At 38.6% G+C, this 57,671-nt stretch carries 53 protein-coding genes, 1 tRNA gene and 1 riboswitch (2 of these 55 running past the window's edge); of the genes, 44 read left to right on the top strand and 10 right to left on the bottom strand.

Annotated elements, in window-relative coordinates:
* From ACFQZ9_RS06935 to ACFQZ9_RS06950, 4 genes are all read left to right on the top strand, one after another.
* Window positions 1–560, top strand: the 3' portion of a protein-coding gene (locus tag ACFQZ9_RS06935; RefSeq protein WP_498942866.1) for a formate--tetrahydrofolate ligase. It extends 1,111 nt beyond the left edge of the window; the window shows 560 of its 1,671 coding nt (coding positions 1,112–1,671); its start codon lies beyond the left edge, outside the window; it ends in the stop codon at window positions 558–560.
* 14 nt (window positions 561–574) lie between these two features.
* Window positions 575–1,429, top strand: a complete 855-nt coding sequence (locus ACFQZ9_RS06940) for a bifunctional 5,10-methylenetetrahydrofolate dehydrogenase/5,10-methenyltetrahydrofolate cyclohydrolase (RefSeq protein ID WP_498942868.1) — start codon at window positions 575–577, stop codon at window positions 1,427–1,429.
* 74 nt (window positions 1,430–1,503) lie between these two features.
* Window positions 1,504–2,127 (top strand): cyclodeaminase/cyclohydrolase family protein, encoded by a 624-nt coding sequence (locus tag ACFQZ9_RS06945; RefSeq protein ID WP_498942870.1) that lies wholly within the window; start codon window positions 1,504–1,506, stop codon window positions 2,125–2,127.
* A 253-nt stretch (window positions 2,128–2,380) separates the two neighbouring features.
* Window positions 2,381–3,265 carry an SCO family protein gene (locus ACFQZ9_RS06950; RefSeq protein ID WP_498942872.1) on the top strand — a complete coding sequence of 295 codons (885 nt, stop codon included), beginning with the start codon at window positions 2,381–2,383 and terminating at the stop codon, window positions 3,263–3,265.
* A gap of 66 nt (window positions 3,266–3,331) precedes the next feature.
* Here the strand turns inward: ACFQZ9_RS06950 and ACFQZ9_RS06955 are convergent, their stop codons facing one another.
* The gene (locus ACFQZ9_RS06955; protein ID WP_498942873.1) at window positions 3,332–5,047 is read right to left on the bottom strand and encodes a sigma-54 interaction domain-containing protein; all 1,716 of its coding nucleotides are present in this window, start codon (window positions 5,045–5,047) and stop codon (window positions 3,332–3,334) included.
* 341 nt (window positions 5,048–5,388) lie between these two features.
* Between ACFQZ9_RS06955 and ACFQZ9_RS06960 the strand changes: the two genes are divergently transcribed.
* From ACFQZ9_RS06960 to ACFQZ9_RS07090, 27 genes are all read left to right on the top strand, one after another.
* Complete coding sequence (locus ACFQZ9_RS06960) at window positions 5,389–6,540, top strand: ABC transporter substrate-binding protein (RefSeq protein WP_498942875.1); 1,152 nt, start codon at window positions 5,389–5,391, stop codon at window positions 6,538–6,540.
* An 86-nt stretch (window positions 6,541–6,626) separates the two neighbouring features.
* Complete coding sequence (locus ACFQZ9_RS06965; protein WP_498942877.1) at window positions 6,627–7,508, top strand: branched-chain amino acid ABC transporter permease; 882 nt, start codon at window positions 6,627–6,629, stop codon at window positions 7,506–7,508.
* 9 nt (window positions 7,509–7,517) lie between these two features.
* Window positions 7,518–8,465, top strand: coding sequence for a branched-chain amino acid ABC transporter permease (locus ACFQZ9_RS06970; protein WP_498942879.1), 948 nt, complete (start codon window positions 7,518–7,520; stop codon window positions 8,463–8,465).
* A complete protein-coding gene (locus tag ACFQZ9_RS06975; protein WP_498942881.1) occupies window positions 8,455–9,243 on the top strand; it encodes an ABC transporter ATP-binding protein in 789 nt (262 codons plus the stop codon). The genes ACFQZ9_RS06970 and ACFQZ9_RS06975 overlap by 11 nt, the downstream gene beginning before the upstream one ends.
* A complete protein-coding gene (locus ACFQZ9_RS06980) occupies window positions 9,230–9,931 on the top strand; it encodes an ABC transporter ATP-binding protein (RefSeq protein ID WP_498942883.1) in 702 nt (233 codons plus the stop codon). The genes ACFQZ9_RS06975 and ACFQZ9_RS06980 overlap by 14 nt, the downstream gene beginning before the upstream one ends.
* A 385-nt stretch (window positions 9,932–10,316) precedes the next feature.
* Window positions 10,317–12,038, top strand: a complete 1,722-nt coding sequence (locus ACFQZ9_RS06985) for an N-tau-methylurocanate hydratase (protein WP_498942885.1) — start codon at window positions 10,317–10,319, stop codon at window positions 12,036–12,038.
* Between the two features lie 126 nt (window positions 12,039–12,164).
* Complete coding sequence (gene hutI / locus ACFQZ9_RS06990) at window positions 12,165–13,415, top strand: amidohydrolase family protein (RefSeq protein ID WP_498942886.1); 1,251 nt, start codon at window positions 12,165–12,167, stop codon at window positions 13,413–13,415.
* A gap of 11 nt (window positions 13,416–13,426) precedes the next feature.
* The gene (locus ACFQZ9_RS06995; RefSeq protein ID WP_498942887.1) at window positions 13,427–14,593 is read left to right on the top strand and encodes a zinc-binding metallopeptidase family protein; all 1,167 of its coding nucleotides are present in this window, start codon (window positions 13,427–13,429) and stop codon (window positions 14,591–14,593) included.
* Window positions 14,594–14,723: 130 nt separating this feature from the next.
* Entirely contained in the window at window positions 14,724–16,247 is a 1,524-nt protein-coding gene (hutH, locus tag ACFQZ9_RS07000) for a histidine ammonia-lyase (RefSeq protein ID WP_498942889.1), read from the top strand.
* Window positions 16,248–16,453: 206 nt separating this feature from the next.
* Window positions 16,454–17,263: a basic amino acid ABC transporter substrate-binding protein gene (locus ACFQZ9_RS07005; RefSeq protein ID WP_498942891.1), complete on the top strand. Its 810-nt coding sequence runs from the start codon at window positions 16,454–16,456 to the stop codon at window positions 17,261–17,263.
* A gap of 107 nt (window positions 17,264–17,370) precedes the next feature.
* The gene (locus tag ACFQZ9_RS07010) at window positions 17,371–18,027 is read left to right on the top strand and encodes an amino acid ABC transporter permease (RefSeq protein WP_198311279.1); all 657 of its coding nucleotides are present in this window, start codon (window positions 17,371–17,373) and stop codon (window positions 18,025–18,027) included.
* The gene (locus tag ACFQZ9_RS07015) at window positions 18,024–18,746 is read left to right on the top strand and encodes an amino acid ABC transporter ATP-binding protein (RefSeq protein WP_498942893.1); all 723 of its coding nucleotides are present in this window, start codon (window positions 18,024–18,026) and stop codon (window positions 18,744–18,746) included. The genes ACFQZ9_RS07010 and ACFQZ9_RS07015 overlap by 4 nt, the downstream gene beginning before the upstream one ends.
* 391 nt (window positions 18,747–19,137) lie before the next feature.
* A complete protein-coding gene (locus ACFQZ9_RS07020) occupies window positions 19,138–20,859 on the top strand; it encodes a urocanate hydratase (RefSeq protein ID WP_498942894.1) in 1,722 nt (573 codons plus the stop codon).
* 132 nt (window positions 20,860–20,991) lie between these two features.
* Window positions 20,992–22,482: an amino acid permease gene (locus ACFQZ9_RS07025; RefSeq protein WP_498943597.1), complete on the top strand. Its 1,491-nt coding sequence runs from the start codon at window positions 20,992–20,994 to the stop codon at window positions 22,480–22,482.
* Window positions 22,483–22,712: 230 nt separating this feature from the next.
* Complete coding sequence (ytaF, locus tag ACFQZ9_RS07030) at window positions 22,713–23,342, top strand: MntP/YtaF family protein (RefSeq protein ID WP_498942896.1); 630 nt, start codon at window positions 22,713–22,715, stop codon at window positions 23,340–23,342.
* Window positions 23,343–23,475: 133 nt separating this feature from the next.
* Window positions 23,476–24,126, top strand: a complete 651-nt coding sequence (locus tag ACFQZ9_RS07035) for a DUF1232 domain-containing protein (RefSeq protein ID WP_498942897.1) — start codon at window positions 23,476–23,478, stop codon at window positions 24,124–24,126.
* A gap of 89 nt (window positions 24,127–24,215) precedes the next feature.
* Entirely contained in the window at window positions 24,216–24,944 is a 729-nt protein-coding gene (gene tatC, locus ACFQZ9_RS07040; RefSeq protein WP_498942899.1) for a twin-arginine translocase subunit TatC, read from the top strand.
* 136 nt (window positions 24,945–25,080) lie between these two features.
* Window positions 25,081–25,872: an ABC transporter ATP-binding protein gene (locus tag ACFQZ9_RS07045; protein WP_498942900.1), complete on the top strand. Its 792-nt coding sequence runs from the start codon at window positions 25,081–25,083 to the stop codon at window positions 25,870–25,872.
* A 672-nt stretch (window positions 25,873–26,544) separates the two neighbouring features.
* Window positions 26,545–26,772 carry a hypothetical protein gene (locus tag ACFQZ9_RS07050; RefSeq protein ID WP_198311287.1) on the top strand — a complete coding sequence of 76 codons (228 nt, stop codon included), beginning with the start codon at window positions 26,545–26,547 and terminating at the stop codon, window positions 26,770–26,772.
* Window positions 26,773–26,832: 60 nt separating this feature from the next.
* The gene (gene adhE, locus ACFQZ9_RS07055) at window positions 26,833–29,436 is read left to right on the top strand and encodes a bifunctional acetaldehyde-CoA/alcohol dehydrogenase (RefSeq protein ID WP_498942902.1); all 2,604 of its coding nucleotides are present in this window, start codon (window positions 26,833–26,835) and stop codon (window positions 29,434–29,436) included.
* A 168-nt stretch (window positions 29,437–29,604) separates the two neighbouring features.
* A complete protein-coding gene (locus ACFQZ9_RS07060; protein ID WP_498943598.1) occupies window positions 29,605–31,527 on the top strand; it encodes a sigma-54-dependent Fis family transcriptional regulator in 1,923 nt (640 codons plus the stop codon).
* Window positions 31,528–31,746: 219 nt separating this feature from the next.
* On the top strand, window positions 31,747–32,706 hold the full coding sequence (locus ACFQZ9_RS07065; RefSeq protein WP_198311357.1) for a thiamine pyrophosphate-dependent dehydrogenase E1 component subunit alpha: 960 nt from the start codon (window positions 31,747–31,749) through the stop codon (window positions 32,704–32,706).
* A 31-nt stretch (window positions 32,707–32,737) separates the two neighbouring features.
* Window positions 32,738–33,760, top strand: coding sequence for an alpha-ketoacid dehydrogenase subunit beta (locus ACFQZ9_RS07070; protein WP_498942904.1), 1,023 nt, complete (start codon window positions 32,738–32,740; stop codon window positions 33,758–33,760).
* A gap of 15 nt (window positions 33,761–33,775) precedes the next feature.
* Window positions 33,776–34,903, top strand: a complete 1,128-nt coding sequence (locus ACFQZ9_RS07075; protein ID WP_498942905.1) for a dihydrolipoamide acetyltransferase family protein — start codon at window positions 33,776–33,778, stop codon at window positions 34,901–34,903.
* A gap of 132 nt (window positions 34,904–35,035) precedes the next feature.
* Complete coding sequence (locus tag ACFQZ9_RS07080; RefSeq protein WP_498942907.1) at window positions 35,036–35,902, top strand: peptidoglycan recognition protein family protein; 867 nt, start codon at window positions 35,036–35,038, stop codon at window positions 35,900–35,902.
* A gap of 148 nt (window positions 35,903–36,050) precedes the next feature.
* Complete coding sequence (locus tag ACFQZ9_RS07085) at window positions 36,051–36,242, top strand: hypothetical protein (protein WP_498942909.1); 192 nt, start codon at window positions 36,051–36,053, stop codon at window positions 36,240–36,242.
* A 200-nt stretch (window positions 36,243–36,442) separates the two neighbouring features.
* A complete protein-coding gene (locus tag ACFQZ9_RS07090) occupies window positions 36,443–37,249 on the top strand; it encodes a C40 family peptidase (protein WP_498942911.1) in 807 nt (268 codons plus the stop codon).
* Window positions 37,250–37,310: 61 nt separating this feature from the next.
* Here ACFQZ9_RS07090 and ACFQZ9_RS07095 read toward each other — a convergent pair whose 3' ends face one another.
* The 3 genes from ACFQZ9_RS07095 to ACFQZ9_RS07105 all read right to left on the bottom strand — a co-directional run bounded on the left by ACFQZ9_RS07095 (window position 37,311) and on the right by ACFQZ9_RS07105 (window position 39,808).
* A complete protein-coding gene (locus tag ACFQZ9_RS07095; RefSeq protein WP_498942912.1) occupies window positions 37,311–38,162 on the bottom strand; it encodes a peptidylprolyl isomerase in 852 nt (283 codons plus the stop codon).
* A 305-nt stretch (window positions 38,163–38,467) separates the two neighbouring features.
* Window positions 38,468–38,614, bottom strand: a complete 147-nt coding sequence (locus ACFQZ9_RS07100) for a hypothetical protein (protein ID WP_198311295.1) — start codon at window positions 38,612–38,614, stop codon at window positions 38,468–38,470.
* Window positions 38,615–38,671: 57 nt separating this feature from the next.
* A complete protein-coding gene (locus ACFQZ9_RS07105; protein ID WP_498942914.1) occupies window positions 38,672–39,808 on the bottom strand; it encodes a 2-methylaconitate cis-trans isomerase PrpF family protein in 1,137 nt (378 codons plus the stop codon).
* Window positions 39,809–39,950: 142 nt separating this feature from the next.
* Between ACFQZ9_RS07105 and ACFQZ9_RS07110 the strand changes: the two genes are divergently transcribed.
* Together ACFQZ9_RS07110 and ACFQZ9_RS07115 are read left to right on the top strand one after the other, a co-directional pair.
* Window positions 39,951–40,814 (top strand): LysR family transcriptional regulator, encoded by an 864-nt coding sequence (locus tag ACFQZ9_RS07110; protein WP_498942915.1) that lies wholly within the window; start codon window positions 39,951–39,953, stop codon window positions 40,812–40,814.
* A 238-nt stretch (window positions 40,815–41,052) separates the two neighbouring features.
* Complete coding sequence (locus tag ACFQZ9_RS07115) at window positions 41,053–42,369, top strand: CitMHS family transporter (RefSeq protein ID WP_498943599.1); 1,317 nt, start codon at window positions 41,053–41,055, stop codon at window positions 42,367–42,369.
* A gap of 66 nt (window positions 42,370–42,435) precedes the next feature.
* Here the strand turns inward: ACFQZ9_RS07115 and yyaC are convergent, their stop codons facing one another.
* Window positions 42,436–43,020, bottom strand: a complete 585-nt coding sequence (gene yyaC / locus ACFQZ9_RS07120; RefSeq protein WP_498942917.1) for a spore protease YyaC — start codon at window positions 43,018–43,020, stop codon at window positions 42,436–42,438.
* A 425-nt stretch (window positions 43,021–43,445) separates the two neighbouring features.
* On the opposite strand from yyaC, the gene ACFQZ9_RS07125 reads away from it, so the two are divergent.
* The 3 genes from ACFQZ9_RS07125 (at window position 43,446) to ACFQZ9_RS07135 (ending at window position 46,066) form a co-directional block, all read left to right on the top strand.
* Window positions 43,446–44,405 (top strand): aldolase catalytic domain-containing protein, encoded by a 960-nt coding sequence (locus tag ACFQZ9_RS07125; protein WP_498942919.1) that lies wholly within the window; start codon window positions 43,446–43,448, stop codon window positions 44,403–44,405.
* A gap of 262 nt (window positions 44,406–44,667) precedes the next feature.
* Window positions 44,668–45,447: an alpha/beta fold hydrolase gene (locus ACFQZ9_RS07130; protein ID WP_498942921.1), complete on the top strand. Its 780-nt coding sequence runs from the start codon at window positions 44,668–44,670 to the stop codon at window positions 45,445–45,447.
* A gap of 118 nt (window positions 45,448–45,565) precedes the next feature.
* The gene (locus ACFQZ9_RS07135) at window positions 45,566–46,066 is read left to right on the top strand and encodes an undecaprenyl-diphosphatase (protein WP_498942923.1); all 501 of its coding nucleotides are present in this window, start codon (window positions 45,566–45,568) and stop codon (window positions 46,064–46,066) included.
* A 164-nt stretch (window positions 46,067–46,230) separates the two neighbouring features.
* Here ACFQZ9_RS07135 and ACFQZ9_RS07140 read toward each other — a convergent pair whose 3' ends face one another.
* From ACFQZ9_RS07140 to ACFQZ9_RS07150, 3 genes are all read right to left on the bottom strand, one after another.
* Window positions 46,231–46,437 (bottom strand): DUF1657 domain-containing protein, encoded by a 207-nt coding sequence (locus ACFQZ9_RS07140; RefSeq protein ID WP_198311301.1) that lies wholly within the window; start codon window positions 46,435–46,437, stop codon window positions 46,231–46,233.
* A 220-nt stretch (window positions 46,438–46,657) separates the two neighbouring features.
* The gene (locus tag ACFQZ9_RS07145) at window positions 46,658–47,785 is read right to left on the bottom strand and encodes a 5-methyltetrahydropteroyltriglutamate--homocysteine S-methyltransferase (protein ID WP_498942924.1); all 1,128 of its coding nucleotides are present in this window, start codon (window positions 47,783–47,785) and stop codon (window positions 46,658–46,660) included.
* A 165-nt stretch (window positions 47,786–47,950) separates the two neighbouring features.
* Window positions 47,951–48,049: riboswitch (SAM riboswitch) on the bottom strand.
* A 232-nt stretch (window positions 48,050–48,281) separates the two neighbouring features.
* On the bottom strand, window positions 48,282–48,452 hold the full coding sequence (locus ACFQZ9_RS07150; RefSeq protein WP_327838968.1) for an SPW repeat protein: 171 nt from the start codon (window positions 48,450–48,452) through the stop codon (window positions 48,282–48,284).
* A 244-nt stretch (window positions 48,453–48,696) separates the two neighbouring features.
* Here ACFQZ9_RS07150 and ACFQZ9_RS07155 point away from each other — a divergent pair, with 244 nt between their 5' ends.
* The 7 genes from ACFQZ9_RS07155 (at window position 48,697) to ACFQZ9_RS07185 (ending at window position 54,667) form a co-directional block, all read left to right on the top strand.
* Complete coding sequence (locus ACFQZ9_RS07155) at window positions 48,697–49,953, top strand: MFS transporter (RefSeq protein WP_498942926.1); 1,257 nt, start codon at window positions 48,697–48,699, stop codon at window positions 49,951–49,953.
* An 86-nt stretch (window positions 49,954–50,039) separates the two neighbouring features.
* Window positions 50,040–51,476, top strand: coding sequence for a glycoside hydrolase family 1 protein (locus ACFQZ9_RS07160; RefSeq protein ID WP_498942927.1), 1,437 nt, complete (start codon window positions 50,040–50,042; stop codon window positions 51,474–51,476).
* 155 nt (window positions 51,477–51,631) lie between these two features.
* Window positions 51,632–52,456, top strand: a complete 825-nt coding sequence (locus ACFQZ9_RS07165; protein ID WP_498942929.1) for a DUF4405 domain-containing protein — start codon at window positions 51,632–51,634, stop codon at window positions 52,454–52,456.
* Window positions 52,457–52,732: 276 nt separating this feature from the next.
* Window positions 52,733–52,897, top strand: coding sequence for a hypothetical protein (locus tag ACFQZ9_RS07170; RefSeq protein WP_198311307.1), 165 nt, complete (start codon window positions 52,733–52,735; stop codon window positions 52,895–52,897).
* Window positions 52,898–53,055: 158 nt separating this feature from the next.
* Window positions 53,056–53,181: a YjcZ family sporulation protein gene (locus ACFQZ9_RS07175; protein WP_198311308.1), complete on the top strand. Its 126-nt coding sequence runs from the start codon at window positions 53,056–53,058 to the stop codon at window positions 53,179–53,181.
* 151 nt (window positions 53,182–53,332) lie between these two features.
* Complete coding sequence (locus ACFQZ9_RS07180; RefSeq protein WP_498942931.1) at window positions 53,333–54,088, top strand: ZIP family metal transporter; 756 nt, start codon at window positions 53,333–53,335, stop codon at window positions 54,086–54,088.
* A 225-nt stretch (window positions 54,089–54,313) separates the two neighbouring features.
* Window positions 54,314–54,667 (top strand): hypothetical protein, encoded by a 354-nt coding sequence (locus ACFQZ9_RS07185; protein WP_198311310.1) that lies wholly within the window; start codon window positions 54,314–54,316, stop codon window positions 54,665–54,667.
* A gap of 251 nt (window positions 54,668–54,918) precedes the next feature.
* Here ACFQZ9_RS07185 and ACFQZ9_RS07190 read toward each other — a convergent pair.
* A tRNA-Arg gene (locus tag ACFQZ9_RS07190) sits at window positions 54,919–54,992 on the bottom strand.
* Window positions 54,993–55,038: 46 nt separating this feature from the next.
* The gene (locus ACFQZ9_RS07195; RefSeq protein WP_498942932.1) at window positions 55,039–55,785 is read right to left on the bottom strand and encodes a YwaF family protein; all 747 of its coding nucleotides are present in this window, start codon (window positions 55,783–55,785) and stop codon (window positions 55,039–55,041) included.
* A 316-nt stretch (window positions 55,786–56,101) separates the two neighbouring features.
* Between ACFQZ9_RS07195 and mutS the strand changes: the two genes are divergently transcribed.
* Window positions 56,102–57,671: the 5' portion of a DNA mismatch repair protein MutS gene (gene mutS / locus ACFQZ9_RS07200; RefSeq protein WP_498942934.1), read on the top strand. The gene runs 1,055 nt beyond the window's last position; the window shows 1,570 of its 2,625 coding nt (coding positions 1–1,570); it begins with the start codon at window positions 56,102–56,104; its stop codon lies beyond the right edge, outside the window.

The following is a 57,671-nucleotide window of genomic DNA, read 5'->3' on the forward strand; positions in this document are numbered from 1 at the left end:
GTGTTCCTGCAATTGTTGCGATCAATAAATTCCCAACAGATACAGATGCAGAGATTGAGCTGTTACGCGAAAAATGTATTGCAAAAGGTGTAGAAGTGGTGCTCGCTGAAGTCTTTACACAGGGTGGCGAAGGTGGTATCGAGTTAGCCCATAAGGTAGTAGAAATTTGTGAAACAAAGGAATCACAATATGCACCGCTTTATGATGTTGATGGAACAATCGAGGAAAAAATCACTACGGTTGCAACGGAAATCTACCGTGCCGAAAGAGTGGAATTCACTTCTGCTGCTAAAAAACAGATTGCTGAAATCGCAGCTCTTGGTCTAGATAAAATGCCAATTTGTATGGCAAAAACCCAGTACTCATTCTCTGATAACCCGGCGTTACTAGGGGCACCAACTGGATTTACTCTAACAGTCAGGGAAGTGAAGGTTTCTGCAGGTGCCGGATTTATTGTAGCACTGACCGGCGATATTATGACAATGCCAGGTCTCCCAAAAGTACCGGCGGCGAATGGAATGGATATTACAGAAGATGGAGAGATTATTGGTCTTTCTTAATTGGAGGAGTTTTTATGGGTACAAGACTTGATGGAAAGCCAGTCGCTCAGTTTTTGAGGGAAAATATTAAATCACGTGTTGGTGAATTAAGAGAGAACCATATTTTTCCCACGCTTTTATTGATTCGACTTGGAGAACGTGAGGATGATATCTTCTATGAAAGAAGCATTTTAAAGAATTGTGAACTTCTAGGAATTAAGGGAACAGTTAGACAACTTCCTTCTTCGATATCAATGGATCAACTTAAGAAGGTTTTCGTGGAGGCTAATAACAATCCTTCTATTCATGGAATCATGATTTTCAGACCTCTTCCGGATCACCTTGATTTGAATATCATTCGTAATTTAATTGACCCTGTTAAAGATATTGATGGCATGTCCCCAGTAAACCTTGAAAAGGTCTTTGAAGGCAATTCCAATGGGTTTGCGCCATGTACTTCAAAAGCAGTGATGGAAATATTGAAATATTATGATATTCCTCTAAATGGAGCAAATGTTGTTGTAGCAGGGAGAAGTCTTGTTGTCGGTAAGCCGCTTGCCATGCTTTTCTTAGATGAAAATGCTACAGTTACAATTTGTCATTCGAGGACAAAAGAGATGCCGTCTCTCACATCTAAGGCAGATATTGTCGTTGCGGCCATTGGGAAAGCTAAGTTTATGACCGGAGATTATTTTAGTGAAAATTCGATTGTAGTCGATGTAGGAGTTAATGATGATGGCACCGGGAAAATTTGCGGGGATGTCGATTTTGATTCCGTTTTGGAAAAAGTCAAAGCGATTACGCCGGCAACAGGTGGAGTCGGAATTATCACAACGACAATTTTGTTGGATCATGTGGTGAAGGCATGTGAAAGATTAACTGGTATTTAATTAATTTAAACGTAGAGGCAGATCCCTTTATTCTGCCTTCTTTTGGAGATTTTTACATATTAGGAGGAATTCCTTTGTTAGAAAAAAGCTGCAATGATTTTATAGAAGAGCTGTCATCGAAATCACCTGTACCGGGCGGAGGGGGTGCTTCAGCATATATAGGAGCACTTGGAATGGCACTGGGCAGTATGGTTGGAAACCTTACCATTGGGAAAAAGAAATATAAGGATGTTGAAGAGGATATCATCGAACTTTTGAATAAATCAGAAGTGATAATCGGTCAACTGAAAGCTTTAGTACAGAAGGATGCCGAAGTGTTTTACCCGTTGTCACAGGCCTATGGCCTGCCTTCAACAACAGAAGAGGAAAAGAAATATAAGGAGTCCGTTTTGCAGGAGGCTCTCATTGAAGCATCAAGGATACCGCTTGAGATTGCAAAAAACTGTTTAGCAGCAATCCGCTTACATGAAGAATATGCGAAAAAGGGAACCAGGATTGCTATTAGTGATGTTGGAGTGGGGGTTGCATTTTGTAAGGCAGCGCTTCAAGGGGCAAAGCTCAATGTATTGATTAATACGAAAATTATGAAGGATCAGGAACTGAAAAATAAGATTGAAAATGAACTTTTTGAAATTGAGAGAGTTGGATTAGCTAAAGCGGATCAAGTCTTTCAGGATGTTGAAAAGATGTTGGTTTGAAAGTGAGGGACTGGAATATTCCAGTCTTCTTTTTATTTTTAAAGCTATAAAGGATATTTTCTAGTCTGATGAATTTATTTTCTAGTATTATCAAAAAAATACTTTCCACTTTTGCAAAAATATTTTCCATTAGTTCATCCACAAAGCACAACTCCATGTCCAAGTTCGTAATTTTGTCATGATTAATAACATCTTGAGGTTAAAAATCAATGTAGAATAAAAAGGGAAAATAGTTTTTGAAAGGTCTGGTCTTATGAAAAAATTAGTGTTCTGTATGATAAGTCTGATGGCAATTATCATCGCAGGTTGCGGGGGAACAAAAGACTTTCAAGTTAAGCTTTCAACGCCTAATACCTTTACGGAGGGAAAGATCTATCCGATGCAAATTAAAATTACAGATCAAAAGGGAAATCCGGTAAAGAGGGCTCATGTTACGGCAGAATTAAATATGAAAAACATGGACCATGGAACAATCCCTGTAACGGTTGAAGAAACCGAGGATGGAAAGTATATTGGCCTAAGTAAATTAGCCATGAATGGGGATTGGGTCGCCACCATAAAAGTAGAGAGAAACGGAAAATCTGTTGAGGAAGATAAGGAATTTTCAGTCGAGGCTGCTACAAAGGAAAATGCCCATAGGGTAACAAAACAGGTCTCCTTGCCAGATTTTAATCTAAAAGACCAAAACGGAAACCAAATCACAAAAAAGGACTTTTTAGGGAGGACCGTGGTACTGACCTTTACGTATGTCAAATGTGCAGATCCTAATGCCTGCCCAGTTTTATTGGCGAATTTTCACAATTTACAAGAAGACCTTAAAACTAGGGGGATAGATACAGACAAAATTCTGCTCGCTTCCGTCTCTGTTGACCCAGAAAATGACACTCCACAAGTGATGAAGGAACATGCAAAAGAAATGAATTTTGACATGACCTATCTTAAAATGCTAACTGGAAAAATGAGCGAAATCAAAAAAGTAGCCAATACCCTCGGTGAGCATTTTGAAAAACAGGGTAATGTTATCATGCATGACAATAAAACGTTTATTTTTAACCCCAATGTGGAATTAACGCACGAATTTACCGGGAGTATTATAGATAGGGAAGAATTATTTCAAGTTGTAGCTGGAGATAAATAAACAAAAGATCTTACTAAAAAAGTGCCAGGCACCATGTGAAGTTTTCACATTAGCATGGCACTTTTTTTATTTACCGTTCGGCTTTACGAGCCCATGTTTTTTAATATGATACTGTAAACTTTGTCTCGTGATTCCAAGTGTTTTGGCTGCTTTAGAGATATTCCAATCCACTTCGTCCAGTGTTTTTTGGATATAATGCTCCTGCGAGTTCGAAAAAATCGATTTAAACGGATTCTTTTTTAACTCTTTTTGCTTTTCTACTTTGATCGAAGGTGCTGTTAATATTTTTTTCTTCATATAAGCTGGAAGGTGGTCGGTACCGATTTCCTCATCATTTTCATTGGCACGTATCATTAAATTTTCGATTAAATGCTCTAATTCTCTCGTATTACCAGGCCAATGATATTGAAGCAACATCGAAAGCAATATATTGGAAAGGTTTGGCACATCTTTGTTGAATTTCCTCTTATATTTTTCAATGAAAAACTGTATGAAAAAGTGGATATCTTCTGTTCGCTCCCGTAATGGAGTAATATAGAGACTTGTATGTGCAAGCCTGTAAAATAAATCTAGACGCATTCTGCCGTCGTCGATTAACTTTTCTGGGTCTTCGTTGGAGGCACTTATTACGGTACATTCTACCGGAGTCACCTCATTCGACCCAACCCTGCGGACTAATCGCTCTTGAAGAACACGAATTAATTTAGATTGTAAGGCAATTGGCATTGAGTTAATTTCATCGAGAAAAAGCGTACCATTTTTGGCATATTCAAAAAGTCCGATTTGGTTCGTTGCCCCGGTAAAGGCACCTTTGACGGTTCCAAATAACGTACTTTCCAACAGGGTTTCTGGAATAGCAGCACAGTTTATTGCAACAAAAGGGCTTTCCGCTCTTGGACTGTGATTATGCATACTCTGTGCAAATAGTTCTTTACCAGTTCCCGTTTCCCCGACAATTAACACATCGGTATTATGGACGGCAATATTTTCCGCTTCTTGGATGAGGTTTTTTAGCGCGATGCTCTTGCCTTTAATATCATCAAAGGAAAAAGTCGTTCCATTTTTATAGGGCCGATCATTGGAATCTGAGTTGACAATTTGTCTTCTCATTTCTATCGTTTGATGGAGCTGATTTTTAAGATGGGATTCATTTGTACTAATCGAAAATACAGCAACCGTTTCCCCGTCTTTTTGGATTGGGTACGTACTATAATTTACATATTTAGGTACTCCATTTACCGTGGAGTGTGCTCGATATCTAGAGAATATTGGTTTACCGGTTTTGAAGGTATGTTTATGCTCTGAATATTGCGGGTTATAATTATAGGCCTCCCAAAGATGTTTTCCAAGAATTTCTCTGCTGTCCAAACCTTCTAACTTTTCCTGCGCATTGTTATAGAGTACAATTTTCCCATCCGTATCACTCATCATTACGCCTTCGTTCAAAGATTCTATAATTTTTTCAAGGCAGTATAACCTAGCTTCCTGGTTGGTCGATAGATTTGTAGTATCTTTTATACATAAAATCAAATAATCCACGTCTATTGAGAATTTTTTTACCTCTATTGCCAACTTCTTTTCGTTTATGGTCACTTGATAGATTTGATTCTCTACTAAAGGTTCCTGGTTACATGGCAGAAAAAGAAAGATATTCATCCCGAGCGTGAGATTCATTTGAAGGTCATCGTTCACATCATAAAATAAAATATCGCTGTGATTGTCTAAAACAATAACCCCATCTACAAAACTTCTAATCAATGAACCGATTGATGCTGGATTCATTACAAAGCCCCCTTTAAACATCTATTTCAGAATATATCATTTAGTAGGAAAAGTTAAAATAGTCTGCATGCAAAAAACATCTGCAGAATTGAAAGTTTGATTTTTCAAAGATGGAAACTTAATTACTATAGTTGTTATCAGGATATTGCAAAAAATATCTGCGTTTTTTAAAAAATTTTTTGAAGAGTAAAGGTCATCAAAAAATTTTTCAACCCCTATAATTTCACACTTTTCTGAAAAAGTAAAGTGGATGATGTGACTATGGCATATTTCTTGCAATAAATAGAATGAGAAATTTTAATAGACCTTATTTTATAAAAGCAGAAAGTGAGTGATGTGCAGTGAAAAAACGCAGTTTAATTCTTTCCGGTTTGTTAGGAATCTCCTTGTTCGTAACAGGTTGTGCAAGCAGCCAATCCTCCAGTTCCACGTCAAGTAAAGATTCAATCAAAATTGGTTGGGTAGGTCCTTTAACAGGTCCGACCTCAACAGATGGGACGCTTAGCCGAAATGCTGCACAGCTTGCCATTGAGCAATTTAACAAAGATGGCGGAGTGAATGGGAAAAAAGTAGTGCTAGTTGCAGAAGATGATCAAGGGAAACCGGAAGAAGCGTTGAAAGCCGTACAGAAGTTAATTAATAGTGATAAGGTTTCAGGAATTGTCGGCGGTGGCTACAGTGGTCCGATGAAAACGGTTACACCGAAAGTTCAATCTTCTAAGGTTCCGATGGTTGTGGCCTATGCCGTTCATCCGGATATCACAAAAGGCGGCGATTATGTAAATCGTGTCATTTACACGGCAGATGTACAAGGAAAAGCAATGGCTGATTATGCTGTTAATGATCTGAAAAAGAAAAACATTGCCGTTATGTATGTGGATATTGATTATGGAATTTCCATCTATAATGCCTTCAAAGCAGAAGCCAAAAAACTTGGGGCCAATATCGTAATTGAGAAACCATTTAAAATGGGGGATAAAGATTTTAGCTCTGTCTTAACTGCTGTTAAAGAGTCGAAACCGGATGCATTATATGTTGTAGGATACTACAATGAGGCAGCAGGAATCGTTACACAATCGAAGGAATTAGGTATCGATGCACAGTTTTTAGGTGTAGATGGTTTTGATTCTCCTAAATTCCTAGAATTGGGTAAGGAAAATACACAAGGTGCAACCTTTACGACCTCGTTCTTTGCAACGGATACAAGAGAGGCGGTCAAAGACTTTGTTAAGGCATGGCATGACAAATATAAAGATAGTGAGCCAGACATGCTTTCATCCCAAAGCTTTGACGCAACGGAAGTTATTTTAGAAGCTATGAAAAAGGCAGGAACAGACCGGGAAAAATTGGCTAAAGCAATTAATGAAACAAAAGATTTTGAAGGAACATCCGGAAAAATTTCCTTTGATGCCCAACATGAAGTAGTAAAACCGGTCATCTTTATGACAGTGAAAGATGGAAAATTCCAATACGTCAAATCTTTGAATTACTAAGGTTCATTTGGACTTGAGAGGGAGGAGGGGGCCTTAGGTCTCCTCTTTGCTTTTTTAGAAGAAAAATCGAAAGGAATGAGGTAAAAATGTTAGCACAACAGCTTGTAAACGGGTTTGCAATAGGTTTTGTCTACATCCTTGTCTCTGTTGGCTTAACGATGGTGTATGGAGTCCTGAAATTATTACATTTTGCACATGGTGTTATTTACATGGTAGGCGCATTTGCGGCCATGATTGGAATTATGTATCTTCATTTACCGTTTTTGGTCGCTTTGATTTTTGCCATGGCCGTTTCCGCTATTCTTGGGATGGCAATAGAACGCTTTGCCTATCGCCCACTTCGGGGTGGAAACCCAATTACAACATTAATCAGCGGTGTAGGAGTAGCAATTTTTCTAGAGAATTTACTCCAAGTTATTTTTTCTTCCGATACACAGCCGTTTCCGGAAACAGGAACAACCAATACCATCTATCATCTCAGTCAATCAGTATCATTAACGAATTATAAATTTTATATTATCCTAGCAGGTGTCATTGGACTAGGACTTTTATTTGCTTTTCTAAAATTTACAAAAATGGGCCTGGCGATTCAAGCGGTTGCTCAGGATATGCGCGCAGCCTCCTTAATGGGGGTAAATTGCAATCGTGTTGTTTCAGTAACATTCATGCTTGGGTCTGCTCTTGCAGCAGCTGCTGGAGTATTGGTCGCATTAAATTACAATTCTTTATTTCCAAGCATGGGCTCCATTCCAGGTCTAAAAGCATTTTGTGTTGTGGTCCTTGGGGGATTAGGTTCCATCGGAGGCACGATTATCGGCGGCTTAATTCTTGGACTGGTAGAAACGATGAGCGATGGATATTTGTCTGGAATGGTCATTGATAAAGATGCGATTGCCTTTGTCATTCTAATTTTCATTCTATTAATTAAACCTTCCGGATTGTTTGGGAAAAAAGTCGAGAAAGTGTAGGTGATGGTGATGGATGTATTAATTAATCCCTATTATGTTGACATTATAGTCTTCTTAATTATCTATATTGTACTTGGTTTAGGATTAAATTTGATTACCGGTTTCGCAGGTCAAGTATCGCTTGGACACGCTGCCTTTTTCGGAATTGGTGCCTATTCCTCAGCGATTTTGTCTACGAAAGCTGATTTAAATCCGTGGCTGGCAATTCTCTTGGCCATTGTAATCACTTTTATTATAAGCGCAATTTTAGGATTACCATCTCTCAGGGTCCGTGAGGATTTTCTTGCTATCACAACATTGGGAATGGGTTTGATTATCCAGTCCTTTTTTAAAAATGCTAGCATTACCGGAGGAGCTTATGGAATTGACATGATTCCTTCTCCCGCTTTGTTTGGTGTGAAGCTTGAGAATGTAAGTTATTTGGTGTTTATCTTGATCGTCATGCTGATTGGAATATACGCAATTAGAAAAATGACTCAGTCCCGAATCGGCCGTGCCTGGATGGTTATTCGTGAAGATGACATTGTTGCCCAATCAATGGGAATTAATACCACCTATTACAAGGTATTGGTGTTTGCGATCGGCGGAGCATATGCCGGAGCGGCAGGTGCATTGTTTGCACATAAAGTTACGTATATTAGCTCTGACTCATTTGGTTTTTCGATTTCAGCCACAATCTTGAGCATGGTGGTAATCGGCGGGCTGGGAAGTATTCGCGGCACGCTATTTGGAGTAACTGTTCTCTATTTATTGCCTGAGTTATTCCGCTTATTCCAATTTACTTTTATCGATTTGAAGTATCTTGATATGTACAAGATGATGCTTTACGGATTACTGATGGTGGTTATGATGCGTTATCAGCCAAATGGTATTTTTGGCAAAAAGGGTGCTAAAAAAGTAATGGGCAAATCAATTCGCAAAAAGAAGACGGCAAAAGGCGGTGAGCATGTTGCTTAAAATAGAAGGAATCACCAAACGTTTCGGTGGATTAATAGCTGTAAGCGAGGTCAGTCTTCAAGTGAATCAAGGAGAAATTTTTGGTTTAATTGGTCCGAATGGTGCGGGAAAAACAACATTTTTCAATATGTTAACAGGAATCTATAAACCAAATGATGGAAAGATTCTTTTTGAGAATCAGTCTGTCCATGGATTAAAACCTTTTCGAATCGCGCAATTAGGGATATCCCGTACTTTTCAGAATATCCGTCTGTTAAAGGATGAAACCGTGATAGAAAATGTTATGGTCGGAATGTTTGGCAAGACGCATACGGGCTTATGGTCTGCCATTTTGGGTTTACGTTCTTCAAAAAAAGAAGCAGAAATGGTCAGAGAAGAAAGCCGGAAAATATTAGAGATTGTCGGGCTTAAGGGTTTTGAGGAGGAGCTTGCAGGCAGTCTTTCCTATGGAAATCAGCGCCGCGTGGAAATTGCCCGTGCGTTAGTTTCAAAGCCAAAACTTCTTCTTCTCGATGAACCGACAGCGGGAATGAACGATGAGGAAACGGACGAAATTGGTGAGCTGATTGTAAGGATAAGAGAAAATGGTACAACGGTTATCTTGATTGAACATAATGTCGGCTGGATAATGGGTCTTTGTGACCGAATTGCTGTTTTTGATCATGGTGAAAAGATTGCTGATGATGAACCGGAATTGATTATTTCGAATCCAGCGGTCATTGAGGCTTATATTGGTAAGGAAGATTCAGAAAGGGAGAGCGAATATGCTGCAAATTAATAATCTTAATGTGTCCTATGGAAGTATCCATGCTGTAAGAAATCTCTCTCTAGAAGTAAAAAAAGGGGAGGCTGTGGCCCTAATCGGTGCAAATGGAGCAGGGAAAACTACGACAGTAAATGCAATTTCCGGTGTCATTCCCTCAAAGGGATCAATTCAATATGAAGGAAAAGAAATCAATGGGAGAGCTCCCCATAAGGTTGTTAAAGAAGGCATTATTATGGTTCCGGAAGGACGGCGAATTTTTCCAAAATTATCGGTGGTGAATAATCTAATTATGGGAGCTTATGCCAGAAAGGTATCGAAAAAAGAATTGCACCAAGAAATAGAAAAGATCTATGAATTGTTTCCGCGATTAGCTGAGCGGTACCAGCAAATGGCCGGTACATTAAGCGGTGGGGAACAGCAAATGCTGGCAATCGGCCGGGCCCTAATGGCTAAGCCGAAACTGCTCATTCTAGATGAACCTTCTATGGGGTTGGCCCCGATTGTTGTTAAAAGTATTTTTTCAACGATTAATAAAATTAAGCACGAAGGATTAACCATTCTCTTAATTGAGCAGAATGCAACGATGGCTCTATCGGTAGCTGATCGTGGGTATATATTGGAGAATGGGGAAATCCACTTTCAGGATACTGCAAAAAATCTCCAGGAAAAAGATGTGGTTAAAAAAGCTTATCTGGGATAATCAATCAGCCAGGGTTTTCATAAAAACCTTGGCTGATTTTTTTAAAGTTAATGGAGGGAGAAACCGAAAAACACTTAAAAAACCTCCATTAACTAAGGATAAATCTGCATGCAAGATTTATCTGCAGGGTTTCAGACGGAACCGTTTACAAGGTTTAACTACTTTTCAAATCATCCTCGTGAAAAACATGCAAAAAACATCTGCGGTTAATTTTAAATGAATTTATTTTCCCTAACGAGTGTTTAGAACAAATTAGCTATATTTATAGCTTAATAGCGCGCCTTTCCAACAAAACTTAAGACAATTTGGACGAATTTAAATGAGTTGGCACGGTACTTGCAATATATAAAAGCAAGAACAACATTTAATCTAGGAGGAATTATTTATGTCGAAACCAGAAATCTTATATTCCGTTAAAGCGCAAAGAGGACCTGAGCTCCGTTGTAAGGGTTGGAGACAGGAATCAATCCTAAGAATGCTCGAAAATAATATGGAAAATGCTGAGAAGCCGGAAGAACTAGTGATTTACGGCGGTATCGGTAAAGCAGCTCGTAACTGGGAATCCTACCATGCGATTGTAAAATCGTTAAAAGAACTTGAAGATGATGAAACATTGGTTGTTCAATCAGGTATGCCGGTTGCTATCTTCAAAACCCATAAATATGCTCCAACTGTAGTTATGGCAACAACTAATATCATGAAGGCTGACTGGCCGACATTCTATGATCTGCAAGATAAAAACCTAACCATGTATGCAAACTATACAGCTGCACCATGGGAGTATATCGGAACACAAGGCGTTATCCAAGGCACATTCGAAACCCTTTCTGCTATTGCACGTTTACACTATAATGACTCACTTGTGGGTAAAATTCTTTTAACTGCCGGTGCAGGCGGTATGGGTGGTAACCAAACCAGAGCGATGACGATGCATGGCGGTGTGGCCATCCTTTGCGATTCTAACGTTGAAATTATTAACCGCCGGATTGAAAAACAATTCATTGATGTTTTAGTAGATTCACTGGATGAAGCCATAGTGTTAGCAAAAGAATATGCGGCTGCTGGAAAGCCATTGGGTATTGCGGTTGTTGGTAATGCTGCAGATATTTTTGAGCAAGTACTTCAATCAGGATGGTTACCGGATATTTCCACATCCATGACACCGGCACATGACCCAATTTCTTATCTGCCATCTGGATACACAGTTGCTGAAGCAGAAGAACTACGCGATACAAACCGTGAGCTTTATTTAGAAAAGGCCCGCGCAACTATGGTTCGTGAGTTAAAAGCATTAATTAAGTTTCTAGAACTAGGTGTTAAATCCTTTGAGTACGGCACAAGTATTCGTAAAGAGTGTATCGATGCAGGGATGGATGCGAAAGAAGCGAAGCGTTTACCAGGCTTCGTTGCAGAATATATCCGCCCGCTCTTCTGTGAAGGCCGTGGACCATTCCGTTGGGTATGTCTATCTGGTGAAGCAGAAGACTTACGCAAAATCGATGAAATGATCCTTGAAGAGTTTAGTGATGACTTGCTTGTAACTCGCTGGATCAAACTGGCGATGAAACATATTCCAATCGAAGCACTTCCAGCACGTATTTGCTACATGGGCTTTGGCCAGCGTAAGAAATTCGCGTTAAAAGTAAATGACATGATTAGAAAAGGCGAACTTGCCGGACCAGTAGCTTTCTCACGCGACAACTTAGACTCTGGTTCAATCGTGAACCCAACATTTGAATCTGAAAACATGAAAGACGGCGGCGATTTAATCTCTGACTGGCCAGTACTGAATGGTCTATTGAATGCGGTTGGTATGTGTGATTTGATTGCCCTTCAAGCGAATTACTCTATGGGCGAAGCCGTTCATACAGGTGTAACAATGATCGCTGACGGAACTGCAGAGTCAGATATGAGACTTGAAGTTGCAATGACCGTTGACTCTGGAATCGGAGTTATCCGCCACGCACAGGCAGGCTATGAAACTGCCCGCGATGTTGCCAACGGTAAAGGAAAACTTACCGATGAAAGCATTAAAGTACCATTATGGTGGTCACCTAAAGCAACATTTGGTCCGAAAGATTTAGAAAAAGAAGATGTAAAGGCTTAATAAATGAAATAAAACTAGATAGTAGAGATCGACATCTTGCAGGTCTCTACTATTCTTTTGTTATTTTCAGAGATTACATAGCAATCACTAGCCAAGGAATGACAGAAAATGTTTGGAGGTTTTAAAATGTCTGATACAAAAGTGAAGATAAAAGTAGATTTATTGATTTCAAATGCAGCTGAAGTCATTACCTGTGCAGGAGAAGGCATGAGTGAAATTGGTGTCTTGGAAAATGCTTGGATTGCCGTCAAGGATGGGAAAATTGCCGGTGTCGGGACGGAATCGGATATGAAAGAAAGTTTTGAGCTAGAAGGATCGGATGTAATTGATGCTAAGGGGAAAGTCGTTGCTCCAGGATTTATTGATTCTCACACCCATTTAGTATTTTACGGCACAAGGGTTGAGGAATATGCAGCTAAGGTGGCAGGATACACTCCTGAGAAATTAAAAGAACTAGGAATTTCAATGGGGCCGAATCGGACCGTTGAATTAACTAGGAACAGACCTTCAGAGGAATTGTTTGAACAATCTAAAAAACGTCTGATGATGATGCTTAATTATGGAATCACGACAGTTGAAAGCAAAAGCGGCTATGGTTTGACAACTGATAGTGAAATCAAAATTTTAGAAGTTAGTAGTAGGCTGAACGAAGAAACACCGCTTGATGTGTTAAACACATTTTTAGGTGCCCATGGATTCCCTGAAAACTTAACAAAGGAAGAATACCTGGATGTAATCATTAATGAAATGATTCCGCGGGTAGGAGAACGTGGTCTCGCTGAATTTTGTGATGTCTGGTGTGATGACGGCTATTTTACAGCAGAGGAATCAAAGCAAATCCTAGAAGCCGGACTGAAATATGGGATGAAGCCAAAAATTCATGCGGATGCTTATTCCTATATTGGCGGTACGGATTTGGCAGCTGAGATGAAAATGGTCTCGGTTGACCATTTGAATTATACACCAGTTGAAGTGATGGAAAAGCTTGCGGAAGCAAATGTTACAGGAGTCTTAATGCCATCCCTTGATTTTGCGGTAAGCCATAAACGACCATTTGATGCACGAAAAATGCTGGATTTAGGCATGCAGGTGGCACTGGCAACGGATCTTTGCCCGGCTAGTTATACGCAATCCATGCAATTTGTCATTAACCTTGCATGCAGACTCTATCAATTCTCCGTAGAGGAAGCCATTAAAGCCGCAACATATGGCGGGGCACAAGCGCTTGATCTCGATGACAGGGGTACGATTCAGGAAGGAAAAGTAGCCGATTTACAAATTTGGGATGTCCCAACTTATAAGCATATTGCATATGAACTTGGAACAAACATTGTGGAAACAGTAATCAAAAACGGTAAGGTTGTCGTTAGCCGTTAGGAGGGACTTTTATGAAAACAAATCAAGTATCGAAAGCTTCTGAACATGTAAATGCAGAACGATTGCAAGAATTATTTTTAGAACTTGCAAAAATTAACGCTCCAAGTGGGAAAGAAAGTCTTGTGGCAGAATATTTGAAAAAGGCGCTTCCAGAGCTTGGTTTTACCTTGGAATTTGATGAAGCACATAAAAACTTTAATGGTGAAGTCGGTAACCTGATTGCCTATCGTGAAGGTACTGATTCGTCGATTCCACCGTTATTTTTCTCCACCCATATGGATACGGTTTTACCTACAGAAGGATTGAAGCCAGTCATTAAAGACGGTGTGATTCATTCAGATGGTACGACAATTTTGGGCGCTGATGACCGAGCTGCATTGGCTGCTTATTTAGAAGCGATCCGCGCCATTATTGATAGCGGTGTGCCACATGGACCAATTGAATTCATTCTAACTGTAAATGAACAGCCTGGTCTTGTTGGGGCAACGTATATGGACTATAGCAAGGCAAAGAGTAAAACGGGTTATATTTTTGACAGCAGCGGTGATGTTGGCCAAACGATTTTAAAAGGGCCATATAGCAGCCGGATTTGGATGGAAGTTCAAGGGAATGCAGCACATATTGCCTTGAATGCAGAGGAAGGAAATAGTGCTTTCATTCTTGCGGCCGAAGGATTAAGGAACATGAAGCTAGGTGCAATCGATGAAGAAACGCTTGCAAATATTGGAATTATCAAAGGCGGGGAACTGACATCGATTATCCCGGGAAGTGTAACTGTTGCTGGTGAAGTACGGAGTTTTTCAAAAGAAAAATTAGATGCCCAACTCAAACATATGGAAGAGGTCATGAAGCAGGCTGCCGAGAAAAAAGGTGGAAAGGTGGATGTTCGCATCGAGAAAAAATATCTTGGCTTTGATATTCCGGAAGACCATATTTTAGTGAAAAACACCTTAGAAGCTGCGCAAAAAATTAACGTTAAGCCATACTTAACGGAAACATTAGGCGGGGCCGATACAAATGTGTTAAATGAAAATGGGCTTACCACGATCACCCTTGGATTAGGATTCCAAAATATTCACTCTTTCAGGGAATGTATCAGCATCGAAAACCTTATAAATACGGGTAAATTAACAACAGCATTAATTGAACAGTGGTATGTGAACCATAAAAATTCCTAAAGGAATGCAAAACATTCCAGATTAACATTTTAAGAGAATGGCATTATAGTGAGGATATTGTCGAGAAATTGATTTATAATATTGGATAAAGTCGAAACATTTTGGCAGAACATAATAGGAGATGGGACCAATGAGCAGCAAAGAATTAGTAGAGTTAAAATTAGTAGACTTAGACGGTTTTTCTTTAGACCGTTATAAAGTGGAAAGTGTAGCTAAGGGTGAGGCGAAAGTTGAAATCCCGGAAGCGAACTGGCAACGGGTGCGAGAAAGCCGAAAACGAGTCGAAAAGGCCATTAATGACGGAAAAGTAGTTTACGGTGTCAATACAGGTTTTGGAAAACTAAGTGATATTGAAATTAATCCTGAAGATAATGCAAAGTTACAGTTGAATTTATTACGAGCGGATGCTGTTGGAGTTGGTGAACCACTGCCAATTCCAGTTGTAAGAGCGATGATGACGTTAAGAGCAAACTCATTATCAAAAGGTTTCTCCGGCATTAGAGAAGAAACCCTGCAACTGCTTCTTGATATGATTAATAACAGTGTACATCCGGTTGTTCCATGTAAGGGTTCCGTTGGGGCAAGCGGTGACCTCGCCCCCCTATCCCATATTGCTATTTGTTTAGTGGGTGAAGGGAAAGCTGAATACAAGGGCGAAATCTTGCCAGGCGGAGAAGCCTTAAAACGTGCTGGCCTAAAACCAGTTTCTTTAGAAGCGAAGGAAGGGTTGGCTCTTATCAATGGAACACAAGCAATGTCAGCAGTTGGTACAATTGCACTAAACGAAGCAGAACGTGTTGGTTTATCTGCAGATATGGCAGCATGCCTAACAATGGAAGCATTAAATGGAATTATTTCTGCCTTTGACAATGAGCTTTTAGCGGTGAGACCTCATCCAGAGCTTGAATTTGTGGCATCACGAATGAGGAACTGGCTTGAGGGAAGCAAACGGGTAACACGTCAGGGGGAGATCCGTATCCAGGATTCCTATTCGATTCGCTGTATTCCACAGGTTCACGGTGCATCCTGGCAGGCATTTAATTATGTCAATGAACGCTTAAGTGTTGAAATGAACGCTACAACCGATAATCCGATTGTACTTGAAAGCGGTGAAATTCTTTCAGGAGGCCATTTCCATGGACAGCCAATCGCACTGTCAATGGACTTTCTAAAAGTAGCTGCAGCAGAATGGGCGAATATTTCGGAGCGTAGAACAGAACGTCTTGTTAACCCGCAATTAAGCGGATTATCTCCATTCTTAGCAACAGATCCAGGATTAGAGTGCGGTTTGATGGTTGCGCAATATGCCGCTGCATCCCTTGTTTCTGAAAATAAAGTCCTTGCCCACCCGGCAAGTGTTGACTCGATTCCTACATCGGCCAACCAAGAGGACCACGTCAGCATGGGAACCATTGCTTCACGTCAAGCACGAGAAATCATTCATAATTCCGCAAGAGTCATCGCGATTGAAATGATTTGTGCTTCACAAGCGATTCACTTAGAAAATGCAGAAAAAGAATTAGCGCCGGCAACAAGAGCCTATTTAGAAAAAATCCGTGAAATCTGCCCGCCACTTGAAGGCGACCGTGCCATTTCGGATCAAATGGAAGAGCTTGCACAATTTATCTTAAAAGACAATTCATTAGTTAAATAATATTCTGGAGGCCGTCCAGGAAATAGAGATTAAGGATGGGCCTCCTTTCCAAAAACTCCATTGAAAAATACCCCATGACCAATCACACTTACCCCGAGGATTTACTTCAAGGTGTCACCGCGTTTTTAAAGCTATAAAGGAATAACTAGCTTATAAATAGTCTGAATTTTCAGTTACAGTGATTTAAAAATATAAGGGGGTCAATTATGAAAGCATTAAAGTTTTTATCCATGGTTTTAGTTTTAATGGTTATTCTATCTGCCTGTGGGACAAGCCAAACAAGCAGCAGCGGGGAGAAAGCAAAGGAAACTGAAAAGAAAACACTAAAGGTTGTAACCAATGCCGAATATGCTCCATTTGAATTTCTCGATAAAGGTCAAATCAAAGGTTTCGATCTTGATTTTATCAAAGTGGTAGCGAAGGAAGCGGGACATGACATTAATGTGGTAAATACCGGCTGGGATCCACTATTCGTTGAAGTAAAAGGAAAAACTGCAGATTTTGGTATTTCCGCCATTACGATTAATGATGAACGAAAACAAACCTATGATTTCTCAACACCATACTTTTTATCTACAAATGAAATTCTCGTACCAAAAGACAGCCCAATTAAAAGTGCCGCGGATTTAAAGGGTAAAAAAGTGGCCGTTCAAAATGGAACTACCGGTCAAGAAGCGGTAGAAGCAATAATAGGAAAAAATAATCAAGATCTTAAAAAATTTAAAAGTAACAATCTAGCGATTATGGAATTGAAGAGCGGCGGGGCAGATGCCGTTGTCGCAGATAATACAGTTGTCGAAGAATACGTTAAAAATAATCCGAATGAGAACTTAGTCGTAATAAAAGACGATACAGCATTTGAAAAAGAATTTTATGGTTTAATGTTTCCAAAAGGCAGTGTGCTAAAAGCTGATTTTGACAAGGCGATTACAAAAGTGCTTGAAAACGGTGAATATGCAAAGATTTATCAACAGTGGTTTAAGTCAGACCCTGATGTAAATGCATTGAAACAATAACGGATAACGAAAAAATTGCGTAACCCATATACCTATGGCAGTTACGCAATTTTTGGCTGTTTAAACGATCAGACTTTCATACTGAATCATATTAGGAGGATTTGCCTATGGATTTTCGTTTTGATTTATTATCTGAATACAGTTCATTTTTCATAAAAGGCACAATGCTGACAATTGGTCTTTCATTCGCTGGAATTTTACTTGGAACCATTTTCGGCTTGCTGATCGGGCTAGGTAAAATGATGCAAAATAAATTATATGCCCAGCCATTTAATTGGTATATTACCTTTTTTCGCGGGACCCCTTTTATGGTTCAAATCCTATTAATCCATTTCGCTGTAGTTCCACTATTTTTAGGTGAAACCAATGCAATTGCGGCGGCAATTGTTGCCCTTTCCTTGAATTCAGCTGCATATATCGCTGAAATTTTTCGTGCCGGGATTCAATCCATTGATAAGGGTCAAATGGAGGCTGCGCGTTCTCTAGGAATGAATCATGTTCAAGCAATGCGCTATGTTATTTTGCCGCAGGCGTTCAAGCGGATGATTCCCCCATTAGGAAATGAATTTATTGTATTAATAAAAGATTCGTCTCTCGCAGCGTTAATTGCAGCACCCGAGCTTATGTACTGGGGACAAGCGATGCAGGGGCAGTATTATCGTGTTTGGGAGCCATATCTAACAGCAGCTGCGATTTATTTGGTGTTAACCCTTACGTTAAGCTTCTTATTATCTAGACTTGAAAGGAGGATGGCGACCACATGATTACCGTGAAAAATTTAAAAAAGTCGTTTGGAAATCATGAGGTTTTAAAGGATATCAATGTTTCCGTGAAACCTCAAGAGGTAGTCGTAGTCATTGGTCCATCTGGGTCAGGGAAATCCACCTTTTTACGGTGCATCAATTTATTGGAAACGATTACAGACGGTCATATTTATATTGAAGGAATAGATCTCGCTGACAAAAAAACCGATATTAATAAGGTGCGGACAGAAGTAGGCATGGTTTTTCAGCAGTTTAATCTTTTTCCACATAAAACCGTGATTGAAAATATTATGTTGGCACCTATGAAAGTGAGGAAGATTTCTGTTGAAAAAACAAAGCAGAAGGGGTTGCAACTGCTAAGTAAGGTGGGGCTAAGAGATAAAGCGGAGGCCTATCCGGGTTCACTTTCCGGTGGGCAAAAACAGCGTGTCGCCATTGCAAGAGCACTCGCGATGGAGCCGAAAATCATGCTCTTTGATGAACCAACATCTGCACTTGATCCGGAGATGGTCGGTGAAGTATTAGAGGTCATGAAGCAGCTTGCGAAAGAAGGGATGACCATGGTCGTCGTGACTCATGAAATGGGCTTCGCCAGGGAAGTGGGTGACCGCGTCATTTTTATGGATGGCGGCTTCATTGTCGAAGAAAATGTTCCAAAAGAGTTATTTGAGAATCCGCAGGAAGAGCGGACCAAATCGTTTTTAAGTAAGGTTTTGTAAATTTTTGTTGAATAGGGTTAGTGTTGGGGAGGGTCCAGAGGGATTGTCCCCTATTATATTTATTGTTTGATTGATAAAAAACCAGATAATTCAGGTTCTTTAAAGAATAACTTGCATGCAAATTTTATCTGCGTTATAAAAGTTATAATCGTTTGCAAGGATATAGGAATTTGTCGATTTATGTGGTGTTATGGTGCAAGAAATATCTGCGTTGTTTGTGAAAGGTTTGGGTTATAACTCAAATTAAAAAGAAAGCTTTTAAAAAAAATCTAAGGAAAAATCGCTATTTTAATAGAAAAAACAAAAAATTCCCCCAATTTGATCAACTTGGCACAGTACTTGCAATATATAAAGTCGAGTACACCAAATTACATACTAGGAGGAATTAGTAATGACAAAACCAGAAATCTTATATTCTGTTAAAGCACAAAGGGGACCTGAACTTCGTTGTAAGGGCTGGAGACAGGAATCAATCTTAAGGATGCTTGAAAACAATATGGAGAATGCCGAAAAGCCGGAAGAGTTAGTTATTTATGGAGGTATTGGTAAAGCAGCTCGTAACTGGGAGTCCTACCATGCAATCGTTAAATCGTTAAAAGAACTTGAAGATGATGAAACATTGGTTGTTCAATCTGGTATGCCGGTAGCCATTTTCAAAACACATAAGTATGCTCCAACTGTTGTGATGGCTACGACAAATATCATGAAGGCTGACTGGCCAACATTCTATGATCTTCAAGATAAAAACCTAACCATGTATGCAAACTATACGGCTGCACCTTGGGAATATATCGGTACACAAGGAGTGATCCAAGGAACATTCGAAACCCTTTCTGCGATTGCACGTTTACACTATAACGATTCACTTGTTGGAAAAATCCTTTTAACAGCGGGTGCAGGCGGTATGGGCGGTAACCAAACAAGAGCGATGACGATGCACGGCGGCGTGGCAATCCTTTGTGACTCTAATGTTGAAATTATTAATCGCCGGATTGAAAAACAATTCATTGATGTTTTAGTAGATTCATTGGATGAAGCTATTGTATTAGCGCAAGAATTTGCGGCTGCAGGAAAGCCACTGGGAATTGGTGTTGTCGGAAATGCAGCTGATGTATTTGAGGCAGTATTGGAAAAAGGGTTCTTACCGGATATTACAACATCCATGACACCAGCACATGACCCAATCTCTTATTTACCATCTGGCTATACAGTGGAAGAAGCTGAGCATCTTCGTGATACAAATCGTGAGCTTTATTTAGAAAAAGCACGTGAAACCATGGTGCGTGAGCTAAAGGCTCTTATTAAATTCCTTGATTTAGGTGTTAAATCATTCGAATACGGCACAAGTATCCGTAAAGAATGTATCGATGCCGGTATGGATGAGAAAGAAGCGAAGAGATTACCAGGATTTGTAGCAGAATATATCCGTCCGCTCTTTTGTGAAGGCCGTGGACCTTTCCGCTGGGTTTGTCTATCCGGTGAAGCAGAGGATTTACGCAAAATCGATGAAATGATTCTTGAAGAGTTCAGCGATGACCTGCTTGTAACCCGCTGGATCAAACTGGCGATGAAACATATTCCAATCGAAGCACTTCCAGCACGTATTTGTTATATGGGCTTTGGACAACGTAAGAAATTCGCATTAAAAGTAAATGACATGATTCGAAAAGGAGAACTTGCGGGGCCGGTTGCCTTCTCCCGTGACAACCTAGACTCCGGTTCAATCGTGAACCCTACATTTGAGTCAGAAAACATGAAAGACGGCGGCGATTTAATCTCTGACTGGCCAGTATTGAATGGTCTATTGAATGCGGTTGGTATGTGTGATTTGATTGCGCTTCAAGCAAACTATTCCATGGGTGAAGCAGTTCATACCGGCGTAACGATGATTGCAGATGGTACAGAAGAATCCGATATGAGACTAGAAGTTGCGATGACTGTTGACTCAGGTATTGGGGTTATCCGCCATGCCCAAGCAGGCTATGAAATTGCCCGTGAGGTTGCCAACGGAAAAGGAAAACTTACAGAAGAAGGCATTAAAGTACCATTATGGTGGTCACCTAAAGCAACATTTGGACCAAAGGATTTAGAGAAGGAAGAAGTAAAGGCTTAGTTCCTTCGAAGGATGGTAGGGGCCGGATCATGTCCCTGCCATCATTTTTGTAATTCAGGCAGTTTTAAACCGTATCCCTCATTAGTTCTTGCTTCTAATCTATCAATATTTGTTCTATTCATATTAGGGGGTATTCTTTTGGAAAATCAACAGCTGCAATATTCTTCTGAAATCGAATCTGAGTCATCTGGTAATCTTCAAAAAAAATTAAAACCACGTCATGTGTCAATGATCGCCTTAGGTGGAACAATCGGAACGGGTGTTTTTCTTGGAAGCGGGCCAGCCATTCATACAGCGGGACCGGGTGGGGTTTTAGTAGCCTATGGAATTATTGGGATTATGGTGTATTTTGTCATGACTGGGCTTGGGGAACTGGCAACCTTTATGCCAACAAGCGGTTCGATTAGTACTTATGCCACACGTTTTATTGACCCGGCACTTGGATTTGCATTTGGCTGGAACTACTGGTTGTCATGGGCGATGACCCTTGCCGCTGAACTTTCAGCTTCTGTCCTGTTAATGAAGTATTGGTTTCCCGATAGCCCTTCACTCCTGTGGAGTGGATTATTTTTAGCTTTCCTCTTCCTTTTAAATGTCTTATCAGTTAAGGGCTTTGGTGAAGGAGAGTACTGGTTCTCTTTTATTAAAGTAGCAACGATAATCATCTTCATCGTGGTTGGAACCTTGATGATTTTTGGAATCATGAACGGCCATCAACCTGCTGGATTTCAAAACTTTACTGTAGGCGATGCACCGTTTGTTGGCGGTTTTATCGGAACATTAGGAATCTTTCTTGTTGCCGGCTTCTCCTTTTCAGGAACTGAATGCATTGGTGTTGCAGCAGGAGAGAGTGAGGACCCAGTCAAAAATATCCCACGAGCCATACGGAGTGTTTTTTGGCGAATTCTTCTGTTTTACATTTTAGCGCTTCTCATTATCTCGTTTCTTGTACCTTATACGAATGAAAGTCTTCAAAACTCAACTGTTATGGCCAGCCCTTTTACCATTGTGTTCAAAAGAGCCGGGCTTGCATTGGCCGCTTCTGTAATGAATGCCGTTATTCTAACATCAGTTTTATCTGCCGGAAATGGCTGTCTTTATGTGACAAGCAGAATCATGTATGCAATGGCCCAGGAAGGGCAAGCACCACGAATTTTTGCTAAAGTAAACAAACGTGGTGTCCCTGTTGCAGCTCTAGTTGCGACAACGATTGTCGGAATGTTAGCCTTTTTAGCGTCCTTTGTAGGAGATGGAACCATCTATCTTTGGCTGATGAATTCCGTTGGTGTGACGACGTTTATTTTCTGGCTCGGAATTGCGGCCAGCCACTACCGCTTCCGCAAAGCCTATGTGGCACAAGGTTATTCGATAAAAGATCTCCCATACCGTGCAAAATGGTATCCCTTTGGACCGATCTTTGCTTTCGTTGTATGCTTTGTGATCCTGATTGCCCAAGACTATCAAGGGTTTACCTCGGGGCATATCGATTGGGTGGGTGTCATTGCCGCCTATCTCGGAATCCCTGTATTTATTGTATTTTGGCTTGGTTTTAAATTTATTAAGAAAACAAAGGTCATTCCTTTAGAAGAATGTAAGATTGATGTCAAAGAATTTCAGAGCTAAAAAAAGTTTGCCACAGTTCCTGGAACTGTGGCCTAATTTTGTTCCTTTTAAGGATTGATTCATTATTTTTAATCGCAAAGATTTTTCTCGATCTTTTAGTTATTTCGTATTCCAGACATTGATTCCTCTGGTTAATAATACCGTTGTTTTTTTGTCAACAAATTTTAAGCGGACATACAAATTTAGTCAATGAACGTAATACAATGTAAAAAAATTAGGAGTGATTTACATTGTCTTGGCTAATCATCTTGGCATTTGCAGCATCATCAAGCATAGATAATTTAGGTATTGGTATTTCTTACGGTGTTCGAAAGATCCGAATTGGCATTGGAGCCAACATTTTAATGGCCATTATTTGTTATCTTATGAGCCTTGCTGGTATTACTTTTGGAATTTGGGTTTCGCGTATTCTACCTGGCATCTTTCCAGTGGTAATTGGAGGATTATTGCTTTTAATTATTGGAATTAGAATTATTTTGTTAGCAGCACCCCGTAAGAACGCAATAAAGGATCATGAAGGATATGACGGTCAATCCACTAGTATAAAAACGGTTATCAAAAATCCAGAATTAGCCGATGTGGACCAATCGGGAGAAATTGGCTGGGGTGAAGCCATGCTTCTTGGTGTTGCTTTATCATCTAACGCACTTACGAATGGCTTAGGTGCAGGCTTACTTGGACTTTCGCCCCATGCTATTTCTCTAACAGCTGCAATTGGCAGTTTAATTAGTGTTTGGGTTGGTGTTAAGTTAGGTTTTAAATTATCCGCCGTTCGGATTGGTCCCTATACATTGGGGCAATTTGGTACCATTATTAGCGGAATCATTATTATCATTATTGCGATAACCGCTTTCTTTTAAAATAACTGTATTGACAATTATTAATGAGAATATTGACGAATTGTCAACGTGTAGATATATTAGTGAATAGATTTAAGGCCAATTGGAACTGGGGATTACTGTGATGGGGTATATGAATATGGGGGAGTAGAAAATGTCAAAAGATCAAAAAAATAGCAATATTGGGTTGGTGTTAAAAGATCTATTAAAACAACAGTCCTTATCCATGAGGAAATTGAGCGAGCTTACGGAAATCGACACTGCCACCATTTCACGTATTGTTAATGGTAAACGAAAAGCCACACCTGAACATTTAAAAAAATTTGCAGTCTCTCTTGGAGTTCCGTTTGCAGATTTATTTCGTGCTGCAGGGTACCCGATTGATCAAAAAACAGAAAAAAGCTATTCAGATGATCTTAATGCAACGGTGGATAATATTGAAAAAATCCTAGAATCTTCTAATTTGTATAATAAAAAATTTACAATTGAAAGTGTGGAAAAACAATTAGAGAAATACGAACAGTTCTCGCAAACGGAAGAAGGGGAAGAAACCATCCTAAATAACTTTGAGAAGAAGCGCCAAAAATTAGGGGGAATAGGTCCATTTATTAGTCAATTAAAAGTAATGTTTGAACAATTTTGTACGAAGAAGGATTCTTCACATCATTTGGCCGTTATAGGAAGTGCCCTTTTATATTTTATCATGCCAGTTGACGTTATTCCGGATTACATCTTTCCGATTGGTTATTTAGATGATGCCGTCGCAGTACAGCTTGTATCGAATTTACTATCAATGAAAAAATGAAACCAGATCCAAATTATTAAAAAGTTTAGATTGAACATTCCTCTTAATGGTATATTTTATTTTAAGTTTAGTATAGGAAGGCGATAATTTTGGGAGATAAAGAAATTAACCTAGTAGAGCATTTGGATGAATTACGTAAAAGACTAATCATATCAGCTGGAGCCTTTCTGATTTTTCTTGTTTTTGGACTCATTTATTCCAAAGAGATTTATGTTTTTTTTATGGGGAATTTAGGATATAAACTTATGGTTTTAGGGCCAAGTGACATTATTTTGATTTATTTTCATCTTGCATCAGTTGTTGCCATTGCAGGAACGATTCCTGTTGCAGCATGGCAGATTTGGATATTTGTTAAACCTGCATTAAAACCTTTAGAAAGAAAGGTTGCTTTAGCCTATATTCCATCCTTATTTTTACTATTTATAGTAGGTTTGGGTTTTGGATACTTTTTCATTTTTCCAAACATCATGAGGTTTCTAATCCATTTGGGAAATGATTTAATGACTACCTCGTTTACGGCAGAAAAATACTTCAGTTTTTTAATTAATATGACGTTACCATTTGGCGTTGCTTTCGAATTACCGCTTGTCCTGATGTTTTTAACAACTTTGGGGATTGTCAATCCTTATAGAATTGCGAAAATGAGAAAATACGCATATTTAATCCTGGTCATTATTGCTTCTATGATTTCTCCGCCAGAGCTCATCTCTCATCTTTCGGTAGCAATACCGCTTATTATTATTTATGAAGTAAGCATTCTGTTATCAATCATGGTTTATAAACGAAAGCAAAAAAGTTACAGTGGTATGCACTTTTGAAAAATAATAATCTTAAAGATTCACATGGTATGGTTACTCCATGTGAATTTTTTTCTGCACAAATTATAGTGTTTTTTAAATTTTCGCATTTTTTGATACTATAGAGGTAGGTTTTATATAGAAGGGAGTATCTGTCATGGTTTTACATCTAGAAAATGTTTCATTAAAACGAGATGGTTCTTGGATTTTACAAAATATAAATTGGCAAATTGAACAGGGAGACCACTGGGTATTATATGGCTTAAATGGTGCAGGGAAAACAGCCATTCTTCAATTGTTAAATGCTTTTTACTTCCCGACCAGCGGAAAGGTTACGGTACTCGGTCTTGAATTTGGAAAGACGTATTTAGGAGAAAAGCTTCGGAAACAAATTGGTTTTGTTTCCTCGTCACTACAGGAAAAATTTCACCCTGGCGATAATGCGTTTGAGGTTGTTTTAAGTGGTGCTTTTGCTTCCATTGGTTTGTATGAAACTCCTACAGATGAGATTCGTGAAAAAGCGATTAATTTACTTGAAAATCTTGGCTGCATTGAGTATGCGAATCGAAACTATGAAACATTGTCCCAAGGGGAAAAGCAACGCGTCCTAATTGCCCGGGCATTAATGGCCGAACCCTCGTTGCTAATTTTGGATGAGCCAACGAACGGACTGGATTTTATTGCACGTGAAGAGTTATTGGAATCAATTGAATTGATTTCAAAGAATCCTGATGCCCCGACGATGATTTATGTCACCCACCATGTTGAAGAAATATTACCTGTTTTCAATAAAACCTTGTTACTTAAACAGGGAAAGGTTTTTGCGGAGGGTGGTACAAGTGAAATGATCTCAGGGGAACTGCTTACAGAATTTTTCGGATTGCCAGTTAAGGTTTTTTGGGAAAACAACCGGCCATTATTATCAAAAATGCAGGCAGTAGAAAAATAGAATGGGAGGTTTCGATTTGCCGAAAGTAAAAGTGGCCGTTGTCAGAGTGCTTTGAGAATTAAGGGGAGTGGGCATTATCATGGGTTGTTGATAGTGCCCGAGTGGCAGAAAAAAATGTGGTGTTGGGAACGATCAGGTGTTAATAGTGCCCGAGTGGCAGAAAAAAATGAGGTGTTGGGAACGATCAGGCGTTAATAGTGCCCGAGTGGTAGAAAAAAATGTGGTGTTGGGAACGATCAGGTGTTGATAGTGCCCGAGTGGTCGAAAAAAATATGGTGTTGGGAACGATCAGGTGTTGATAGTGCCCGAGTGGTCGAAAAAAATATGGTGTTGGTAACGATCAGGTGTTGATAGTGCCCGAGTGGTCGAAAAAAATATGGTGTTGGGAACGATCAGGTGTTGATAGTGCCCGAGTGGCAGAAAAAAATGTGGTGTTGGGAACGATCGGTGGTTGATAGTGCCCGTGTGGTCGAAAAAGAAGGGGTGCAGTCAACGAATAAGTTTTTAATGCCCGCAAACAATAATATTATATTAAACAAATCCCCGTAATTATAGGGCTTCTTCGATAGGAAATTTTTTCTTCAGGTTTCATATTTTGTTCAATATTTCACAATCTATTTTTCGGAATACATGCTAAGATGAAATCACAAAAGGTATTAAGGAGTGATAAGCATGATGCAATGTGAATGGAAGACTTTTTCAACTGATTCTGAGACCTATACATTAGAAACATTTGAAGCAGCAGTTGGAGACGAATATGAGGCGATGATGTTAAAAGAAAATGAGCAGATTCCTTCCTATATCTGGACTGTCAATTATGTGGTCATTGTAAAAAGAAGCTCCAAGGTCCTAACAGACATATATTTTGAAAAAATACCGCGTAATCCTGTTTGTGAGTAAAAAAATTTTGATTTAACATGTGAAATATTTCACAATCATAACCTATTGGAGGGAATAAAAATGGCAATCGATGAAAAAGTAATAGAGCAAACCCAAACAGTAGCAGAAACAATTGATAAATTAGTCGAGAATGGTTTAAATGCATTGGCGGAATTCCGCAGCTTTAATCAACAAACGATTGATGAAATTGTTAAACAAATGGCGTTAGTGGGACTTGACAAGCATATGCCGCTTGCAAAACTTGCCGTCGAGGAAACAAAACGAGGCGTGTATGAAGACAAAATCATTAAAAATATGTTTGCAACCGAATATGTCTATCACAATATTAAATATGATAAAACGGCCGGAATTATAAATGAAAACGATTATGAAGGCATCATTGAAATTGCCGAGCCTGTGGGGGTAGTAGCAGGAGTTACACCGGTTACCAATCCAACATCTACTACAATGTTTAAGGCATTAATTTCAATTAAAACAAGAAACCCGATTATTTTTGCCTTCCACCCATCTGCACAAAAATGCAGCAGTGAGGCAGCAAGAATACTAAGAGATGCCGCAGTAAAAGCCGGTGCTCCGGAATATTGTATTCAATGGATTGAAACACCATCCCTTGAAGCTACCCAAACCTTGATGAATCACCAGAATATTTCGCTCATCCTTGCAACAGGAGGGGCAGGCATGGTCAAATCTGCTTATAGTTCTGGTAAACCGGCTTTAGGAGTTGGGCCAGGGAATGTTCCATGCTATATTGAAAAATCAGCTAACCTAAGCCAAGCTGTAAATGATTTGATTTTATCGAAAACCTTTGATAACGGTATGATTTGTGCATCTGAACAGGCCGTTATCATAGATAAAGAGATTTATAGTAACGTGAAAAGAGAAATGATCGCAAACAATTGCTACTTCCTTAATGATGATGAAAAAGAAAAGGTGGAAAAACTAGTTATCAATGAACATTCCTGCGCCGTAAACGCGGATATTGTTGGAATGCCTGCCTTTAAAATAGCTGAAATGGCCGGAGTAACGGTTCCCGAAGGCACCAAAATTCTGATTGCCGAATTAACAGGTGTAGGACCGGCATATCCGCTTTCAAGAGAAAAATTAAGCCCAGTTTTAGCCTGCTACAAGGTGAACGGTCTCGAAGAGGGGCTTAAAAGAGCAGAAGAAATGCTCGAATTTGGCGGTTTAGGCCACTCTGCTGTGATTCACACCAATGACCAAACAGCTATAAGAGAATTTGGCATGCGAATGAAAGCCGGCCGGATTATTGTAAATGCACCTTCTTCACAAGGGGCAATTGGCGATATTTATAATGCCTATATGCCTTCATTAACATTGGGATGTGGTACGTATGGCGGAAACTCAGTTTCTACCAATGTTGGTGCCATCCATATGATTAACATTAAAAAGGTTGCAAAAAGGAACGTGAATATGCAATGGTTTAAGGTTCCATCCAAAATTTATTTTGAAAAAAATTCAACTCAATACTTAGCGAAAATGCCAAAAATCTCGAAGGCGTTTATTGTCACAGACCCTGGTATGGTAAATCTTGGCTATGTGGACCGCGTGCTCTATTATTTAAGAAAACGCCCCGATTATGTACACTGTGAAATTTTTTCAGAAGTGGAGCCGGACCCTTCCATCGAAACGGTGATGAAGGGTGCAGAAATGATGGCAAAATTCCAGCCGGATGTCATTATCGCACTTGGAGGCGGTTCTGCCATGGATGCTGCGAAAGGAATGTGGCTCTTCTATGAGTATCCGGATTCTGAATTTTTTGGCCTAAAACAAAAATTCTTAGATATCCGTAAGCGGATTGTAAAATATCCGAAGTTAGGGGAAAGAGCCCAATTCGTGGCGATTCCAACCACATCTGGAACTGGCTCAGAAGTGACCTCCTTCTCAGTTATTACCGATAAAGAGGCAAATATTAAATACCCGTTGGCTGATTATGAATTGACACCTGATGTCGCCATTATTGACCCGCAATTCGTGATGACGGTACCAAAACATATTACGGCTGACACTGGACTCGATGTATTAACCCATGCAATTGAAGCGTATGTTTCCTGCATGGCAAATGATTTTACGGATGGCTTAGCCATGAAAGCCATTCAATTAGTATTCGAGTATTTGCCAAGAGCCTATAAAAATGGAAATGATGAAGAGGCACGTGAAAAGATTCATAATGCATCCACGATTGCTGGTATGGCATTTGCCAATGCCTTCCTTGGAATCAACCATAGTCTTGCACATAAGTTAGGCGCTGAATTCCATGTTGCCCATGGCCGTGCAAATGCGGTTCTTCTGCCACATGTAATTCGTTATAATGCAACTAAACCGACGAAGTTTACGGCATTCCCGAAATACAATCATTTCATAGCGGATAAACGATACGCAGAAATCGCTAGAACCCTTGGACTTCCTGCTCGGACAACAGAAGAGGGTGTTGAAAATCTTGTGCAGGCCATTATTAAACTAGCTAAAGAGCTTGATGTTCCAATGAGCTTAGAAGCCAATCATCTTGATCGGGTTGAATTTGAAAGCAAGGTGGAATTTTTAGCAGAGCGTGCCTTTGAAGACCAATGTACGACCGCAAATCCGAAGCTTCCGCTAGTTACGGAATTGGCTGAAATTTATCGTTTGGCATATAAGGGAGTTTAATCTCCGCTAATCAGAAGAGAGTCTTCCTTGCTAAGGAGAGGCTCTCTTCTTTGCTTTTTGAAGGAAAATAGATGTAAAAACGAGAATAATATAAGTGACAAAAGGTTTCCTTGGTTCAATAGATTTGGAGGAGGAATTTTTTTGAAGGTGAAAGAACAGTTAGCCCAGATGTGGGAGAAATTTGTTATGGAGGGGGTCCTCCAAGAGGATCTGGATCCAATGATCAAACGCTCTTGGTTGCGATCAAAACAGTTTAATGTGAATCCTTTTCAAACAATCGGAAATGAAAAGCTATCAGGGCGAGAGTTACAAACTTTACTAGCAGAAAAAAAGGAATTAATCCAAATTTCACTTCCACTCATGAACACACTTTACTCGCTTGTAAAAGGCTCCGGATTTCTTGTAACACTTTGTAATGAAAACGGTTACCTATTAACCGTCATAGGCGATCCGGAACCACTGGAAAATGCTGAAAGGATTCAATTTGTTACAGGAGCCAATTGGAGTGAGGAGGCGATGGGCACGAATGCGATTGGCACAGCTATCCTTGAAATGAAGCCTATTCAAATTTTTTCGTATCAACATTATACACGAGCAACCCAATCGTGGACCTGTTCGGCCTCTCCCATTTTTGACTCAAATAATAACATAATCGGAGTTTTAAATATTTCCGGACCGTTCGATAAAGTCCATCCCCACACCCTTGGAATGATTGTTTCCACTGTAAAAGCAATTGAATTTGAGCTGCAATTGATTGAGAAAACAAATCGAAATGAAATGATGATGAGCTATCTTGAGGAAACAACCAACACCTTAAGTGATGGGATAATCATCATTAATGAAAGTGGTACAGTCATTAAGACTAACAAAATCATGCGACAGATATTGAACTTGTCAGAAAAAGAAATAGAAGGAAAATGGATTTCCAATGTCATTGAAAATAAGGAAATGGCAAGCTTTTTTCAGACCAACCAAGAAGTAATGGATCGGGAGGTCAAACTACAAATTTGCAAAACCCAAAACCAGATTTCGGTCCTATTTAATGCAAAACCGATTCATAGACAAGGGATGAATATTGGTTCCCTAATTACTGTGAAGGAAATAAAGAAAGTCCGACAACTCGTGAACCATTTTTCCGGGAATCAAGCTAAAGTAACGTTTGAAGATATCATTGGAAAAAATGAACGTTTTTTGCAGTGTTTACTGGAGGCAAAGCTAGCAGCAAAAAATGAATCGACCGTTCTGTTAATGGGGGAAAGCGGTACGGGCAAGGATTTAATGGCACAGGGTATTCACAATGAAAGCAGCCGGCGCAAGTCTCCATTTATCGCTATCAATTGTGGAGGCATACCGAGAGATTTATTAGGAAGCGAGCTTTTTGGGTATGCTGAAGGCGCTTTTACGGGAGCAAGAAAAGGCGGTCATGCCGGGAAATTTGAGTTAGCTGACGGAGGGACCTTGTTTTTAGATGAAATTGGTGAAATGTCATTGGAAATGCAAGTCCTGCTTTTGCGGGTTTTACAGACGCGAGAGGTCGTCCGGATTGGTGGTTCAAGAGTGGTGCCGGTTAATGTTCGTATTATTGCAGCAACGAACAAAGACCTGTGGAAGGAGGTACAGAAAGGAAGTTTCCGTGATGATTTATTTTTCCGCCTAAATGTCATGCCGATTCAAATGCCAAGCCTTCGGGATCGGAAGGATGATATTCCATTATTAGTCCAACATTTTTCCAGCCAGCTCGCATTTCGAATGCAAAGAAAATCCCCTGCAATTAATGATCATGTTCTCCATTCATTAAAAGCATATGACTGGCCTGGCAATGTTCGAGAATTACATAATATTATTGAACGGGCAATGGTAAAAGCTTCTGACGATAAATTGACTACGGAATTGTTCCCTGAAGAAATTTCCGCATATGGAACCTTGAAAGATGAAAATCCGTTAAGATTACCAAAAAAGGATGAACGAAAAAGGCAGGCATTACTAGAATCCATTGAAAAATATAATCGCAATTTTAGTAAGGCTGCAGCAGATTTAGGTATATCCCGTAGTACCTTATATCGGCAAATGAAAAAATACAATATTGAGTAATGGCTGTCCCGTTTTGCAACAGTGTCCCATATTCGTTGGGACACTATGTAGCAAAACGAGACAGTCCTTTTTTTGAAAAGATAATTAGTAAGCGCTTTCAGATATGGCATGAAACTTGCATTCTATTAAGAAGAGAAGACACTTTTAAGATTAAAGGAGGAATTTACCGTGTCATTAACAAGTGAAAAAGTAAATATTCCTATTGAAAAGCTGAAATGGATGTACGAAACAATGGTAAAAAGCCGCTATTACGAGGACACCATGGTGGAAGCCTATAGTGAAGGTAAAAAACCAGTTTTTAATATTGGTGCAGGACCGGTTCCTGGAGAAATGCATCTAAGTACAGGACAGGAGCCTGCAGCTGTTGGGATATGTGCTCATTTGAAAAAAGAAGATACCGTTACGGCTCCGCACCGCCCGCATCATCATGCAATTGCAAAAGGTGTGGATTTAAAGAAAATGACAGCAGAGATGTTCGGAAAAGTGACAGGGCTCGGAAAAGGAAAAGGCGGTCATATGCATTTATTTGATCCGGAAGTGAAGTTTTCCTGCGGAGGTATTATAGCAGCAGGGATACCCCATGCGGTTGGAGCAGCACTTGCGGCAAAGAAAAAAGGTCAAGACTGGGTAGCGGTTGCATTTGTTGGTGAAGGGGCCGCAAATGCCGGCGGTTTCCATGAGTCACTGAATCTAGCAGCCGTTTGGAAATTACCGCTCATTGTCGTGGTGGAGGATAACTCATATGGAATTTCTGTCTCAAAACAGGATTCAACAGCGGTTGATTCAAATGAAAAGCGGGCTGCAGCATATGGAATTGCCGGAGCACATGTCTCTGGTAATGACCCAATTGAAATGTACAAGGTGTCGGAAGAAGCCGTTAAGCGGGCACGCAATGGTCAAGGTCCTACCATTATTGAAATTGAAACCTATCGGTTCTTAGGCCACTTCCAAGGAGATCCAGAGCTATACCGTGATAAAGACGAAGTGCCTAATCTTCGAAAAATAGATCCTATTATTAAATTGAAGGAATTAATCTTGGCAGAAGGTGTATCTACAGAAGAGGAACTTGAGGTTTTAGAGGCGATAGCGAAGAAAGAAGTAGATGCGGCCTATGCCTTCGCGAGGGAAAGTGCTGATCCAAAACCGGAAGATGCTCTAGAGGATGTTTTTTCAAAATAAAAAATCTCAGGGAATTGAAAGGAGAATCACAATGGAAACATTAAAAATGCGGATGTTAACTGGAAATAAAGCGATGGCCGAAGCAATTGCCTTAGAAATGGAAAGAGACCCAAGTGTGTTCGTGCTTGGTGAGGATGTTGGAAAATATGGAGGTATATTCGGCTCGACTCAAGGTCTGTTTGAAAAATTTGGCCAAGATCGTGTAATGGACACTCCGATATCTGAAACAGCCTTTATTGGGGCGGCAATCGGAGCAGCTGCAGAAGGGCTCCGTCCAATTGCAGAATTAATGTTTGTCGATTTCTTTGGTGTATGTATGGACCAAATTTACAATCATATGGCGAAAATTCAATATATGTCCGGAGGTAATGTCAAGCTTCCAATGGTTCTGATGACGGCAGTGGGCGGCGGGTACAACGATGCTGCACAGCATTCGCAAACCCTTTATGCTACCTTTGCTCATATGCCTGGACTAAAGGTTGTGGCACCATCGACTCCATATGATTTAAAAGGGATGATGATTTCGGCTATTCGTGATGATAACCCGGTCTTATTTATGTTCCATAAAACACTACAGGGCCTTGGCTGGATGGACCAGCTTGATGCCTCCATTTCACATGTACCGGAAGAGGCTTACACGGTACCACTTGATAAGGCAAAGGTTGTTCGTGAAGGGAAGGACGTTACGATTGTAGGGCTGCAAATGACGATGCATTATGCCTTAGAGGCTTCAGCAAGACTTGCAAAGGAAGGGATTGAAGCAGAAGTCATTGATTTACGTTCCCTTGCTCCAATTGATAAAGATACGATATTAAATTCTGTAAGAAAAACACATCGCTTAATCGTGGTTGACGAGGATTATTTATCCTACGGTATAACAGCTGAAATTTCCGCTATTGTCGCTGAAGAAGCGCTGTATGAGCTTGAAGCGCCAATCAAGCGGATTGCGATTCCGGATGTACCAATCCCTTATAGCCGCCCATTAGAGCAATTTATCCTGCCTAGTGCTGAAAAAATCTATCAACAAGCAATTAAACTTGTAAACGAAGAATAGTCAGGGGGTTTCATTATGTTTGAAGTAAGATTGCCGCAAACATCAGAGGATGATTTAGAGAGTGTCATTGTTTTTTGGCACAAATCAGAGGGCGATACCGTCAATGAGGGTGATGTTCTTGTAGAAGTCCAAACCGAAAAAGCGGTGTTTGAAATCGAAGCGGAAGAAAGCGGCGTTTTGTATGAAATTCGTGTTCCAAGGAGTGAGGTTGCAGGCGTAGGACAGGTTCTCGCTACAATTGCTCCATCTGCGAGCACACCTATTGAAAAAATCGATCAACAGGAAAAAGTAGAAAGTACAGAACAGTCTTCCGAGTCTTCCCAGTTTGTAAAAGTATCGCCGAGGATTCGCCGCTTGGCTCGAGATCTGGGGGTAGATTTAGCAATTGTAAAAGGAACAGGCCGTAACGGGCATATTACGGAAGAGGATCTTCATCAAGCAGTAAAACAGGAAAGTAGACCAGATTTTAAATCGGTTCCTATTGTCGGGGTGAGGAAAACCATTGCCAAGCGAATGTCAGAGAGCCTTGTATCCACGGCGCAATTAACGGAAACTGCCTGGGCTGATGTGACCCTATTAGCCGAAGAACGAAGTCATAGAATCGATAAGGTTAGTTGGAATGATCTATTGTTATTTGCAGTTGCGAAATCGTTGAAACAAAACCCGAATATCAATGCTCATGTTTTTGAAGAGGAAATCCGTCAGTATGAGAAGGTTCATTTAGGGGTTGCAGTTGACACCGAGGATGGACTTTATGTTCCTGTAATTAAAAATGCCGATGAGTTAAGTTTACTTCAATTACGCGATCGTGTCCGTGAACTAGTGGAAAAAGTGATTCAACATCGGATTACCCCCGAGGAGCTTTCCGGTGGGACCTTTACTGTAACAAACCTAGGCAGTTTTGGAATTCAATTTTTTACCCCAATCCTAAATCTGCCTGAAGCAGCGATTCTTGGTGTTGGAAAAATCGAAACCGATCTAACTTTGAAAAATGGCCAAATTACGGAGAGGAAGAGACTGCCACTAAGCTTAACATTTGATCATCGTGCGATAGATGGGGCACCTGCAGCAAAATTTATACAAACGTTAATTGGCTATCTTGAGGAACCTGCTAGACTATTAGATGAGGTCTTAGCTAAATAATAGATAAAAAACGATTGAGGATGATCCTCAATCGTTTTTTCGTTAAAAGATATATATATGAGTCTTTATAGTTCGTATGCCTTTCCAATTAAGCACAGGATTGCATATATATAGAACAAGGAGAGATGGTATATGAAAATCAATCAAAAGTTTATCCCTGCTTCCAATACTTTTACTCGCCCTGGCATTAAAATGAATCCCGAATATATAACGATCCATGAAACGGATAATACCGCTAGAGGTGCAGACGATGCTGCCCATGCTAACCTTCAATATAACGGTAATACTAGACAAGCTTCCTGGCATTTTACAGTTGATGATGATTCTATTTACCAATCGATACCGACTGACGAAGTAGCATGGCATGCGGGAGATGGAGATGGACCAGGGAATATGTCATCCATCGCCATTGAAATTTGTGTCAATCGTGATGGTGATTTTACTAATGCGGTTGAAAATGCGGCGTGGCTAACCAAACATTTAATGGGGGAATTAAGAATCCCTATTTCTAATGTTGTCCAGCATCACCACTGGAGTGGTAAAAACTGTCCAAGATATTTGCGGAGTGGTGAAAAAGGAGTCGATTGGAACGATTTTTTAGAGATGGTTAAAGGTGAAAAAATCAATAAATCGGATACCCCGAAAAAGGTCAGCAAGGAGGAATATAAAGGCGACAGTATTGTTGATTACCTGAATAGTCTCGGTGAAGATTCTAGCTTTTCGAATCGTGAGAAATTAGCCGCAAAATACGGTATAGGGAATTATAAAGGCACTGCAGAACAGAATCTAAAACTATTGGATATTTTAAGAGACAGAAAGTCTAAAACGGGGTCATCAGATAAAGGTTATAAGGGCAACAGCATTGTTGATTACCTCAATAGCATTGGAGAAGATTCAAGTTTTTCCAATCGTGCAAAACTAGCAGAACAATATGGTATAAAGAATTACACAGGCACTGCAGCACAAAATCTAAAGTTACTGGACATTCTTAAAAGATGATTCTGAATAAGAGGAAGTCAAAAATAGAGCTGCTCACGAAACAGTTCTATTTTTGATAGGCATTCGATAACGGGAGATAACTATATTATTTTCTACTTTCATTTTTCATAAAATTCTGTTACAATCACTCGAAATAGGGGGTGTAATCATGGCTGGTAATGTAACAGAATTACTTGGTGCTCCATATGAAAATTTAATTGAAGCCCAAGTAGATAAAAGTCCAAGCGAAATTGTTATTTCGAGTAATGGTGGCGAAACCTACTACATAGTAACGCCTGAAGTATATGATAGCGATCTTAAACAAGAAGGATTCGAAATCGTCGTGTCTGCCGGAGAGTAATTTACTCTCTGGTTTTTTTGTGGTTATTTTTTGAAGTTTTTTACTATGAATATCGGAATTGTGATACTAGTCTCTATCATCATGCGACAATATATTACAATACTATTACATTTGGTTAACAGTTTTCGACATAATCTAGCAATCTTCCCAAATAGTAAGTAAACTGGAAAAGTGATTATATAGATAGCGTGGGGGAGAAAATGAAAAAGAAACTTTTGTCATTAGTAGCAGCTACAGTAATTGGGACTTCTTTATATAGTACTTCAGCCATGGCCATGAATATCAAGGTTAAAAAGGGAGATACCTTATCTAAGTATTCCAAGCAATACCATATCTCAGTTGCAAAAATAAAATCAGCAAATAAATTAAAAAATGATCGAATCTTTGTCGGGCAGAATCTTAATATTCCTGTAAAAGGAAATACTGTTGCCAAACAGAGCACTACTCCGACTTCATACATATATACAGTAAAAAAAGGCGATACTCTCTCAGCAATCGCTAAAAAATACCATACAACTGTAAAACAATTGAAGTCATTAAATAATCTGAAATCAGATTTTATCCGACTTGGCCAAAAACTTAAAGTCAGCGGCAAAATGACCACTCAATCGATTAAAACGAATGAAACTACAAGTTCTACCGTGAAAGAATTAAATACAGATAAATTGATACAGGATGCCAAAGCAGTGATTGGAATCCCTTACAAATGGGGAGGAACGACAACAAGCGGCTTTGATTGCAGCGGTTTTATTTACTATGTAATTAACAAACAAAAACCTATCTCTCGTCAGACGGTTGCTGGTTATTGGAGCATGATGAAGCCGGTATCTACTTTATCGGTTGGTGATTTTGTTTATTATGAAACGTATAAATCAGGTCCTTCGCATATGGGGATTTATGTTGGAAATGGAAAGTTCATTCACTCCGGTTCAACTAAGGGTGTTGAAATTTCCGATATGAATAATTCTTATTGGAAGCCTCGGTACCTAGGTGCAAGGCATTTATAGTTTATTAAAGGAACTCTTATTTACAGTAAGAGTTCCTTTTTATAGGTGAAGTGATCGTTTTTTATTGGCTGGTTAAGGCAGAGAAATCTGTTGCTTTGCTCAAATCCTTTTCCGATATGGTAACATTCGCCTTTTTAAATTCAGCTTTTAAAACAGTTGCAATCTTTTCCTGCGTGACCTTTGTTTCTTTGACTTGATCTGTAAGGGTATTTTTCATTTGTGCGAATGATTTTTTCGCTTTTTTATCTGTCAATTGAATAATATGGTATCCATATTGAGTTTTGACCGGGTCACTGACTTCTTTTAGTTTTAAAGCATAGGCTGCTTTTTCAAAATCCGCGTCCATCTCACCAGTTCCAAACCACCCAAGATCACCGCCATTTGAAGAACTTGCTGGATCTTGTGAATATTTTTTCGCCAAATCTTCAAATTTTTCGCCTTTTTTGAGTTTAGCTTCCACTTCATCAGCAGTTTTCTTATCGTTCACTAAAATATGACGGGCGCGAATTTCTGGCTTGTAACTAGCGTATGCATCCTTTAATTCTTTATCGTTAACTTTAAGGGTTTTATACACCGCTTTCTCCTCTAAAAGATTTAGCTTCACTACGTTCCTATAGTCAGACTCATCTTTGTAGCCGTATTGCTGTAAAGTGGTTAGAAATTGATCACCCAGTTGTTCTTTTACTTTTTTAACCTCCGCATCAATTTCAGATTTAGTAACGGTATATTCTTTAGACAAAACTTTTTCAACAGCAAGCTCTTGAAGTGTCTGTGTTCCATACTTTGTTTTCATTGCTTGATATAATTCATCTTGTGAGATATTTCCTGAATCGGATTTCATGAGGGTACTATTGCTGCAAGCAGACAATCCCAGTGCACTGATCATGATACCTGTAAGAATCCATTTCTTCATTCTTTCACTCCTAAAATTTGTAATCTATTAGATGTTAAAAACTATATTAATGAATGAATATGAATAAATGATGAACAGGTTAAGAAGAATGTAAGAAGAAATTAAGAAATAATTTATGAGATTTTAATAGAAATTTAAGAAAATAGCGGGACCAAATTTAAACAATAAAGGAGTAGTTTTATTGTGAAAAAAAAAAAGCGATGTATTAGCTTAAAAATAACATCGCTTTTAATTATTTCCTTAGACGCTTCCATTTGTGGAGCAGTAGTTTTTTGTCGTTGCACAACATTTATAATAGAAACTATCTAAACGAAGCAGGGGTCATTAAAATAAATTACTTCGGTTAAGATCAAATTTCCGCCCATTTCTAGCATCGCATCTCTAGCTTCTTTTTCTGTAGAAAATTCGTATATTTTAATACTTTCCTCCGTATGCACGGTGATTACCCACATTTAAAATGTCTCCGTTTCTTCTTAATTTTTTATGAATTAGAAATTAAAAGTAGAAAGTTAATTTGCTTGAGCAGCTAGTTCTGAAATTTGATAATTTTTCTTTGTAAAAACGGAACCCTCTAGGATGGTTCTTGCTGTACGGACTACCTTTATTGCACTGATATGGCCGGCAAACAAGTCCACCTTTGTTTCCATAATTCCGGCAGGATGGGCTAATCTAACCACTTCATGGTTAAGAGTCACAATATCAGACAAAATGGTATCCTTTAGGAAAGCAGCTGCCGTTGTACAAATCGCACCTGTAATCGCAAGTGCTTGATGCGGCTTTTGCATGGACATCATTCGGATTGTCAGGTCCATTTCAGAAGCATTTCTATTAATACCAGTATTATCAATATACTCCATAGGGGGTGCAATGATGGTCATTTTTGGTACGGCTGGAGACTTTTTAGTTGCATCTTCTTTTTTAGAAAAGTAGCACATTTCAGCTGCTGTAGATCTAATTTCTTCTAATTCCCTTAATTTTTCGGGAGAATACTCATGTGGCAATTCATTTCCAATTAGCCCCACATCCTGTGCTCTGACAAAAACAAGTGGATTGGCAACGTCAACTATCGAAATGGGTATGGTTCCATTTTTAGTTTCAATCCAGTCCACTGATTTTCCGGTTGGAAAAAGCTTTCCTGTTACAGCCCCCTCTGAGCGGGTGAAGGAAAGGTAAATAGGGGAACCTGTCCCCGGAACACCAGGGATTGAACATCTTCCTTCTGTTTGGACCTTTCCATTCTTTACTTCCACTTCAGCTATAATTAACTTGTTGGTATTCGTATTTAATATTCTAACTTTCGTAACGGGTTCTATTTTTGGCACAAGCCCTTGTTCAATTGCATAGGGTCCTACAGCAGAAGAAATATTGCCGCAATTACCATTAAAATCAACGAATTGGTTTTCAAGGCTTATTTGTGCAAATGTATATTCAATGTCTACACCTTGAATAGAAGATTTTTTAATAATAGCAGCTTTACTGGTTAAGGAATTTGCACCGCCAAGCCCGTCAATTTGCCTTTGATCGGGACTGCCCATTATATCAAGAAGAAAGTCCTCCCAAATAGCACGATTTTCAGGCATGTGCTCATAATTGAGAAATACTCCTTTACTGGTTCCACCACGCATAATGACAACTGGGACTTTCATGTTACAAAACCACCTTTTTGATTTTTTGAAAAATTGTTGTTCTTTTGAAAACATAGTATGATAAACTAGATCATAAGTAAAATAGATAATTTTGTGGGAAAATATAAAAATTTTTTTATAATCCTATGAATGGAGGATTCCTATGGATGAGAAAGATTGGGTCGCGATCAAGGTTTTGTTCGAAGAAAAGAATATTAGCCGGGCATCGGAGCGCCTGTATATTTCACAGCCTGCTTTAACATACAGGTTGAAGAATTTAGAAAAAGAGCTTGGTACTGAATTGTTTTATAAAATAAAAGGCGGAATTGAATTTACTTCAGAAGGTGTCTATTTAGCTGATTATGCAGAAGAAATGATAAAAAAACTTCAGCAAACGAAAGATTACATACTGAATATGAAGGAGGAGGTAAGGGGAACATTGCGATTAGGAGTATCGAGTAACTTTGCTCAATATAAGCTTCCTAAACTATTAAAGCAATTCTCTACCGAATATCCAAATGTTCAATTTAGTGTTAATACGGGTTGGAGTACCAGTATTATGAACCTACTAAATTCTTCAAGTGTGCAATTGGGGATACTGCGTGGAAATTACGATTGGTATGGAGCCAAAACGATGCTCCACGAGGAAAGGCTTTGTCTTATTTCCAAACGTGAGGTTGATATAAATAAATTACCAGAACTTCCCTTTATTAATTATCAAACCGACAGTTCCCTAAAAAATCTAATCAACGGCTGGTGGCACGATCGTTTTTCAGAACCTCCGCTCGTAACTATGGAAACTGATCGCCAGGAAACCTGCAAAGAAATGGTTAAAAATGATTTAGGGATTGCGATATTGCCTGAAATTTGTTTACAACCATCTGATAATTTATTTACATATGGATTGTCTTACAAAAATGGTACACCTGTTTTAAGAAGTACGTGGTTAATGTACAACAAAGACGAATTGCAGCTAACAACTGTAAAAACCTTTTTAAATTTTTTAAACCAAAATCCAAATTTATAAAAATAGTACAAGGAAAGCTATACTTTTTCTTGTACTTCACTCTTTTAATCGCTTGCAATAAAAAAATCTAACTTGATTATAAGTTTTTTTTTAGAAAATCTTAAAAAAATATATATTTTACTTATTTTGATTGCTGAAATATTCTAAAAATATAGTTTTCAGAGATAAGAAGATTGGAAAGAATCTTTATCTTTTTTCTCTGAGTTTGTAAGCGATTTCTTTTATGGAGGGGATTTATATTATTACTTTTTTAGGAGTTTCAATGGTTGTCGTATTTACTTACTTGATTATGTCAAAGCGATTATCTCCGGTCATAGCCCTTGTGGTGGTTCCAATTGTCTTTGCATTAATTGGAGGTTTTGGCTTAAAGCTGGGGGATATGATGATGGAAGGTTTAAAGGTTGTCGCCCCTTCAGCAGCGCTATTATTGTTTGCAATACTGTTTTTCGGGATTTTGATTGACGCAGGATTGTTCGACCCGCTTATTAAACAAATGTTGAAATTCGTAAAAGGGGATCCAGTAAAGATCGCCATTGGTACTGCGATTATTGCCTTGTTAGTTGCTCTTGACGGAGACGGTACCACTACACACATGATTACGATTTCAGCAATGCTGCCCTTATATTTACGATTGGGCATGAGTCCACTAGTACTTGGAACTATATCAATGCTTTCTGTCAGTATAATGAGTGGTATGACTCCATGGGGAGGTCCTGCAACAAGAGCAATTGCCTCGTTGGGTTTAGATGCCAATGAATTTTTCCTCCCGCTCTTACCTACCCTGTTTGCGGGGATAGGAAGTATCCTGGTTACGGCCTATTTTCTGGGAAAAAAGGAACGGAAGAAAATTGGTATAATAACTATAGAGTCACCGTACAGTAACCTTTCTGCTATTCCTGAAGCAGCTATCGCGATTGAGATGCCAGGAAATATAAAGCGTCCTAAACTGATATGGTTCAATCTGCTGTTAACAATTGCGGTAATGGTCGTTTTGGTAATGGGAATATTACCGGCTCCGGTGCTATTTCTTATTGGTTTTGTTTTAGCTTCCATGATTAACTATCCAAACTTGGAACAACAAAAAGAGCGGATAATGGCACATGCAGGAAATGCTTTGACGGTTGTTACACTCGTTTTTGCAGCGGGGATCTTCACGGGTATTTTTTCTGGAACAAAGATGGTGGACGCAATCGCTCATTCACTCGTTTCAATTATTCCAGATTCTTTAGGGTCATTTTTTCCTGCAGTAGTGGCTCTGACAAGTATGCCGTTTACTTTCGTTTTATCAAATGACGCCTATTATTTTGGAGTGTTGCCAATCTTGGCGGAAGCGGGCTCCGCATATGGGGTAGACCCATTAGAAATCGCCAGAGCTTCCGTATTAGGCCAGCCAGTACACTTTTTAAGCCCGTTGGTAGCCTCTACACTGCTATTAGTAGGAATGATTAATACCGACCTAGGAGAGTTCCAGAAGGCTGCATTTAAATGGTCTGTCTTCTGCTCTTTAGTTATCATTATCGTTGCTGTAGTAACTGGTGCATTGAGTATTTTTTAATATAGAGAAAAACAGAGCTGTTTACAAATTTGTAAAGCAGCTCTGTTTTTTCTATATTAATGATGGTTATTTTATTGTGTGACAAATAATTTTTACAATGGTTTTTGCAAAATTGAAAACGGTAAATAAACGGGTGTCATTTAGAAACTGTGATGCTGGTAATGGATCAATATAGTTGATCATACTTTTGATATGGTAATCTCCCACTTTAGGTAGAATTTTTTCAAGGGCACTCCCAGGAGCGAGTGGTCCTTTGTTAAAATAAATAAAACCGACTTGGCTTTTTTCTCCCAAACATGCATCAATACTGATAATCAACGGCTTTTTATGCTGCTTCTGGATGTCTTTCAAAATATCCTTTAAGTTAAAGGCATGAACGGGTTCTTTCAAGGTGCCGTATACATGATAAGGAACATGACTTTCTCTAAGCATCGTACCCACTAGAGGTCCTAGTGAGTCTCCAACATATCGATCTGAGCCAATACATAGAAAAACAATTTCTCTATTGTCAAGCATAGAGCGTGTGATGATTTCTTCCATAATTTCTGAAGAGACCTCAATTTCTTTTTCTTCTATCAATTCCTTCGCTTTGATTTTAAATAAAGTGTTCTCTTGTTCTGAGTTTCCTTGATTATTAAAAAAAGGACACATTTCACTTCCCCCAAATGGCATGTAACGTATTGTTTTAAATGTATTTAAAACAATTATATCAACTTAAGCTTCTTTCAAGTAAGTTAAACTTTGGTATGATGGGAAGAATTCTTTTTGATATCCCAATCTCACAACAATTCGAAAAGAAATATTAGAATTAAATACAGTTTCGGCTTTTTATAAATTTCTGAAAGAATTTTATTTAGAAAGCATTTCATAACTCACGAAATTTAGTTATAGTAGAAAGAATTAGTTATTTTAAACTGTAAGTTTCAATGAATAAAAAGAAAAATCTTGAATTTTCAGGAAAATAGATTGACACATTTTATCGAAAAATGATATAAACACAATAAGAATTTTAATAAATAAACGTATTAAAGTGAAAAATAATTCTAGTATGAGGGAAAAATAGGGGGAGTTACATCATGGGACAACGTAGTAAAATTTTAGACTGTACGATTCGGGATGGAGGTTTGGTTAATAATTGGGATTTCAGCGTCGAATTTGTACAAGACCTGTATAATGGCTTAAGTGAAGCAGGCGTTGAATATATGGAGATTGGTTACAAAAACTCACCAAAGCTCCTTAAAGCAACGGAGCCCAATCCATGGAGATTTCTTGACGATAACTTTCTGAAAGAAATCATTCCTGAGAAAAAGTTTACGAAGTTATCTGCTTTAGTAGATATTGGTCGTGTAGACCCTAATGACATCCTGCCGCGCGAACAAAGTGTTCTAGATATGATCAGAGTAGCTTGCTATATCAGAGAAGTGGACAAGGGCTTGGAACTTGTTAAAATGTTTCATGATTTGGGGTATGAGACTACTCTTAATATCATGGCTTTATCAAGTGTTCCAGAAAAGCAACTCATTGAAGCTTTTGAATTGGTACGAAACAGTCCTGTAGATGTCGTGTATATCGTTGACTCCTTTGGAAGCTTAGATCCTGCTGATATTGAGCATCTCGTGAAAAAGTTTAAAGACTTGGTTCCTAACAAGGAACTTGGAATTCATACACATAACAATATGCAGTTAGCGTTTGCCAATACAATCGCTGCAATGCGAAGCGGAGTTACTTTCTTGGATTCCTCTGTTTATGGTATGGGTCGTGCAGCCGGTAACTGTCACACAGAGCTTCTTGTTAGCTACATCCAAAAAACAAGCTACGAGCTTAAGCCTGTTTTAGGTATTATTGAAAAACATATGCTGGAAATGCGTCAAAAGTGGGAGTGGGGCTATATCATTCCTTACATGATTTCTGGTGTTCTGAATGAACATCCACGTGTTGCAATGGCATACCGTAATACAGCGGAACGTGATAAGTTCGTTGATTTCTATGATAAGGTCACGTCACCAGAAGTGGAATTGGCGACAGTTTCAAAATAGTGGGATTGCAAAAAGTACCTTTTGATTAAGGTGCTTTTTTTCTTTATTCGAAGTTCTTTTTCTAGTTGAAAGGGTAAAAAACGCTTCTCTAACTTTTAATATAACCCCACATACAGCATGGTTAATTAGCGGTAATTTAATGTTTTTACTATTGTATATTAAGTTGAGTATTGAACAAGATAAGAAAGTCTTCTGGGTAAGATTAGGATTACTATTTTTAGTCATGTGGGTTAATTATTTTGTTAATTGAGGTGAGAATAACATGCCAATGTTGGATGTTAATGGGGGTACCCTATATTTCAATGTTAAAGGAAAAGGGATTCCTATTGTATTTATCCATCCTCCTGTACTCACTTCTTTTAACTTTGAATACCAAATAGAGGAATTATCAAGATACTATCAAGTAATTACTTTTGATATTAGAGGTCATGGAAATAGTCAGTATTCAAGTAAACCAATTACCTACTCGCTTATTATAAGTGATATAAAACAACTATTAAATCATCTAAAGGTAAAAAAAGCATTTATTTGCGGCTATTCTGCTGGTGCATCGATCGTTTTAGAATTTTTGCTGACTTCTGAAGACCAAGCTTTAGGAGGAATTGTAATTAGCGGTATGTCTGAGATTAGTGATTGGAGGCTAATGAAAAGAATTTCTTTTGCAATTAAGCTTGCTAAGGCTGGGGCTGTATCTTTTTTGGCATGGTCTGTATCTTGGAGCAATTCAAATACTCAAAAGCAATTCATCAAGATGTTTATTGATTCCAAAAAAGGTGATGCGAGGAATATCCAGCAATATTACGAGTATTGTTTGCACTATAATTGTACCAATCAACTAGAGAACATTCATATTCCAATTATCCTGATTTATGGGGAGCAGGATAAGCAATTTTATGATTATGCCCAGCTATTACATGAGAAATTACCATGTAATGAATTAAAGTTCATTGAAAATGTAGACCATCGGATTCCAACAAAAACCGCAGATGCATTAAATAAAATAATTAGTCAGTATATTAAAAAACATTATTTGGAAAAATAATGTTCACTTGTGCTTATCATGATTTTGTAAGGTTTAACCAATCTACATGTAGTAGCGTCATTACATATTATTGTAACCCTATAATGAATGCAGCTGAAAAAAACTGAGGTGAATTTTTATGGATGTTAAGCTTTTTCGGGCAATAAATTTTCTTTCTGGTCGTTCGTTAATGTTAGATAAAATGATGATATTCATTTCAAACAGGATTCGATTTGTCTATATTCTTATTTTAATCATTATGTTCTTTAAAAGACAGGAATATAGAAAAATGGCTATGGATGCAGCAATCTCTATCCTTATCAGCTTAATAATAAATATATTCATTAAGTTATTTTATTTTAAGCCGCGGCCATTTTTAAAAAGAAGTGTAGGAATTCTTATTCCCTCAAAAATGGATTCGTCTTTTCCAAGTAAACATACCCTACTTGTTTTTGCAGTTTCAACTACGATCTTTTTTTATCATCGTTTCCTTGGAGTAATAATGGGGGGGATGTCTTTCCTTACAGGGTTATCTCGCATTTGGGTAGGACATCATTATCCATCTGACATTATCGGTAGCGCCTTTCTAGGATCTCTTATAAGTCTTTTCGTCCACAAATTATCACTTTTTCAAAAGTAAATTTTTTTGGCTTAGGAGTTGGAATGAAATCTTCCTAATTCTTTTTGCAACTAGTTTGGAAGGGAAAAGTAATGCAATAATTGTACCGGCTAAGGTTAATAGTAATATAAGAAAGTGCTGAAAAAAGCCCTAACATTTTTTGTCAGGGTCGAAGATAACTTAATTTATTGTTGTTTGTACTGAGGTTCCTCACCTTGAATTTCTTGAAGGCGTGGTTCAAGGCTATCAAGAACGGATTGCGTTTGTTGTGCAGCTTGTTGATAAAGTTGCTTTGCATTTTGGTTGTCTGTAGCTAAAGCAAAAGTTTCGAAACTTGCCTGGGCACTTTTTAAACTTGCTAATGCGGTTTGAACTTGTTTTCCAACTGTCATTTTACTCCTTCTTTCGAAAAAAATTGAATTCACAAAAGTAGTATGCGAAATACTTGTAAGGTTATGCATGGTGATTTCAAATTCAAACGAAATTAAATCCTCTCTTTTTCAGTAATTTAATTTTCAATAATTTAAGTGTTTTTTAATGAGTGGTATAGCATGTGAGTTATCAGATATACGCTAAACAAAAAAAGACCAGTGTGGTCTTTTTTAAGAGAATTTAGTTGTTACCCCATACGCTTTCAGCAATTTTAACAATGTGCTTAATCTTATCCCATTGTTCCTCTTCTGTTAAAACGTTTCCTTCTTCCGTGCTGGCAAATCCGCACTGAGGGCTTAATGCCAAGTTTTCTAATGGAATCGATTGACTTGCTTCTTTAATTCTTGCCTTAATCACTTCGGGATCTTCTAATTCCGGGAATTTAGAGGTAATTAAGCCTAATACAACGGTTTTGTCATCTCGTTTAAAGCTTTTAAGTGGTCCAAAATCACCTGAACGATTATCATCATATTCCAAGAATAATCCATCAACATTTAAGTTAGCAAAAATAGCATCCGAGATTTGATCGTATCCACCGCTCGTTATATAAGTAGAGCGGAAGTTTCCGCGACAAATATGCATTGTGATTACCATATCTTCAGGCTTCTTAGAAATGGAATCATTTAAACAACTTACCCTCGAATCAATGATATCCCGTACGTCCTTGCCAATTTTTTCAACGACTGCTTTGATCCGATCTTCCGAAACAAAATCAATCCAGGAAGTATCGTCTAATTGTAAATAACGGCAGCCCGCATCATAGAAAGCTTGAATGGCTTTTTGGTAAGCCGTTACTGTATCATGGTAGAACTGTTCTGTGTCGCCATTGTAAAACTCATCGCCCTGAATTCTTGTGAATAACATATTGGGGCTTGGAATGGAAAACTTAGCAACTTGAGTTCCATCACCGTATTGATCAACGGCATGCTTTAGGAATTTGAAGTGCTCTAACATATAATGACCATTAAAGTCGATTTTACCAACTACCTTGATGGCCTTATTTTTTGTTTTGGCACCTTTGAAGTTACTTACATACTCCGCTTCAAATTCCTCAATACCCTCTAAACCTGCTAAAAAGTCTAAATGCCACCATGCACGTCTAAACTCACCATCCGAGATGGATTTAAGGCCCACCTCAATTTGTTTCTGTACCAGTTTCTCAATTTCTTTATCCTCTATCACCTTAAGGGCTGCATAATCAATTTCCTCGTTTGCATATGCTTTTCTTGCTGCTTTAATAGGTTCAGGTCTTAGAAAACTACCGACATGATCAGCTTTAAATGGAGCTTTTACTAATGTTTTGGTCATAAATATTTTCCTTCTTTCTATAAAAATGGCTTTGTTAAAGAACAATGTTGATTTTTAAACAGCGTTGATTGGAGCGGAAATCAACAACCAAGTTTAACACAGCCATAAAAATAAAAACCCCTCTTCATAAATAAGAAGAGGGGGGCATAAACGTAATGGATTCTCTTCTTATCTTCTAGCAAAACGCTACTGGAATTGGCACAGTACAAAAAGTCTGCTGCCGAGGTTTCAAAGGGCCAGTCCCTCCACCTCTCTTGATAAGAATATTCTAAAAAATTTAACTAATATTTACCTTACACCTGTTCTAGTATTCTGTCAATAAATTTGTGATATATTTAACAAAGTGATGTAAGATATTTAAAGCCCTTGCTTCCGTCCAGTTTTAATTCTCTTAAGGGCTGTCTTTGTTTATGTAATGAAAATGCTAAAACATAAAAACCCTCCAAAAGGAGGGAAATCGTACTCCAATATGAAGCTATTTAATCTTGCTGTACGATCAAGGATTATTATTTTTCACCTTGTTTCCAGTCCAAATCGCTAAAATTAGAAGGATGACTCCAAATATGATGCTGTTCCATAAGGCGCCGGTGTTGTCAGTAAAGTTGTATACCCACGGGGAGAAAAATACCCATATACCAATTAAACCTGTAAGCCAAAGCTGCCACATCAAATATCGACCCCTTCCAAAGAAGATTCGAATATTGGAGTACTTACAATATCTTATTCATCTTTTTTGAAAAACATAACCTTAAACGTTCAAAACAATTTTTAGACCGTCTTCAGCAATTAAGAAAAAAAACGTAATTCATTGCATACAATTTTACACATGCCTTGGCTATTCATTATTGTTAATATGAGAAATTCAGTTTAAAATGTCTCAATGTTGTGACATTGTCTGGAGGTTAAGATATTTGAAGAATCAAAGAGTGAATTCGATATTGTTATTATTTGTGGTGTTTGGCGGCTTTTTTATCTTTGGTTTATCGGAAAATGTAAAAGGCCCGGCGCTTCCGTTCATGCAATCCGAATTCAAACTGCATGAATCTCAGCTTGGTTTCCTACTTGCCCTAAATTCTCTCGGATATCTGCTGGCTTGCTCATTTACATCAAGTCTATCCAATAAAATCGGAATTAAATGGACAGGAATCCTTGCATTTGCTTCGATGGCATTTTCGGGTATATTGATGTTTTTGTCTAAGGGGTATACATCATTAACACTATCTTATTTTATGTTATATCTGGGAAACGGTATCCTCGAAATTGGTCTTGGAATTATGGCTGCCCGCATTTTTACTAAGAACACGGGGACGATGATGAACCTTTCCCATTTTTTTTATGGACTTAGTTCAATCGGGGCACCTATTTTGGGTGCTTCCATGATGGGATGGAATATTCTAAATGGGGAACTTGGCTGGCGTGGTATGTATTTAATGATTCTTTCTCTTTCCATTTTGCCCATCCTTCCTTCACTTTTCGGAAGGTTTCCAGAAGATCATCATAATAAGGGGGAATCTACATCATTTCGTGCCTTGGGTCGGGATCCGATTGCCTGGATGATTGTAGCCATCCTTTCATTTGGGGTAGTGTCTGAAATATCAATTGGTAGCTGGCTTGTATATTATCTGGAAAATGCATATGATTGGTCATTAAATAAATCTTCGGGAATGCTTTCGTCCTTTTTTCTATTCTTTACCCTTTCAAGGCTGTTTGCCGGACCCATCACGGATAAAATTGGCTATACCCTTTCCATTATGATTTTTTCTGCTTTTTCAGGTGTATGCAGCCTTGCAGCTGTGTTCAGCGGAGAAAAAGGTGCGATTCTCTTTGCGATTGCAGGAATTGGGATTGCTCCAATCTATCCTACTGTAATGGCACTTCTTGCCAAACAATATTCTAAAGGAGTAGGGACAGCGATCACCTTTACGGTAACTCTCTTGGGGATATCAAGTATTATTGGAAATTTACTTGTCGGCTTTATCATTGATTTTTTCAATCGAGTATGGGGGCAGAGGAGTACAGGAGGTGAGCTAATTGGCCTTCAGGCTGGTTATGTGTTTATCGCAGGATTGGCAATACTATGCTCAATTTGCAGTATGTTCTTATATAAAATTCTCCGAAACCGAAATAAGGTTGTTGGGAAGGAAAAAGGTTCAGAACTGAGTTTCTGAACCTTTTTCATTTTTAGATGGAGAAAGATATAAATTCACTAAAAAAACAAATATTAATAATGGAATAAATTTTGGAGGTACTTAGAATGAAAAAATATCGTTTTCCCGAAGGGTTCCTATGGGGAGGGGCTACTGCGGCCAATCAAATAGAAGGCGGCTTTAATGAAGGGAACAAAGGACTAAATATTGCCGATGTCCTTCCAGGTGGAAAAGAGCGGTATAAAATTTTACTAAACCCAGGTTTTGATTTTGAGATCCACCCTGATCAATATTACTATCCAAATCATGAAGCAATTGACTTCTACCATCGTTATAAAGAAGATATTGCCTTGTTTACCGAAATGGGGTTCAAAGCCTTCAGGATGTCGATTGCCTGGACGCGGATTTTTCCAAACGGCGATGAGGTAGAGGCGAATGAGGAAGGGCTGGCATTTTACGACCGTGTGTTTGGTGAATTGCATAAACACGGTATTGAACCAGTTGTAACCATTTCCCACTATGAAATGCCTCTCCATTTGGTAAAAGAATATGGCGGCTGGAGAAGCAGGAAAGTGGTGACGTTCTTTGAAAGATATGTAAAAACCATTTTTAACCGATTCAAAAATAAAGTAAAGTACTGGATGACGTTTAATGAGATCAATAGCAGCTTGGTGATGCCGATTCAAGGACTTGGTTTTTCCATTCAAAAAGAAGAGGATAAATACCAGCCGACCTTCCAGGCCTACCATCATCAATTTCTTGCCAGTGCGCTTGCGGTCAAAATGTGTCATGAGATTATTCCGAATTCTAAAATTGGGTGTATGATTCTTTTTGCACCTGTTTATCCCTTTGATAGCAATCCAGAAAATGTAATGTATGCCCTTCAGGAAGAACAGCTTTTCAATTACTATTGTGCTGATGTGCAAGTACGGGGTGAGTATCCGGCTTTTATTAGCCGCTACTTTAAAGAACATCAAATTGAATTAGAAATTGAAGAAGGAGACTTGGAATTAATGAAAGAAGGGACTGTTGATTATATCGGCTTTAGTTATTACATGTCCCGTACAGAGAAGAAAGCGAAGAGGGATGAGGATAGTTCGGAAGGGAATATTATTGGCGGCATTAGAAATCCCTTCTTAAAAACAAGTGACTGGGGCTGGGAGATCGACCCAGTAGGATTACGCATCACTTTAAACAAATTATACGACCGCTATCAGAAGCCGTTGTTTGTTGTCGAAAATGGCTTAGGCGCCTATGACAAGGTAGAAGAAGACGGCACAATCAACGACGACTATCGAATTAACTATCTTCGTGAACATATTCAAGCAATGGGTGAAGCAATAGAAGACGGGGTTGAATTAATGGGCTATACAAGTTGGGGCTGTATTGATATGGTAAGTATGTCGACAGGCGAGTTCTCGAAACGGTATGGGTTTATTTATGTCGACAAAAATGACGATGGCAGCGGTACATTAGAACGCAAAAAGAAAAAATCCTTCTTCTGGTATAAGGATGTCATCTCAACAAATGGAGAGAAACTTTAATACTTCAAAAAAAGTGTTTAAATCCAAATAGATTTAGGCACTTTTTTTGATACTTATAACGCCCTAACGGGTTGTTTAGTAACTTAAGGTTTTATTAAGGTTCCCCCATTAAGATGGAAAACAGTTAAGGGAATTTTAAATTTGGGGGAATTAACTTGAAAAAGAATTATACAAGAATTGTTCTGGATTTACTAATGGCAATCACTTTTGTGTTGTTAATGGATCCAAGGGTATTAAATGGTTTACCTTTTCATGAAGTGGCAGGTCTGGTAATCGGAGTAGCGATTCTTACACATATTGGATTGAACTATCGCTGGGTGATTAATACGACTAAAAAGATTTTCGATCCTAAACTTCCTAAAAAAACAAAATTTAGTTATTTGTTAAATATCTTGCTTTTAATTTCTATGGCTACAGTTATTATTACAGGTATCTTAATTTCTAGGATAGTTTTTCCAAGTCTTGCGGTACAAGGTGGACACTCGATTCGAGGAATCCACAGTTTCTCAGCAGACGCAACGCTTGCATTAGTGGGCCTTCATGTTGGGGTCCATTGGCAATGGGTAATGAGTATTTTTAAAAAGGCGTTTAAATCAAAAGAAGGAAAATTTAGAAAAGGTGTAATTGCATCAGTAGTCCTATCCATCGCCATTTTAGCAGGCGGAATTCAATGGTTTTCCGCAACAGCTTCTTCAAATATTGCTGATTTTGCACCTAAACAAGTACAACAAAGTGGGCAGACATCCAACATTGGGAATACAGGGATAACAACCAATACAGTACAGGGACCGCCTAGTGGAGATTTTCGTGAAGGAAAATTTCATGGAAAAGATGGACATGGTGGCAGCAGAAACCCGTTTCGTGATGTTCTAAATTATTTTGCGATTTGGGCAGCCATCATCATTCCTACCTATTATTTTGAAAAACGAAAACTAAAGAATAAACGAGAATCAAAAAACTTACATCTTCAAAATTCATGATCAAGGTTCAACATCTATTGAAATCAATCATCTTTCACACGATTCAAGAAAAGTGAAAGACGGCACACTTTATATTGCCATAAAGGTTCTAGCCCTGCTATTAAAGCAGGGCTATTTTTGTGGCATATTAAAATCCACGTGTGAACAAAATGAACAAAATATATTTTATTTATGAAAAAAACTTAATTTGGGAAACGTTTTCACTTCAGAATATTTTGATTATACTTTATTTGCAATTAAAAGAGGTAAAAACAATCTTGAAGGGGTGGAAAACTTATGTGGATCATTACTGTCTATTTAAAAGAAGAAATTACTATGTTTGAATTTAATACCGAAAAAGAAGCAAGAGAAACTTTGGGCAAAGTACAAGGTTATAAGGTTCTTTCTGAGGTTATTTACTATAACGACATTGAAAATTCACTGCAGCTTGTACAAACATAATTTGTATCGTAATAAGTCTGTGTACCCCCTTTTGCTTTGTGTAGAAATTTAAAGCAGGACAAATATCCATTTTTAATTGACATGTTGTATTACCATTTCCTTTAAAGGATAATGATGCATATTAATATAGTAAACAACCTTAAGGAGGTGTGTTTACTATGTGCGGTTGGTGCGGTTGCGGAGGTTATGGCTATGGATACGGCTACGGTGGCTATAGCCCATTTGTATTAATTGTTGTGTTGTTCATTCTTTTAATTATTGTTGGAGCAAGCAGCTTCTATTAATAAAACATACAAAAATGAGGTGATCTCGATCAGACACCTCATTTTTGTGTTTTTTAATTAGTTTTTTCTGTCGGTACTAAAACAAATGCGAAATACCAATCGAAATATGGTGCTTGAATATTGTAATCATTTTTCATTTTGGAGAATAAAATTGAGGAATGAACTTATAAAGGAGACGATTAAGCTGACTCCAATGATATTTTTTGTAGTTTTAATCTCATCCCTTGCCTACATTCTTGGAGGATTTCTTGTTCTATTTCGGAAAAATTGGTCGGAAAAAACCTTATTGTCATTAGTTGCTCTTAGTGCCGGTTTATTGTTATCCATTGCGCTTTTGGATCTAATTCCTGAAGGACAAGAGGGCATTAATCATAGTAGTTTGTTCGTCCTAATTGGTTTTCTTATAATGTATTTAGTCTTTTTGCCAACAACATTGCACAGGAAAAATGGATTAGAAAACGGAGATCTTACTACTGTAAAAGGATTATCAAGTGGAATGCTGCTTCACAATTTTTTTGAGGGGTTATCCATTGGAATTAGCTATTCTGCAGATTTTAAATTAGGTATCTTTGTTTCTATAGCACTGGTTATTCATAAAATCCCTGAGGGACTTTCTTATACTTCCGTTATGCTTGCCTTTCTAAATGGCCGGAAAAAAACTGCAATTTATCTTATCATTCAAGGAATTTTCACTTGGTTAGGGGCGGGATCTGCTTATTTTTTATCAGGACTTAGAGATCATCAAGAACAAATTGTTGCAATGGGCTTATCCGTAACAGCCGGAATTTTCCTATATCTAAGTGGAACCTTATTATTGCCTTTAATTAATCGAGGAACCTTTAAAAGTACACCTTTGTTCTTTATCTGTGGGATCTTACTTTATTTGGTATTACATAGTATTGTGTAGGGATTGAATAGAAGTGCTTTTAGTACTTCCCCAAAGAGGATTCTATCCTCCGAATTACAGTATTGCTTAGGCGGTATTCTTTAGGCTGGCATCTGTGCTGGCCTCTTTTATTCTAAACATGCAGTGACATGGATTAAAAACAACCGAAGTAAGAGGAAATTATTAATAATTTTTCGAATCTATCATCATACAATAGTCGTAAAGATTAATAGGAGGCGGTTACATATGCTTGCGAAAGTAAACGAGTTAAATAGAAACATAGTTATTTTATTATCAGTCCTAATTATTGCCATTACTTCAATAATTGTTACCTTAATTGCAACACGGGAAGGGTCCGGTAATGTAAGTCCAAAGTCATTATCGGAGTTTCAAGAATTTGTTGTCAAAGAATATGGAGTAAAGCCGGAAATTCAAATTACTTTTCGCAGTGTTTCCCCTGAGCAGGCTCATTCTATAACGGAGTCATTAGCGAAAAAGTTAAATTTAGAAAATGCAGGATTAAAGGAATATGATGGTACAGAGTGGTTTGGTACACGAAGTGAAGAAGGTGATATTGCTGTTGATGCGTTTTATAAGTAAGGCCGTCAAATCATGACGGCTTTTTATTATATTTGAATTCATATTATTCCGTTTCATTATATTACGAACAGGCGGGAATCTATTTTGCTGATTACAAATCTGCCTGTTTTTCAATTTGCAAATACTTCTGCATTTTGGGATGTTTTATGTAAACCCTTCCGTTTATGTCAAAAATACATCCTACAGACAATGAAAAAAGCGCAATGCTAACGGATAACAAACCGTGATACAAAGCGCTTTTTTAACGAGTACGTCCCAAAGAGGATTCGAACCTCCGACCTACAGTTTAGGAAACTGTTGCTCTATCCTGCTGAGCTATTGGGACATATTTTTTGGAACGTCTTTTATTATAATAAATTGGATAAAAAAGGTCAATAAAAAGTTCTTTTATTTACATGGTGCCTGACGACATGTGAAGTTTTTAGACACTTTTCTCTAAAAATTAGCCAAACAAGCAAGCTTAAAGTAATGAGCAAACCTTCCATTGATAAGATATACCAAGGATAAGGGCCGAGAACATCCAATAGACTGGCGGTAATAGGTTTATGACTTAAAAACATGTAATTTCCGCCAACCAGTTTATTGACCAACATGATGAATGGCATTAGTACATTAAGAAATACAAAGAGTTTGACCACGGACCATATGGTTGGCCGGTATCCGTGCACCCAGGTGAAATACAGCGGCACCCAAATAATCATTAGATGGGTATAAAAAAAATGAAAAAACCGAAAATGTGGAAAGTCGTAATGTAATATAGGCGTAATGAGTGCCTGAGTTGCTCCAAGCAATGCAGTGAAAAGCAAAATTTCATAGATTATTTTTTTACGAGTAAGCAGGAGTAATATGGATAAAATTAGACTGATGTTACAAAGCTCCAATGGCAAAGCAGAGCTGGTTTCCCAGATCCCTTTTATGAGCATCCAGAAATGATAAGTGATTTCAAAAACCATAAGTGAAATCGCAGTACCAATTTCAGCCGTTCTCCACTTTATTTTATTTCGGAAAAAATAAATCCCTGCGGCTCCCAGAATCAGGATAGCGATAATAATTAAATGGCTGTTGGAATACATCTCAAAATTGTATTCTTTACTACTCCCTACAAACCATTTGAGCACAAAACCACCTCAATTCTTATCCCTTACCTTTTATAACTATATGCAGCTACAGGGTTTGGCTATACTTGCTTCAATATTTATTGTTTTAAAATTAGTAATTTATTACCGATAGTATTTTATCTGCGATAGTAACCGATTTATCTGCGCAGCTGACACTTTATCTGCGATAAACGATATTTTATCTGCGAACCCGCCTCAATCGAATAAATAACCCCACAATCCCAACTTGGTAATTTCCACATGTGCCCCGCACCATCCCAATATGATATAATAGTTTGTCGAAGATACTCGAAATGATGAAAACGTGGAGGTCATTATGGCAACTGGATATACGCCGATGATACAACAATATTTAGCAGTAAAGGCAGATTATCAAGATGCCTTTTTATTTTTTCGCTTAGGCGATTTTTATGAAATGTTCTTTGACGATGCAATTAAAGCATCGCAAGAATTAGAGATTACGTTAACGAGCCGGGAAGGTGGAACGGAAGACCGGATTCCGATGTGCGGTGTTCCGTACCATTCCGCGGCCAACTATATTGAACAATTAATCGGCAAGGGCTATAAAGTAGCCATTTGTGAACAAACCGAAGACCCAAAACAGGCCAAAGGGGTTGTCCGCCGCGAAGTGGTGCAGCTCATTACCCCTGGAACCGTGATGGAGGGCAAGGGATTAACCGATAAAGAAAACAACTATATTGCTTCTGTTACCGCTTTTGATGATCGCACTTACGGTTTTGCTTACAACGACATCTCAACAGGCGAAAGCCGGGTTACTTTATTATCGAATAATTTTGAAGAAGTTCTCAATGAGATTGCCGTATTAAGTGCCAAAGAGGTAGTAGTAAAGAGCGATTTTGACGGGGATCTTCAAAAGAGAATGCGTGAACGAGATGTTTTGGCGATTTCCTTTGAAGATAATAGTTCAATAGAAATGAATTTTGCCGGTCTGCTGGAGGATTTGAACCAGGATAAGTTGAAGCAAACTGCAGCAAGGCTTTTTAACTATTTGTACCGCTCGCAAAAGCGAAGCCTCGACCATCTTCAGTCGGTGACAACCTATCAAATCCATCAATATATGAAAATTGATTATTATTCAAAGCGAAATCTTGAGTTAACCGAAACCATTCGTTCCAAAGGGAAAAAAGGATCCTTATTATGGCTTTTGGATGAAACGATTACCGCAATGGGCGGCCGGATGCTCAAACACTGGATCGACAGGCCTTTGATTAATAAAAAGGAAATTGTGCATCGCCATACCCTTGTTGAAGTGTTGATGAATCACTATTTTGAGCGCCAAGAGCTCCGTGAAAAAATGAAAGAAGTTTACGACCTGGAACGTTTAGCGGGCCGCGTTGCGTTCGGGAATGTAAATGCCAGGGACTTAGTTCAATTAAAACGTTCCCTGCTCCAAGTTCCATTTTTAAAACAAATCCTACAAAACATGCAAACTGAAGAAATGACTCAAATTGCTGAATCTCTTGACCCTTGTGAAGAGGTAACGGATTTGTTAGAGCTGGCGATTGTAGAAAATCCTCCTCTTTCGTTAAAAGAAGGAAACATCATTCGTGATGGCTATAACGAACAATTGGATCAATACCGGGATGCAAGCCGCAATGGGAAAACATGGATTGCCCAACTGGAACGGGAAGAACGCGAAAAGACGGGCATTAAATCCTTGAAGGTCGGTTATAATCGTGTTTTTGGCTATTATATAGAAGTAACCCGCGCCAACCTGCATCTTTTACAAGAAGGGCAGTATGAACGGAAACAAACCTTAACAAATGCGGAACGGTTTATCACACCGGAATTAAAGGAAAAAGAAGCGTTAATTTTACAAGCGGAAGAAAAATGCGGCGAGCTCGAATATGAGCTTTTTACTGAAA

The organism is Neobacillus sp. GCM10027624 (assembly GCF_042675345.1).
GTDB lineage: Bacteria > Bacillota > Bacilli > Bacillales > Cytobacillaceae > Neobacillus > Neobacillus cucumis_D.

What these genes read in the sequence shown, in the direction of transcription:
- ACFQZ9_RS06940 (WP_498942868.1), top strand. Translation starts at nt 575, where the DNA reads ATGGGTACAAGACTTGATGGAAAGCCAGTCGCTCAGTTTTTGAGGGAA.
- ACFQZ9_RS06950 (WP_498942872.1), top strand. Translation starts at nt 2,381, where the DNA reads ATGAAAAAATTAGTGTTCTGTATGATAAGTCTGATGGCAATTATCATC.
- ACFQZ9_RS06955 (WP_498942873.1), bottom strand. Translation starts at nt 5,047, where the DNA reads ATGAATCCAGCATCAATCGGTTCATTGATTAGAAGTTTTGTAGATGGG.
- ACFQZ9_RS06965 (WP_498942877.1), top strand. Translation starts at nt 6,627, where the DNA reads ATGTTAGCACAACAGCTTGTAAACGGGTTTGCAATAGGTTTTGTCTAC.
- ACFQZ9_RS06970 (WP_498942879.1), top strand. Translation starts at nt 7,518, where the DNA reads ATGGATGTATTAATTAATCCCTATTATGTTGACATTATAGTCTTCTTA.
- ACFQZ9_RS06975 (WP_498942881.1), top strand. Translation starts at nt 8,455, where the DNA reads ATGTTGCTTAAAATAGAAGGAATCACCAAACGTTTCGGTGGATTAATA.
- ACFQZ9_RS06980 (WP_498942883.1), top strand. Translation starts at nt 9,230, where the DNA reads ATGCTGCAAATTAATAATCTTAATGTGTCCTATGGAAGTATCCATGCT.
- ACFQZ9_RS06985 (WP_498942885.1), top strand. Translation starts at nt 10,317, where the DNA reads ATGTCGAAACCAGAAATCTTATATTCCGTTAAAGCGCAAAGAGGACCT.
- hutI (WP_498942886.1), top strand. Translation starts at nt 12,165, where the DNA reads ATGTCTGATACAAAAGTGAAGATAAAAGTAGATTTATTGATTTCAAAT.
- ACFQZ9_RS06995 (WP_498942887.1), top strand. Translation starts at nt 13,427, where the DNA reads ATGAAAACAAATCAAGTATCGAAAGCTTCTGAACATGTAAATGCAGAA.
- hutH (WP_498942889.1), top strand. Translation starts at nt 14,724, where the DNA reads ATGAGCAGCAAAGAATTAGTAGAGTTAAAATTAGTAGACTTAGACGGT.
- ACFQZ9_RS07005 (WP_498942891.1), top strand. Translation starts at nt 16,454, where the DNA reads ATGAAAGCATTAAAGTTTTTATCCATGGTTTTAGTTTTAATGGTTATT.
- ACFQZ9_RS07010 (WP_198311279.1), top strand. Translation starts at nt 17,371, where the DNA reads ATGGATTTTCGTTTTGATTTATTATCTGAATACAGTTCATTTTTCATA.
- ACFQZ9_RS07015 (WP_498942893.1), top strand. Translation starts at nt 18,024, where the DNA reads ATGATTACCGTGAAAAATTTAAAAAAGTCGTTTGGAAATCATGAGGTT.
- ACFQZ9_RS07020 (WP_498942894.1), top strand. Translation starts at nt 19,138, where the DNA reads ATGACAAAACCAGAAATCTTATATTCTGTTAAAGCACAAAGGGGACCT.
- ACFQZ9_RS07035 (WP_498942897.1), top strand. Translation starts at nt 23,476, where the DNA reads ATGTCAAAAGATCAAAAAAATAGCAATATTGGGTTGGTGTTAAAAGAT.
- ACFQZ9_RS07045 (WP_498942900.1), top strand. Translation starts at nt 25,081, where the DNA reads ATGGTTTTACATCTAGAAAATGTTTCATTAAAACGAGATGGTTCTTGG.
- ACFQZ9_RS07050 (WP_198311287.1), top strand. Translation starts at nt 26,545, where the DNA reads ATGATGCAATGTGAATGGAAGACTTTTTCAACTGATTCTGAGACCTAT.
- adhE (WP_498942902.1), top strand. Translation starts at nt 26,833, where the DNA reads ATGGCAATCGATGAAAAAGTAATAGAGCAAACCCAAACAGTAGCAGAA.
- ACFQZ9_RS07060 (WP_498943598.1), top strand. Translation starts at nt 29,605, where the DNA reads ATGTGGGAGAAATTTGTTATGGAGGGGGTCCTCCAAGAGGATCTGGAT.
- ACFQZ9_RS07065 (WP_198311357.1), top strand. Translation starts at nt 31,747, where the DNA reads ATGTACGAAACAATGGTAAAAAGCCGCTATTACGAGGACACCATGGTG.
- ACFQZ9_RS07070 (WP_498942904.1), top strand. Translation starts at nt 32,738, where the DNA reads ATGGAAACATTAAAAATGCGGATGTTAACTGGAAATAAAGCGATGGCC.
- ACFQZ9_RS07075 (WP_498942905.1), top strand. Translation starts at nt 33,776, where the DNA reads ATGTTTGAAGTAAGATTGCCGCAAACATCAGAGGATGATTTAGAGAGT.
- ACFQZ9_RS07080 (WP_498942907.1), top strand. Translation starts at nt 35,036, where the DNA reads ATGAAAATCAATCAAAAGTTTATCCCTGCTTCCAATACTTTTACTCGC.
- ACFQZ9_RS07085 (WP_498942909.1), top strand. Translation starts at nt 36,051, where the DNA reads ATGGCTGGTAATGTAACAGAATTACTTGGTGCTCCATATGAAAATTTA.
- ACFQZ9_RS07090 (WP_498942911.1), top strand. Translation starts at nt 36,443, where the DNA reads ATGAAAAAGAAACTTTTGTCATTAGTAGCAGCTACAGTAATTGGGACT.
- ACFQZ9_RS07095 (WP_498942912.1), bottom strand. Translation starts at nt 38,162, where the DNA reads ATGAAGAAATGGATTCTTACAGGTATCATGATCAGTGCACTGGGATTG.
- ACFQZ9_RS07100 (WP_198311295.1), bottom strand. Translation starts at nt 38,614, where the DNA reads ATGTGGGTAATCACCGTGCATACGGAGGAAAGTATTAAAATATACGAA.
- ACFQZ9_RS07105 (WP_498942914.1), bottom strand. Translation starts at nt 39,808, where the DNA reads ATGAAAGTCCCAGTTGTCATTATGCGTGGTGGAACCAGTAAAGGAGTA.
- ACFQZ9_RS07110 (WP_498942915.1), top strand. Translation starts at nt 39,951, where the DNA reads ATGGATGAGAAAGATTGGGTCGCGATCAAGGTTTTGTTCGAAGAAAAG.
- yyaC (WP_498942917.1), bottom strand. Translation starts at nt 43,020, where the DNA reads ATGTGTCCTTTTTTTAATAATCAAGGAAACTCAGAACAAGAGAACACT.
- ACFQZ9_RS07125 (WP_498942919.1), top strand. Translation starts at nt 43,446, where the DNA reads ATGGGACAACGTAGTAAAATTTTAGACTGTACGATTCGGGATGGAGGT.
- ACFQZ9_RS07130 (WP_498942921.1), top strand. Translation starts at nt 44,668, where the DNA reads ATGCCAATGTTGGATGTTAATGGGGGTACCCTATATTTCAATGTTAAA.
- ACFQZ9_RS07135 (WP_498942923.1), top strand. Translation starts at nt 45,566, where the DNA reads ATGGATGTTAAGCTTTTTCGGGCAATAAATTTTCTTTCTGGTCGTTCG.
- ACFQZ9_RS07140 (WP_198311301.1), bottom strand. Translation starts at nt 46,437, where the DNA reads ATGACAGTTGGAAAACAAGTTCAAACCGCATTAGCAAGTTTAAAAAGT.
- ACFQZ9_RS07145 (WP_498942924.1), bottom strand. Translation starts at nt 47,785, where the DNA reads ATGACCAAAACATTAGTAAAAGCTCCATTTAAAGCTGATCATGTCGGT.
- ACFQZ9_RS07150 (WP_327838968.1), bottom strand. Translation starts at nt 48,452, where the DNA reads ATGTGGCAGCTTTGGCTTACAGGTTTAATTGGTATATGGGTATTTTTC.
- ACFQZ9_RS07160 (WP_498942927.1), top strand. Translation starts at nt 50,040, where the DNA reads ATGAAAAAATATCGTTTTCCCGAAGGGTTCCTATGGGGAGGGGCTACT.
- ACFQZ9_RS07170 (WP_198311307.1), top strand. Translation starts at nt 52,733, where the DNA reads ATGTGGATCATTACTGTCTATTTAAAAGAAGAAATTACTATGTTTGAA.
- ACFQZ9_RS07175 (WP_198311308.1), top strand. Translation starts at nt 53,056, where the DNA reads ATGTGCGGTTGGTGCGGTTGCGGAGGTTATGGCTATGGATACGGCTAC.
- ACFQZ9_RS07185 (WP_198311310.1), top strand. Translation starts at nt 54,314, where the DNA reads ATGCTTGCGAAAGTAAACGAGTTAAATAGAAACATAGTTATTTTATTA.